Raw genomic sequence first — 57,347 nt, forward strand, 5'->3', positions numbered from 1 at the left:
GAGTGCAACCTTGCCAAGGTTGAAGTCGCGGGTTCAAATCCCGTCTCCCGCTCCACTTTTGCGGGAATAACTCAACGGTAGAGTGTCAGCTTCCCAAGCTGAAGGTTGCGGGTTCAAATCCCGTTTCCCGCTCCATAAAAGCTTGCAATATTAGGCTCTTACAGAACACGTCTGTAAGAGCCTTTTTTGTTGCCCTGATTTTGTGCCACTTGTGTGCCACATAATAAAATTTTACTTCGTGAAAGATCGTGAATCTGGTACGGTGAAGACATCGGGGATCAGACCAGAAGCGCCCCAGTAGTCCTTGTTAATGGGCAGAATCTTTTACACAAAATAGGTATCTCATGTGCGACTATTCCCAAGAAGAAATAGAAGTTCTCGAAAAGTTTAATCGGTTCTGTGCAGAAGGTATTGCATGGCAATTTGCTGGATTCGACCGTGAAATAATTGCTGCGAGCAAAAACATCAAATTAAATGGCTTAGAAACAATAAATAAAGCTATTGCAAATGGCGAATATGCAAGGGTGATAGAAGTATATAAGTTTACAAAATTATGTTATGATTTAAAATCGTTGATCAAACTTCGCTTTTATGGCTATTTTTGCGACACCACAGCTAGTTATATAGGCATAAGTCATGACGGATGTTTTTTATCGGTTATTTATAAAGACAAAAAAACGAATGTTATGGATAACCGCGGGTTCCCAGTAGATGGCCAAGAATATCAGGACGCAATGAGATATATCTTTAATATCATCAAGGCAGACACTCCAAAATCAACTATGGAAATTTTTGAGACTCTTGATAATGCCATTTGGGAACAACTCAATAAACTTCTTAAGAAGAAATCACTTCCGGACGATATCTAGAAGTTGCATTATTTCATGTCATCAAAACAAAAAAAATCCCGGCCCATGTACTGAGTCGGGATTTTCATTTAAGGCGGTCTGGCTTTGATTTTAGGCCGCCTTTCTCGCCAGCTCCGATAGCAGATCATCAAGCAACTTTGCCGCATTGGCGATCAGACCAAAGGCCCCGTCAGCAAGTCGGCCTTCGTTGGTGTCTGCCCTCATGAGACGGCGTGCTTCGTCTGCCAAGGCGACAATATCGCTTGCCAGCAGGGAAGCAGAATCGAGGCTAATATCAACGGTGAGGCGAATATCTTCACTCATGGTTTGCCCCTTTGCCGGGCTTCTGTGCCGCCAAGGCCCGCTCAAGCTCATTCTGGCACAGCTCCACATAATCGCCCAAGATGTGCGCGGCGTGGGCAATGAGGTTCAGCCCGGCAAGCAATGACTGCTCGGCGGTTTCGTCGCCAGACTTTAAGCCGTGGTCGAGGTAAGTTTCCCGTAATCCTCGCGCCATGAGTTCAATGGATTCAGACAACATGATAGCGTTACCGTGGTCGCGTATGGTCAGGGGGGTGCTATTCATGGTTTCCCCCTTCCTGCAAGGCAAGAGTAGGCACGGCAGGAGCTTCGAGCACGCTCCCGGCGATAGGGGCAGCTGGCACGCCAAGCCCTCTGCATAGTGCCCCTCGGTAGTTGATTGCAATCCCAATTGCCAGCGCCATGTTTTGCATTGCTCTGTTTGTTTCCGTGTATGCGTCATAGCCCGGGGCGTTCCAGTGATCAAATATCGCGCTGGATGAAAGCCCCTCGGTATCGCCCCCGGCAATCTGTTTCAGCACGGCAGGGTAAAGCCCCTCGGTAAGTCGACCAAGCTCGTGGTGATACGCCTGAATTTCTTTCAGCGTCCGAACCTGAAAGCGGTTAAATTCGTCCCGTAGTATTTTGAGTTGAGAGATCACCGGGTCATTGGGGTGACGGCTGCTAGTCATGGTCGGCCCCCTTGCGTCCATTTTGACGCACTGGAGTCTGTCCGATTGCATCAATGGTCAGGTGCGACAAGTGCGCGAGGATTCGTTTCAGGCCCAAGCGCCCGCAGTCGGAGAACGTCAGGGAGGTATCCAAGCGGTCTTCCATGTTCACTACTTCGGCAAGGAAGGTCGAAAGTTCGTGAGCTTCCCAGAGCAGGGTTTGCAAATCAGGGTCAGATTCTTTGGAGAGGGCGTGCTTGCTGATAGTTTCGGAAGCGGATAAGGATTCCATAGCTGTGAACCTCCTGGGGTTCGTGGTTAGGCTCGGTGGGGAAGTTGCCGCTTCCTTGCCGGGCTGCTTTAGTTGTCTGCCTTTTCCAAGTACTCGTTAAGCGCGGCGATTGTAACGCGCCATTGACGGCCCACCTTCTTTGCTTTGACCTCTCCGCTTGTGAGGAGTTTCAACATGGTGGAGCGTCCGACCTTTAGGAACTCCGCCGCCTCCAGAAGATCAAGGGGGCGCTGCGCCTTTTCGCTTTCAGTTAATGGGGTCACTCTCTTCCTCCTTTTGGAAAAATCTAGTTGACCTATCGTTCATTGTCAACTATTAAAATCTATCATCGTCTAATTAAATCTATCAAAGTTTACATATCACCCCTTATGAGACATGGCCAAAAAACAAATATTCAATGGCTATGGGCGTTTCACAAAATGACGCTGCACACAAAAAATCATTGTGCTACGATTTTGGCGCAACATATTACGCAATTCTCCGTGAAACATTTATCCGTTAGATTGAGATAGCTTTCTATTTGCCATGGCAAAGACTACTTGATATTTTTGCCATTATGCTCTGAGCTAAACACACAATTTTCGAGGCATTTCTCATTAGTGCCTACTGCGGTGACAGGGAATAAATTACTTGCGGGGGTGGAGGGTATGATGCGTTCTATTTGTGCCATATTTGCGCTCATGTATATTTTATTGGGGTTGCATAGCCCAGTCGCAGCAATGAGCAATATGGATCAGGAAAATAAAATTGAAGCCCTAAAAAAAGAAATTGCCGAGATAAAAACCGCTCAACAACAACAATCAGCTATGCTTGAGGAGGTTAGCAAATCCCAAAATCTCCAAAAAACGACGTTTGAATTTATAAGTAATTTTTATGGAAAAAAAGTTACTTCACTTTCTTACTTTTTTCCAGAAAAGGCCGAATTCTCTCCAGCGGACAAAAAATTTCTTATGTTAGCGGCAAGTGGTGGACTTATTTCCATTTCTTGTAAGGATGTAAAAAAATATGCGTCTGGGACAGAAATAGTATTAGGCCTCGTTAATTTTTATTCTGTTAGAATAACAAATTTAAAATTCACAATAGAATATTCAACAGAAATGATTAATGCATTAGATAGTGATAATTTTATTGAACGATATAAGAAATTTGAAAAGGATAAACGCACCATTACAGAACGAGTTGCCACGCTTGTCCCAGGAGTAGAAGAAAAATTACGCATTTCAATTCCAGAATATAAGCCAGAAGATGTAAAATATATTGGTGTCAGTATGGAAGTTGGAGGAATGTCATTTTTGACAAAATAAAAAAAGGCCAAGGAGACTTGGCCGTTAAAATGAATGCATGGAAGCTTGGTCATTAGCCCTGTGAGACGCACTGCTCAAACCGAAGGCGAAGCGAACAAAGGTTGAACAATGGATGAACCAAGAGCGAAGCAAGAACGAAGCTCGGATGAAGCTCGGAATAGCTAGCGTTTTACCGATGCCGTGCAGTACGCGCACGCGCACGCGCGCGAGGCTTGCCGCAAGTTGGCTGTAGATGCGACGCAATACGCGCGCACGCGCGAGGTTTAGGCCACGATCAGAAAGCGACACCCAAAACGACACCTAAAAATAGCCGTTGCACAGGGCGCTAGACGTTCAAGCGGTCAGGCTTTCCAGTGAGGCTTGATACACTCCGTCAGGGATGCTTGCCGTCATTTCCTGCCCGGTCTTGGGACAAATAACCGTTTGTCCTGTGTGCCGGGTGTCGAGGCAGTCCCAACAGGCTTGCCCGCTGTCAAAGTCCATTGCCTCCGAACCGCCCTCGTAGCGTTCACGCTGATACCTCAGCCCATGCCGCCGTATGTAGTCCCACACGTCCGAGCGTTGCCAGTGCAGGAGAGGAGTAACCCGCACCCCGCCACCAGCAGGAGTAATGCTTTCACCCTGCCACGGCTCCCCTTGGTTCATATCGCTCGTAAACGCGCATTTCAGAATGTCACTTGACCTTTGACCCGTAACGAACATATTCCACGCGCCTTTTAGTCCTTGAGGGGCCAATGGTGCCGACAAGATTTCATGCCGTGCGCAAGTGAATGGGCCAGAATCACCCCGCTTATCTTTTGAGTGCAAGAATGCGCTTGTTGAAAGAAGCTGCCCATTGAAGGCATAAGCGCCGAGCAAGAGGAAGTCATCACCGTTCTGGCAAAGCTGAAAACATGTTGGCGGCATGAAGAAAGCGCATAAGTTTTGTTCTGTAAGCTCCTGCAAAGCCCATTTCCAGCGCCAAGACGAGCTGCCGTAGATATGCCCCAGGAAGATCACGGCAGGGGAAGAATGAACTTGCCTCAGCAGGTGAAGGGCAACTATGCTGTCTTTGCCCCCGCTCCAGAACATTGCAGGGCTGTCATGCTCTGCCAGGGCTTTTTCAATCGTTGCCAGGGCATCACGTTCAAGCTGATTCATGCGGCTTCACCTCCCTCAGTGCCTTCACCATGCGCCCGAACCAGCGCGGCTAGGCGTGTTTGCTGTTCCTTCAAAAACTTCTCTAGCAGGCTGTGAACCATGTACTCACCACCTTCACGGCTCCCGCACCAGTGAACATGCAGGCCGTACCGAATCGACCACGCGGCCAGGTTTTGCAGCAGGCTTTGCGGGGTCATGGCGCTGCGGTAGTTATGGCGGCGCACATCGTCCATTGAGGACTCGATCACTAGCCCGAAGTATTCCAGCCCTCGGCCCCTCTCGCATTCGCGCTTAAACCGTTCCCGTCCTGCCGTGAGTGTTCCGCACAGGTCTGAAAGGCTCTTTCGTTCAAGGGCAATGCGATCAGTCAGGCCGTGCAAGGAATAGTCACCAGTTTGCAGAGTGCCGACTTCCACGCTAACCCCTGCATACTTGGGGGCATTGAAGGCATAGGGGGCTTGTTCTCGGCTGTCTTGAACTATGCGCATGCCGTCACCCCCAAGAAAACCCGATTTTGATAAGAATGAGCGTTCATTTTTTGCCATCCCCTACACGACTTCGGGCCGGGTGCTTTTTGACGATTCTGCGGCCTGAAACGGCTTACTGTGCCGAGTGGAAATTGAGCCAAGTACATTTTTCCCCGCTGCGGTTTGCCTGAAATTGGCAGCCCGGCGTTTTTCTCTCGTTCCTGCCGTGACATTCGGGCTTTTGCCCATGCGAAACAGGAAGGCAGGGCAAGGGCCAGCGGCGGCGGTGTCGCCTTGGCAGTCGTCAACCTGCCCTTGGTTCCCGGCTTGGCATTCTTCAACGCAGTATGCGCGGATAGTTTTCAAGGGGCGGTGCTTCCCTGCGGGCAGAGCCACGCCCAGGCGGTAGGCGTAAAAGGGGCAGGCGGTGTGCTGGCATTCAGTCACGTTTGCGGAAACGCCGCCCTGACATTGCAGGCAGAACTTGCGAATAGCTTCAAGTGCGGTAAGTTTTTTCATGGCTGTATCCTTATGCGGCAAGCGCGTAGGTGGTTGAGTTGCGAGAAGCGAAGGCCAGAACATCGGGTACCCACTCCATGACGCTGGGAATGTCGGGATTAATGGGCCATGTCAGCGCGGCCCGGTGCATGTCGCCCAAGTCTTTTGCGCCCACGGCAGGGGTCAGGATTGCTTGCGGATAGGCTGCACTCCATCTCTGCCAGGCGACTTGCCCGCCTTCGTCATTGTCGGGGCAAGCCAGCAGCAAGGGCGCGGCCTGAATAAAAGCGTGGGTGTCGGAGTCCAGCCCCTTCATGTTGCCCATAAGGGCCACTGCGGCCAGTTTCCCGAATGATTCTTGCCAGACTAGGGCGGCATCAAGCGCGGATTCGACCAGAAGCAGCGGAAGCTCGGCACGACCAGCGACAAACGGCACGTTGCTGCTTCCCTGCACTTGCCAATATTTGGGGCGGCTTTCGGGGCGATCATCAGCACAGCGCACGGTTAGGGCTACGGTTCCGGCCTTCCGGCGTGTGGCAATGACAAGGCCACGGGGCAAGAGAAGTTTGTCACGCTTGCCACCGCCAGCCAGCTCAACAACGGGCAAGTCCCACGATTCGCGCAGGATATAGCGATCAGCAGGGTTCCAGCCGATGCCGCAATCTTGCGCGGTGTGTGGGGTCAGGAATCGCCCGCAGATGGCAAGTAAAGCTTCGGGGATAGTTTCAAGCCCACGCTGGCACTCAGCCAGAAACGCGGCGGCGCTGCTCATCCATTCACGGCAGGGCAAGACGCCTGGCTCAGGCTTGGGCGGCACATGGGCCATTTGTAACGGGTGCGCCGGACGGGGCCGGACATGTGTGCGCCGGGCAGAAAGCAAGCTGGTGGTGGTGTGCTTCTGCTCAAGGCCCAAAGCTGCGCATGCTTCCGGGTAGCTCATGCCCATAAACTCGCGCATGAACTGGATGCCGTCACCCTGAGAGCCGCACCCACGGCAAAGGTAAGCTCCACCGCGCGGCCTGTCGGGCCAAACAATAAAGCGATCTTCACCGCCGCACTGAGGGCATGCCCCGGCGAATTCGTGCGGCCCCTTGGGCTTCATGGCAGAAGTAAGAAAAGTCAGAATACTATTCATGGGACAGCCCCCCATCACCTAAGCCGGACAGATGGACAGGGTCTAAAGACCCCTGTCCGTGTCCGTCCGTCTGTTTGGTGCTTTGGGCAGCAAGACATGTCCGGCCAATGTCCGGCAATTGTCCGTGTCCGGCTAATTCCTTTGTGCTGTAATAATCGTTAGTTACAAAAATTAGCCCACGACTGACCAATTCTTTCCTGCCACGGTCAAAGGCTCGGCACTTCGTGTCCGGCTTGTCCGCCGTATGTCCGGCATAAAAAATCGGTCGCCAATCTTCCAAATGGACAGAGTCAGCCCCCGCCGCTTCAAGGGCAGCACAAAGGCTATCCAGGGTGTAACGCTGATTGTCCGCCAAGGGCTTTTCGTCCTGCACGGCTTCCCCATCGGGCAACGCCACGCAGCTTGTGATCCTGTCGCCGTCTTCATCTGGCCCAAGGTCAACCACGGCCAAGCGGAATGGGTGCTTTTCGCCTTCACCGCCGCCATCTTTGACTTTTACGGCTTTCCATTCTCTGCGCTGGCCGTTCCTGGTGGCCTCAATACAGCAGTCCCAGCTTGGTAACTGCGTTGACGAGCCTCGCGCCCCACGGGTCAGGTCTTTACCCGCATGATGGACAAGCAGAACAAAACAATCCTTGCGGGCGGCAAGCTGTTTGCAGCCTTCGATAAGCAAGGTCATATCGTCAGTCCGGTTTTCATCGAGTCCCACGCTGGCGCAAGCTTGGGTATCCACAATGCAAAGACAACCATCGGGAAGGCTGGCCGCGATAGCTTCAAGATCTTCAGGCTTGTAAAACGTGGTGGGAGCGGTTCCTATGCTTATGTTCGGGGGCAATTCTTCGCCGAAATAGTCGATATATGCGGCAATACGGTTGCGCATACCTTCTTGGCCCTCAAGGCTAAAAAGGGCCACGAATGAGGCGTTGACCTTATGTTCATACCAAGCACGACCACGGGCTACATGTACGGCAAGATCAAGGCTAAGAAACGATTTTCCCGCTGTACTTGCCCCATATATTTGCCCGATACCACGCGCAGGAATTAACCCCTTCACGCGCCAGCGCAGCGGGGGGCACTTAAGCACCTCCCCCACGCTAACCAGCGGATAAGGGTCAACGGCGGGTTCCGGCTGTTCCTGCGGTTCTTCCTTTGCCGGGGTTGCAGCTAGAAAGTCCGCTTGAGCCTTGGCAATTGCTGATTGATCAAGCGTTGTCATGCGAAACCTCCCACGGTTGACCAGGGAAGAAATCACATGCGTAATCACCTTTTTTTACCTTATGTCCGCAAAACTGGCATATTCTGCGCACCCTGGCCTGCGGGGTAATTACTTCTCGGCAGTAGAAACAACCATCTATGCAACGGTTGTTTGAAGGTGTGGCGATGGAATATTCTTGACGAACAGGCCGAGCATGGGGCAGGCTAACATTGCTTGGTGCTGCTCCCACGCTGCACAATTTTTCAGGCTCTGGACGCTGCAACGCCCAGGGCCTTTCTTGTTCAACGGCTGCCATGCTAAGCAGCCCTCCCCCGAAACGTGGGCCGGGTCTGGCTATGAATCCACAACACAGCCTCTTTACGGTCACAAACGCGTCTTTTGCCTGAAATAAAACTACTAGGGCCGTGTCCTTCACTAATTTTGTTGTGAATGCTGCCTACGTTTTTGTAGCCAGCTTGGCGGGCAACCCATTCGAGCGGTACAATCTCAGCCGGTGCGGCCTCGTACATGCGCTGAAAGAGTTCCGGCAATTCCTGAATTGCTTGTGGAATTTGCTTTGCATCCATGTTTCTTCATCCTTCGCCCTGTAGGGCAATTGAAGTTTATGGATACAAAATACAATGCCCCAGGGCTGGGGCAGCAACTGGGGCAAGGAGGGGCAAATGGCGGGACAGGTGGGGCAAATGGGCTTATTTTTTTCCTCTGAGGCGTTTCCCTTGTGATCGGGCTGTCTCGTGGCTCACAACAGTTCCCGGATTGGCCGGGAGTAGTCTTCCAAGCTCAGCATTGGAAATTTTAGGACTTGTGAAAACCTCGTCGAGACGCCTTGCAATTTCTTTTGCTGGAATCCCCTCGTTTTGAAGCTGTTTTACCATCCAATCAGGTGTAAGAATCGTGGAGGCGGCAGTATTGGTGCCGCCTTGTATGTTGCTGCTTGGCATTGTCTCAGATGTTTCATAAAGAGCAAAAATGCATGATAGTGGCAAGCTTGCTTGGGATTGGCTTGTTCTCTCAGCCTCCTGCTTGGTGTCATACCAATCAAGCATTGCTTGGGGAACTTTGATCGAAGATTTTGTGATAGCCCACGAAATCAAGTCTGTTGGAATAATATTTATCGAAACAGAACCGTTAATGACTTTGCAATATTTCTCTGTTTTTTCAGGGGTAAAAGGAAACATATTGTGCTTTATGTCGGTCCATAATAAGTCTGCAATTTTTCCAAGCTCACACCGCGCATTAAGCATATCAATTTTTATATCATCAATATCCGCATTTTCCGGCAGGTCACTACCATAATATAAAAGCAATATACAGCTATCGAACGGCCATAGTGGCTTGTCAAACCAGTATGCCCATCTACTAGGGGCATCTTGTAATGAGTGATTTGGCTGTTCAGTGCGTTCTATTTCTAAGTTTTCGTTTTGGTCAAACGCGAATAAATTCCATTGTCCTGCATTTCTAGGCACTATCCCCGCTGCAAGTCGTGCTTTTTCAGCTTGTTTTCTTAGCTTTTTAATTTCTTCATCTGTAGGCATCATTCCCCCCTTGAAGGGTATTCCTTGAATATTCCCCCGGCAGGCGGCCAAGGTTCCGCTTTTCGGCTCGGTTAATTACTCCGAACCTAGCCGGGGAAAATATTTGCTTTTCTCAGTCGTTCTTAAACCTTGTCACCTTTGCACCAGCAGGCCGGGCTGGTTCCGCATTGGCCGCAAGATCAAGGCATTCGTCAATGACAGATGCCGCCCGTTTCATGGCTTCGTCTGCCAAGTGCGCATATCTCTGTGTCATTTGTGGGCTGCCGTGCGTCATGAGCTTTTGCAGGGTGAACAAGTCCACCTTGCCGCTACTGGCAAGCCATGAGGCATAAGTGTGGCGCAGGCCATGTAGGGGGCGAAAATCAGCTGGAAGGCCAGCGACCTTACGTATCCTGTCGGTAAAATTACGGACTTCAACCCGCTTGCCACCCTTTTTGCCTGGGAACACGTATGGGCTAGACGTGCGCTCTATCCCTTCCAGAATCACACGGGCTGCGGCGGTCATGGGAATCTGTGATGTGTTGCCAGACTTTGCGACTTCGCCCCGCAGGGTAATATGCCCGGTGCGAAAATCCAGATCATCCCATTGTAAGGCCAGCAATGCGCCTCTGCGCATACCTGTTGCCAAAGCCAAGCGCACCAGTGAGGCGAGGTTTTGTTCTGGGTCAGCATCCAAGGCATCAAAAAGGGCTTTTGCCTGCTCTGGGGTCAGGCATTCTGTTTTTACGTTATTGACCTTGGGCATATCAAAATGAAGTTTGGAAATATCCGGCACAGTGCAAAGCCCGCGTTGCGCGCCATAACGAATAATACGGCGCAGAAGCCCCATGACGTGCTTGACTGTCTGGGCAGACTTGCCTTGCCCCTCCAAATCTCTACGCATAGAGTCCACATGCGCGGTGCGAATATCATCAGGTGTTGCTTTGGCAAAGCGGGCCAATATTGGAGCGATATTTGATTTATCTGTGTAGGAGCTAGCCCGCCCTTTGTGTGCCTCGTTGTACGTTTCCCATAAAACGTAAATCGTCGGCTTTGACTTCTCTGCATCTCGCGCGGCTTTTGCTTGTGCTCTCTTTTCCTGCAAGGTGGCAGGGCCATTGCCCGTCCTGGCTGCTTCTTTCAGCTTGGCAAGCTCTGCCCGCGCCTTTGCAAGCGTCCATCCCTCAGAAGCCCAGCCCAAGGCCTCTTGCTTCTTTTTCCCGTCCACGGTGAAGCGGAGAACAAAATAGAGATCAGACTTCACGCCATGCTTGCGGGTAGGGTGTACCCTGGCCCTAATACCTTCATCCAACTTTTGCCATTCGCTTGCCATGCTGACCACCTTCGACTTGTGCCACCATTGTGCCACCAATGAAGCATGAAAATGGGCATATAATGGTGAAAGTTTGTGTAGATAAAATGCCCTTTAAAATGGCTTACTGTCAAGGTTTTATGGCATATCAATGAAAGTTAATGGAAGATGCTTAAATCTTAGTTCATTAGATTCCCAAGCTGAAGGTTGCGGGTTCAAATCCCGTTTCCCGCTCCATAAAAGCTTACAGATAAAGCCCTTACAGTTTATAGCTGCAAGGGCTTTTTTGTTGACCTGATGTTGGTCAGCTACCGGGCTGCTGACTTTTTGAACGCATCTTTTTGATCAGCTCCTGCTGCCGATGTATCATCTGACCACCCTGCCCCCAATGATTTATAGAGGGCAATGACGCCGCGCAGTTCTTCCCACTGGCTGAGGGCCAGGGCATCCCGTGCAGTATTAACGGTACGTTGCGCCACAAGCACCGGCATGTAGGCGCTTAACCCCCTGCCATAGAGCAGGGACGATTGTTCCAGGGCTTTCTGGCTGTCAATAACTGCCTCTCTTAGTGAGGCCTGCCGCAGACGTTCACTGTTCAGTGCTGTCAAGGCATCTTCCACATCCCGCAGCGCAAGCCTCACGTCTCGCTCATACACCAGCCTTGCCGCATCGGCGTTGGCTTGCGCCGCCTTCACGCCTGCGCGTGCCCGCCCTCCATCGTAGATGGACTGGCTGACCTGCCCCCCTACCGACCATGCCGTGCTGGCACTGGAAAAGAGGTCGTGGATGAGGCTGACGGTACTGCTGATGCCTAACGGGATAGTAAACCTGGGGAAACGCTCGGCCTCAGCAACGCCGATCTGTGCGGTTGCTGCGGCAAGACGCCGTTCATCAGCCCTTATGTCAGGGCGTTGGCGCATCACCTCCGACGGCAATGAAAGCGGCAGGCGAGCGGGCACAGGCAAGGTTGAAGACGGCTCGGCCAGCGCGGTGCGCCAATCACCTGGAAAACCGCCAGCCAGTACGCCAATGGCATGACTGAACCGGGCAATATCTGCCTCCATCAACGGCGGCTGCGCCTCGGCTGTTTTACGTTCTGCCCGCGCCTGCATCACATCGGCCAGGGTGCCCATGCCCCTTCGTTGGGCCTGCTCAGCCAGTCGCTCACTCTCAAGCAGCGTACGGATGTTGTCATGGGCGATAGCCAGGCGTAGCTGCGTTGCACGAAGGCCCGCGTAGTTGGACACAAGTTCCGCAACCAGGCTCACCTGCAATGCGCGATGATCCTCGGCAACCGCTTCGATGCCCGCATCTGCCGCTTCAACCGCCCTGCGCGTTCCACCAAAGATGTCCAGCTCCCAACTGGCATCAAAGCCAGCAAGCCATGTCCGCGACTCGCCGCCGACCTGCCCGGTGAGGGCCTCGCTGGTGCGCCGCGCCTCTCCAGCCCCGCCGCCGGAAACCGTCGGCCCAAAGGCTGACGCAGTCTGAACCCGCTCCGCGCGCGCCTGACGTAACCGGGCCAGAGCGATACCAATGTCCTGATTCCGTTCCAGAGCCTGATCGACCAACCTGTCGAGCAGCGGATCGTTGAATGACCGCCACCACATGCGCAGCCCATCCTGAGAGTTGCCGGGCAAAGCACTGTTGGCCTCAACCCAGTTTACAGGCAGGTTCAATGTGGGTTTGGTATAGTCCGGGCCTACGGACAGGCAACCAGACAAACCCAGCAACAACGGGGCGATCAGAAATGCGCTGCAAATACGCAGTCGCGCATGATTCCGTGCTGTGTACATGCGCACTCCTACAGCCAACGTTGCAAAAGCGTTGCGAGGCGGCCCTGGGGTGGCCTGTCGCCCCCCGGCGCAGCCACCTCAATGCTGCCAGTCATGCCTGCGGCCAAAACAAGATTCTGAGGGAGTTGTCCAAACTCGACGCGAACCGGAATGCGCTGCGCAAGGCGAACCCAGCTGAAGCTTGGCGCAACGCTTGGCAAACCCTGCGCATCAGCCTGTTGGTTGGCATCGGCTATTCCCCGCCCGATACTCACCACCCTGCCAGGAATCACTTCATCAAAGCCCATCAGGCGGATCTGCGCAGAGGCGCCGGGCTCAATGCCGTGCAATTTGGTTTCTTCAAAATAGCCGATGATCCGGAAGCTGTTTGCGTCCACCAGCGCGATATTTGGCTGACCAGTCACCGCATAGTCGCCCTTGTTCAGCCGCAGGCGCGTTACATATCCATCCACAGGAGCCCGCAGCACGGTGTGCTCCATATCCAGCCTTGCCCTGTCTACAGCAACCTGCGCACTGCGCAGCTCGGCCTGGGCAATGGCCATTGTCTGATTCGCACGCTGGATTTCTTCTGCAGGCACAATATCTTCCATACCACGGCGGCGCCTCGCGTCTTCCATTTTCTGGCGCAGCGACACGTCCGCCGCAGCCAGCTGGGCTTCGGCCTGAGCCAAAGCCAGAGCAAAATGGGCAGGGTCTATGCGGTAGAGCACCTCCCCCTGTTTCACAAACTGGTCATCCGCCACCGAGACATCCAGTACCGTACCTGACACCTCCGGGGCTATGCGGACGATTTGCGCACTGACGCGGCCATCGCGTGTCCAGGGGGCCAAGACATAGGCACGCCAGAGGGCGCTTACCAGAACCCACGCAAGAATGACGACAGTTGCTGTGAGCCCTGCCCTGAATATCTGTTTTGCCGGAAACAAACTGTTAGACATGGAAAACCAACACCTTTTCTGGGAATTAGCGGTTAAACAAAGAGAATCAGCATCGAAACTATGCAGAGGGAAAGAGCAAACCCGAATAAACCGGGATGCCAGACCCACCTCAGCGCGCCGTAGCGTGTAAGCAGGGAGCGAAGACCCAGGTATATTGGCAGCGCGGCGCACGCATAGACAAAGAATGGCGGCAGGTAGATGCCAGCCACCGAGAACTCACTCAGCATCGGAACGACCTCCAGAATGTTGTGAAAAGTAATCTGCGCGATTTTCAAGCAGCGCTGCAATATCAAGCAGCACGACCGTCAATCGTTGCGCTTCGGCTGTGGCGGAGCTCCCGGTCTTTGACAATTGCGACAAGGATCTTGCAGCGCGGCGGGCATGCCGGGCCGCCATTTTTGGTTCTCCGACCCGGCGGTTCATGTAGCGAAAAGCGGTTGCGAGCTGGCGGCGCAATTCAGAATCTTTGGGCGCATGGCGCAGCCAGTTGCGCAGGCGCAAAACCTCCCGCCCCAGATGAATACTGTCCAGCGCATTGGCAATCTCTCGCTCCATCACCTCCGGTTGCGCTCTAAGCAGCGCACCGAGCTGAGCCGTGCGGTGCTGCTGGCTCCATTGCCAGATTTTCGCATCCGTCCGTTTGCCTCTGAAGGCGCCAAGCGCATTATCGCGGATAGCAAGGTGCAAACGCTCGACGTCGCGCGACAAATTGCGCGGCAACAGCACCTTGAACCCCACCAGCGTAAAAAATACCGCCAGTATCCAGGCCACGGAACTGTTGAGAAATAACGTAAAATCGTAGTTCATGGGGTTGTCTGGCGCGGCCAGCGTGGTGAAAGCCACGAGATAGGTGGCCCCGGCCGCCATATGGCGGGGCATGGAGGTTGCGTACACGCCCGGCAGCCAAAAGAGCCCCAGCACCAGGAGCAACAGCGGCAGCCCTTCAACATAGGGAAGCACTATAAAGGTGCAGAAGAATGCCATTACGACGGCAGCCACAGTGCCCTTGATAAATTCAACGGCGCCGAGAGCCGGATTGGGAGCCGTTGACAGCAGCGCGCAGCCCGATGCCAAGCCTGCCAGCATCAGGTTTCCGTACGTCCAGCCAGTCGCTAGCCAGAAAGCGCCGCCCAGCAGCACCGTCAGCATGGCGCGCAGCCCGTTCTGCATCGCTGCCATCCTGTCCCGGTAGAACGGCACGGAGACTTGCGCCGCTGTTGGCAGCGGAGCATGTAAACGTTCAATGCCCTTAAGGGCTTCAATATAGTCATCGAGCTGTTCGAGCAGCCGGTCTCCAGCGATCATCAGTGCGGCATGCTCCGTCGCTTCATCAAGTGATGTCGTGGAAAGCGTGTCCGTTAATCGAGCACGCATATCTGCTAGTATCTGAACGGCACGATCCAGCCCGATGGAGCCTTGTTCTTGCGCCAGTGCCTGACTGGCTTGCTGCCATGCCAGATCCCAGGCAGGCTTGAGCGCTTTCAGGGCGCTCAGGCTTGCGCTGCCTTCGCGCATGGGGGGCATGCCGCCTACCAATGCGGAAAACAGGGAAACCATTGTCTGCCGAACTGTACCGGCACGTTGGGCAAGGTCGGGGGATTCGGCTTTGCCCAGCGCCAGCAGGTCATCCACGCTATACGCTTCAATAATGAGATTGCGCCTGTCCGCATCCAGAGGCTTGCTTTCCGGGCCTTCACCACTGTGTGTCGCATGGTGACTCTTTGAGAGGACACCTGCGGTCGCCGATGCCAACCGATGCAGCTGTGCTTCCAGACGACTTTGCACACTGCGGTTGCTGAAGAGTGCGGACACGCACACCAGGCACACCACGCCGATCGACACGGAAGCCCCACGCCCCATTACCTGAGAAAACGTAAGTTCCGGATGTTCCATGGCTCCATAGGCCGCCATCCCCACGGTATAGCCCGCAAGGGTTGCGCCATACGCCCGAAAATGGCGCAGAAGCGTCATCCCCACCACACAAACGCCCATCCACAGGCCAAAGCCGAACAGGAACAGCCAGGGACTCTGGCCAAATAAACTCATCAGAATAAAGGACGCCAGCATTCCGGCCAGCGTGCCAAGTATCCGCCACACGCCTTTTCCTATTACAGCACCCTGCACCGGGTTGATGACAAGAAGCACACTGGATGCAGCTGAATACGGCGCGCGCAGATCCAGCCAATAGGCAACTACAAGCGCCATGCCTGCGGCAAGAATCGAACGCACTACGTAGGTTGCGCGTGGCGTGGTCAGGTCAAAATATGGCAGCCAGCGGAAAAACCATCCCCGGAGCTGGGAAAGATAGGAGGTAAAAAAGCCTGAAGGTGCCGAAGACACATTCGCGTAAGACATGATAGAACCCTTCTGCAATGACGTAATAAGCGCCACTGTAGATATGCCCTACCATTCCGAAAAGTGAATTTATTGCATTTTTATGATTGCGTTAAACGCACGCATTGAAGGTTGCTCCTCCTCTCACTATTTTGCTTGCCTGGCCGTCTGCGCGGCATTGCCGTTGCAGAGAGCATGGATTGTACGCCGCAGCCACCGATGCGCAGGATCGTTCTCCAGGCGAGGGTGCCATGCCTGCATCAGCAGCACGGTTTCCAATGGAACCGGCAGTTCGAACAGACGGATGCGCAGGCCTGCGGCAAGCGCGCTGCTGGCCAGATTTTTGGGCAAAATCAGCAGTAGGTCAGAATCCTGCAGCGCGAACAATGCCGTGTACGGGTTCGGCACGACCAGAGCAACATGGCGGCGTAACCCATGTTCTTCCAGTGCTGCGTCTATGGGGCCAACGGACTTTCCGCGCCGCGAAACGTTGACATGCTCCCAGCGGGTAAGGCACTCGGGGGTAATTTCGTCGTCAAAAACCGGATGATTTGTTCGGGCAACGCCAACGTACGTCGTAGTAAACAGCGACTGCACGCGAATCTCCGGCCCCAGCTTGCGTGAGCCACTGATGAAGAGATCAATGCGACCACTGCGCAGCGCCTCCTCGTCCACGTCATCTTCTTCCGGCGAAAAGCGCAACATGGCGCGGGGCATATCCGTTGCCATAATACCCAACAGATGCCCCAGATACATGCTCACAAACTCATCGGTGGCACGCACATTAAAGCGCCTCTCCAGTGATTTCAGGTCGATCTCGGCATCGGATGAAAAAACCAGCGAAGCCTGCTCGACCGCCATGTGCACCTGCTCGCGCAGCGCGAGTGCTTTAGGCGTCGGCATGAGCTTTCTCCCGACCTGGATAAATACGGGGTCGCCCAGTGCATCCCGAATCCGGCTCAAGGTGCGGCTCATCGCCGGGGGGCTCAAATTCATGCGCCTGGCAGCGCCATTGACGCTGCCTTCTTCCAGCAATGCATCCAAAGCCAAAAGCAAATTAAGATCCGGACGTGCCATGCCATCTCCAATCCGTTAACTAAAACGCAATCACATTTAACTCTGAATAATGCGAAGAACATTAAAAAACAAGCGCACTCAAAATGGTGATGCATCAAATTTTCTCGACCACCACCTTTTGGCTGTTTCTTGTGAGGAATCTGCTGCTTGCTGCCACAACAAATGACAGATTGCCACATTCCCTGTGGTGGTGCCTTTGGGGTTTTCCGGGGCCAGAATCTTGCCGCGATAATTTTTTATTTTTACCAGACAATATAACCACATAAAATATATTGCAGTATTAACAAACAAAAGTTCCAACCTGAATATTCCGAACGCCGAAGCTCCCCGAACTATTGCAAGCCACTTATGAGAGTGCTAGATTTTACCTGCGAAGTTTTTTTGTTCGCAACCACCAGAACCAAGGAGGCGAAGTATGGAATATGCCGTTATGCTGGGGACCGTCGGATGCCGCAAAGAGGATTCAATCCTCGGCTCTGTTTGGGGTGGTTGGATGAACTGGTGGCGTCGAATGCTGGCAGCCGCCGACCGCTTTTGAGCACAGCATGTGACACCGCACGCTGTAATCAACCTGTGATTGAAGGCCGGGGCAACTCCCGGCCTTTTTTAATTTTGTCAGGGCCAATCAACAGCCCCCGCGCTTTAAGGTCGCCCCCCTGGCGCATCGCGCCCACCACTACGCGTCACTCTCCTGCCGCACCAGAGTCCTTGGACTTATCATCAAGCACTCAACAGGCACGCGCCAACCAGCGCCTGTTGCTGCCTCCCCCATTTATAATCGCCCATGGCGAACCACCCGCCGCTTTTTTTCGCCTCTTCTAATTATAAAAACTATATTATTGATAGAAAATTTAGTATTAAATCTCCACCAAAACAAAATCCTTATTTTTTACAAGGTTGATAAATATGTTATTTTGCAATAGCCTGCCTTCGGTATTTCACTGTATTAAACTGACATCTAGCATTCTTCAAAGGTGCGAGCCACACTCGCATAAAAAAGCACGGAATAGGACTGGCCTATACGTAACGACACTGCATAACCACTATTTACAGCTTTACTGTTCCTTAACAAAACGGCCTTACTAACTAATCCACCCAGGCTTTCAGCAAATGTCCTTCAGATATTCCAAAAATTACGCATTATGGGATATGATTTTTATCATTGCCATTGCTGGCTATACCCTATTTGGACTATGGGGAGTGAGCCTGCTTTCGTGCGACGGGCTTAAAATCAGCAGCGACCTTTGCTGCTATGTGCAAAATATGGCGGGCGAACTGCGCCGTGAACTGTTTTCACTTGACCCGCTATTAGCGCTTCCAACCACTGCAAATTCCATCATCAGTCTTGAATCAACTTTGGCGAGCCTTCTTCAGCCCGATGACGACATTGTGCAGGGGATGCTGCGGGCTGGTGCTGTGGGTGTGTTTTTCCACTACATTGCCTGTTATTATCTAGGACGCCGCCTTTTCGACACGCCGCTGGTTGCCGCCCTGTTTGCCCTGCTGACAGGCGTGACCGTATGGGTCAGTTTTGGTACGTATTGGGGCTTTGGCTCGGGCGACATAACGCCGCGTGTTTTTTATGCCGCTCTGTTCCCGGTACTGCTGGCAGCAACACTTTCCGCTCTCGACAAACCGCAGCTGCGCCCTCTTATTATGTTTGTTTCGGGCTGCGGCATGTACCTGCACAGCATCAGTTCTCTGGTGGCCAGCTGCATGCTGTTTACCGTCTTTTTCTTTCACAGGGCCAAGGGCGACAGCCTGTTGCGGCACGGGGCATGGCTTCTGTTGAGCCTTGTTGCATGGTGCCTTCCAACATTGCTCTATCTGACAAGCTCCATCAAATCCGCTACGCCATTTTCGGCGCAGGATCTGGCAGTGCTCCAGCAGGTTTTTGACCGCCGCTTTCTTGAAGACGAAGGCGGACTCTGGCGCAGACTGATTGGGCACCTGCATTACAAGAGTGACAGTTTTTTGCTCATCCTTGGCGGCATTGCCGGATTCTTTGTTGTGCGCCGCTATGGCACGCCACCCATGAAGCGTCTGGCATCCATTGTACCCACCCTGTTTTTGGGCTTGTGCATAGCCCTGCTCATTTCGGTAGCGGAAACTCACATCGCTCAGACCCTCGGCAGAATGCCCATGGGAGCGGAGCTTCCGCGTGGAATCCGCTTTGTCATCTTTTTATGCTGGCTCATGATTGTGTGCGGCTTTGCCTGTTTTTGGCAACGCGCGCCCAAGTGGGCGGGCCTTGTTGCCCTTTCCGCTGTAATTGTCGTTCTTGTTTGCGATCAGGGCCGCTGGGCCTATGGAGTACGCTTCGCTTTCAGGCATGTGCTGGAGTTACCGCAGCCAGCGCGAGTACAGAATCGTTTGAGCCGGGGGGCCGCTTACGCGGAAGCCCTGCAAGCCGTGCAACGGATCATTCCGCAAGACGCCCCCATTTTTGCGGAACCCGATGCCATGGCCGTGCGCTATCGCCTGTATCGGCCCTTGGCCTACGCTTTTAAAGACGGATCTTCCTATCTGTACAGCCAGGACGCGCAAGGGGCGGCCCGCTGGCTTGACCTGACCGCCATTCGGGATAAACAGGGATTGACCGCAGCATGGCTTGCCTCTGGCGCTCAGTGGATTTTATGCGGCACCATGTCCGAACGGCAGAACATCGAGCAACAGGGAACAGTTCTCTGGAGCAATGACCGCTGGTTTATCGCCAAACGCGGCATTGCGGCTGAACACGTCACGCAGTGAGGCTTTGCATGCGCCAAACCACTCTCTCGATTGTTGCCCCCGTGTACTGCGAGGGCGGCCATCTGCACAAATTTGTGGCTTCACTCGCGGGGGTACTTGCCCCATTGAAGGCTGAAACCGGCCTCTGCTACGAAATCGTGCTGGTTGACGATGGCTCCACAGACGACACGTGGGCCTCAATGCGCACCCTGACCGGGCAATATGCCAACCTGCGCTGCCTGCGCCTGAGCCGCAACTTCGGCAAGGATGCCGCCCTTTCCGCTGGCCTGGAGGCCGCGCGCGGAGATGCCGTCATCACCATGGACAGCGACATGCAGCACCCAGCCGCACTTATACCAGAGATGGTGGCCTTATGGCGCACCGGCACTGTAGATGTGGTTGATGTGCGCAAGCAGGAGCGCCAGGTAGAATCATTTTTGAGCAGAATCTGCGCCGTCTCATTTTACCGCATTTTTCAGATGCTGACCTCATATGACCTTAAAGGCTCGGGCGACTTCAAGCTACTTGACCGCAAGGTGGTTGAGGCCTGGAAAAATCTTGGCGAACGCAAGCTCTTTTACCGGGGGCTGACATCGTGGATGGGATTTCAGCACAAAGAAATTCTGTTTACGCCCTGCGCCCGTTGCGGCGGCACCAGCAAATGGAGCTTGACCCGCAGAGTCACCCTGGCCGTTGATTCCATGACGTCTTTCAGCGGTAAGCCCTTGCTGATCATTGGCATTATTACCCTGCTGTTCTATGGTTTTTCGTTTATTGTAGGCTGCGAGGCGCTGTGGAGCTATGCCACAGGGCAAGCGGAATCGGGCTTTACCACGGTCATTCTGCTGATGCTGCTGACCGGCAGCGCCATTCTCACAGGCCTGTGCATTCTGTCGGCCTACCTGCACCACGCCTTTGTCGAGCTTAAGGGCAGACCCCGCTATCTTCTGGCCGAGACGCTGGAAGGCGACAAGACGGACGCCTGATTCATGCGCCAGCAAAGCGATGCCGAAAAACAGTCTTTCATGCGTTTTATCGTCCATGCGGATGACTGCGGCCTGACCCGGCAGATCAGCCAGGATATTTTTGCCTGCCTTGCACAGGGGCCGCTCAACTCCGTTTCCGTCATTATGGGCGGCTCGCACGCGACAGAAAGCCTGCAACAACTGGCCGCCATGCCCCATGTTCGTGTGTGCCTGCACCTCAATATTCTTGAAGGGCGCTGCACGGCACCCGTTTCACAAGTGCGCCCGCTGGTTGATGCAGATGGCATCTTTCGGTTCGGGTTGGGGCAGATGCTCTGTAACCTTGCCACTGGCACTGGCCCCAGCAAAAAGGCCCTGCTTTCAGCCATTCGTAATGAATTTGAAGCCCAGATAGATGCCTTTTCCAGCGGCTTTTCACCATTGCGGCAAAGGGGAGGGCTGCATCTGGACGGGCATCTGCACGTGCACACCATCCCCGCCCTGCGCGGGATCATGCGAGACCTCATGCGGGAACACCCTCCTGCCTATGTGCGCCTGCCCAAGGAACCCGCTCACCTGCCCCCGCTGCCATTGGCCCATCTGCTTGTGGGATGCGCGCGGCGCACCCTGCTCGCGCACTGGTCGAGCGGATTTGCTGCCCTGCTGGATCAGGCTGGCATTGCCCATAACAACTTTTTGTGCGGGCTTGTTAGCGGCGGCAACCTTACCGCAGCGCGGGCCGAGGCTTCCCTTGCGGCCATACAGCGCCAGAAGGAGCGCGCCCCGCTGGTGGAAATCATGAGTCACCCCGGTGGCGGGCATGACGCCAGTGATGCCTGTGTGCGGCATAGCGATTTTTACCAGAGCAGCGCACGCCTGACAGAAAAGACCATGCTGCTTGATGGCAGCTTGAACGCAGTGCTGGCGCGCTACGGATCCTTGCAGACCTTTGGGGAAACACAGCCATAGCACCCCATCCAACAAATCCGACAGATGTCGGATTACTCCGGCATTTCACTCAAAAAAATCCCGCACTGCAAACAACAACCGGCCCAAAAGCATAATGCCTTTGGGCCGGTTACATTTGTCAGCAGCAGGCGCTCACGCCTGCATGACCATTATTGACCGCGAATCCAGTAGGTTTCAAAGCCGTCTTCAAGCCAGCCGTCCTTCACCCGGGTGAAACCAGCCTCCTTGAAAAGATCACGGTATTCATCCTGCGTGCGTCGCCAGCCCCAGAACTGCTGCCGACGAATACCCATATAGTGCAAGGCCGCGCGGATGCCGATCTTGATAGCGTTCACAAAACTGCCGATAAACGAATCTTCTTCCAGCAATGACGCAGAAAGCAGCACCAGTTCCCCGCCGGGGGCAAGCTGTGCCCGCAGTTCCCACAGCAGATGCTGGAACTCACGCGTAGGAATGCCGTAGTCGACAGTAGACAGGTAGATCATGTCGTACTGCACATCAGAGGGCAGGCACATGGGCGGCAGCCCGATATAAATGCGGTCGCTGGGTATGTATTCCCGCAGCCACTTCATGCCAACCGTGCTGGGTTCGTTGACGTGCAGTTCAAGCTCCGGCATTTCTTCCAGCAAAATTTTTTCCATATAGCCCACGCCGCTGCCAATGGACAGCACGCGCACGGGTTCCGTGCGCCCTGCGGGGTCTTGCGCCAGTTTTGCACGCAACTGACCGATAAGCCACTTTGCGTCTGTGCGTTTGTTTTCGCGCCAGACAGATGGCAAATCTTCCCAGTTCTTGTAGCGGCGGAACAGCTCTTCATAAAAAACCGCATAAAACTTTGGTTCCGCCAGATGAAAGAATGAAATATGTGAAAAGGACGTGAAGGGTATGCCCTGCCAGCTTTCCTGATAAAAACGCCGCACGTTGAAGCCTCCGAGACATGGCCGCAAAAGCTCGCCTCGCGCAGGATTGCGCCCCAGGCAAACTTTCGATGCGCAAAATCATAACCCAACCGCCAGCAAGGTGCAATGCGCGTAAACCGGGCGGCGGCAACTTGCGCAAGAACGTGATCAGGCCGCAACGTTGCTGCAATACTTAAAAAATATCTGGCAGGCACACGCAGCAACCAGCCAGATATCATGCAGCAGCAAGCGCAAACAAATCGTAAAAATCCGCAAGGGGAGGATCTTTCCGATCCCCCCCTTGCCCATAGCTGCCAAACTGGCAGATACTCAGCAAACAGACATCTTGCGGCCACTATCGCCAACAGACGCTCTTTGCTTTCTTTTTTCTGCCCTTAAAACCTGAATGCGGCGTTCCGTTAACCAGCCTTCATTTCCTGAATAAGCCGCCGCAGCACCTGGGCCTGCTGAGCCATCTCGCTCATGGCCTGATTGGCCCTTCCCATGGCTTGCGCGGTTTCTGCCGAAATCGTTGCTACCTGCTCCACGGAGCGGCTGATCTCCTCGCTGGATGCCGACTGCTGCTCGCTGGCAGCGGCGATGGAACGCACCTGATCGCTTGCCTGTTCCACAAGGCTGACAATCTGCGTAAGCGCCTCGCCAGAAAGCGAAGCCCGGCGCGTGGCGCTTTCAATGGTGGCGACAGACTTGTCCACGCCGTCAATGCCTTTGCGGGTACCTTCCTGAATGCCACGGATAACGCCGCCCACTTCCTGCGTGGCTGTCATGGTCTTTTCCGCCAACTTGCGCACCTCATCGGCCACCACGGCAAAGCCGCGCCCGGCATCGCCAGCGCGGGCCGCCTCAATGGCGGCATTCAGGGCCAGCAGGTTGGTCTGATCAGCGATATCGGAAATAACGCTCATGATCTGTCCAATGCCATCGGCCTGCTTGCCAAGCGTGGCCATATCGGCCTTGACTTCAAGCGACTGCTTTTGCACCTCAGTGATGTCGCTCACCACATTACGAACCAGCTGCGCCCCTTCCTGCGCCTTGGTGCGCGCTGTATCGGAGGTATCAGATGCCTTGGCGGCATTTTCCGCAACTTCGCCCACTGTGGCGTTCATTTCATCCATGGCAGACGATGTAACCGAAACACGCCGGGACTGTTCCTCTGCCCCACGGCTAGATTGCGTAATCAATGCAGAAAGCTGCTCTGTGGCAGTTGATACCACCTCAACCACGCTCTCAAGCTGGTGCGCGGCCTGCAACATCCCCTCAGCCTTGGCACGCTCGGCCTGCACCTTGGCAGCCTGAGCCTCTTGTGTGGCTATTTCCGCATGCTGGGCCTGTTCCGAAGCTTCGGCGCTTTTCTGCTCAGCCTCGGCGATCTTGTCCTTCATGGTTCCCACCATGTTTTGCAAGACATGATAGACGCCGCCGGGCTTCTTTTGCTGACGGAAGGTCACGTCCAGATCACCGTCAGCAATCTTGCCCGCAACTTCGGCAAGATAGCCAGGATCCTCGCCAAGCTGCCGCATAACCTCACGCGTGAGCAACATGCCCTGCCCCACAGACAAAATAAAACCAATGGCAATGGCCGCAAAAATCATTTTCTTGGAAAAATCAGCAAGATTGTCATTGGACTGGGCCAACAGATGGCCCTGCTCTTCCTTGGATTCCACAAGGCGGTTGATGGCATCTTGATACTGATTGGCCAGCTTGTTTCCTTCACCATCAAGATAGGCTTCCGCTCCAGCGGAATCACCAGCCTGCTTCATTTTGAGAACCTTGTCCGTCATGCCTCTGAAGGCGGCACGGTGTACCTTGTACTCTTCAATAATCTGTTTTGCCTTGGCAGAAATAAGAGTCTTTTCCACAGCTTTTGAGCTGTTATCTATTTCTTTGCGCAGTGCTTCAATCTGGGCGGTGCGTTTACTGACCTCTGCGTCAGACGTTGCTCCAACGATACCTTCCATGTTGACGCGAATGCGCTGAAAACCCACGGAAAGCTTCAGCAGATCCGCCATAGGAACTGTGGCGCGCTCGTAAAGAACTGTGTCGGCATCAGTGACCTTACCCAGTTCAAAAACGGCAAAAACACCTACGCCCAGGGTCATCAGCGAAGACAAAACAAAACTCACAATCAACTTTGTTTGCAGCTGCGTATTTTTTAAAAGGCTCATGGTTGATTCTCCAGGAGAGGGGGATTTTATACTATTAGCATACTACTTTCTTTATCGGCATAGTCTTTAAACATTTTAGGTTATCAGCAAAAGTAATTAAAAATATTTTCCATATAACATGCTACAATCCTTTGTTTAGCTACCCAACCCAATTACTATCACAGTATCCACCAACATATGCACAGGCCGCTCGGCAAATCAGGACTTATCAACCGGTCTGAGCGGAATGCAGATTTCCGTCAGCAGGTCTGCAGGAGGGGTCGTCTGCGGTGAGTTCCAGTAAATTTCGAAGCCCGGATCATTATACGGCTCGCGCCCACTCTGCGGAAACCACATGCCAAACAGCGATCTGTAGGCCGGATGCAACAGGGAGTACGGCCCTTTGATGCGCAACGCGGCATATTCCTGTTCCCCGCCAATATGCCGCAAAAAAATATCCTCATTCTGTGACAAGGTGCACAATTCCAAACTCTTTTCCGCTATTCCCGGCGGCAGGCTGACGCAGGCATCCATGCGGCACTTTTGAGGCGCGGTGATGTCCGGGTTGTCGTAGCTCACGCCGTAAGCCACCGAGGCATCAGAAAGCAGGCCGTTGGCCCCCAGCGCGCCGCACAGTTTTTCCCATGCAGGAAAACTCTCGTCATATGGCCCTGTATGCCGTACGGCAGCCACCAGGCGCGGCGCAAACGTTTCGATACGCACTTCCATGGCCGGGAGGCCGGCCATCTCATGATAAAACAGGGGACGCGTCAGATCGCGTCTGCGGGCAACCTCCAGATGTCCCTTCCGGCGACGATATTCAGAGGGCAGCATGCCCAGATGCGCCCGGAAAGCCCGCGTAAAGGCGTCCACGCTATCATAACCCGCGCCAAGGGCTATCTGGGTGACAGATTCAGGGGAATGCCCAAGCTGCATGGCGGCGCGTTCCAGCAATAAACGGCGCACGTATGCCGCAACGCTCTCGCCCACCATGGATGAAAATATCCTGTGAAAATGGTAGGGCGAAAAACAGGCTATGCGCGCCAGTTCCTCCAGGTTTGGCCTGTCATCAAGGTGCTGCTCAATGTGGCGCAGCACAAGGCCTATACGCTGCTGGTAGGTAAGTGTTTCCATGTATTCTCCCATCTCGGTTCTGGCCGCCAAGGGGCACGGTGGGCAGAAGCGCAAAAAAAGTCGAGCGAATTTTCGCCAGCAGGAGCATGCTGCCTCCACACACAATATATCCCCGCAAGGAGTACCTATGAACGGATTTGAAATAAAAGTTGTGGATTTTCCGGCCAAGCAGCTTATGGGCATCAAGGTGTGTACCAACATGGCAAAAGCCAAGGAAGATTGTCCAACCCTATGGCAGAGCTTCTGCCCGCAAATGCCAAAAATTTATGGCAAGGAAAGCTACGGCGTTTCCGTCATGCTCAATGCCCAGGATTTTGATTACTGGGCCGCCGTTGAGGCTGACGAACAGATTCCGGCAGGCATTGAAACCACCGCCATACCGTTCGGCTCCTACGCCCGCTGCACTGTGCCGAATCTGGAGAGCATCGGTGCGGGATACATGTTCATGTACCAGACATGGCTTGGCGGGCAGCAGGAATGGAAACTGAACGAGCAGGCCCCCTGCTTTGAATTGTACCCTGCGGACTGGAATCCGAGTATGCCCTTTGATCTGTTTATGCCGGTCAAGCGTTAGATTCCGCCGTCCGGCGAAGTTGGGACGCCTGCGCGGCCCAGCCTCGCCCGAGAGGCACTAAGTTTATCTTTTCTGCCCTCTGGGCACGGGATTCCGCCGTCCGGCGGAGTTTGGGACGCCTGTGCGGCGCGCAGCAAGGCGGGGCCGGTTATGGGGCTACGCCCCCTTCTCGGCCCCCCTTGCATCCCCCCCGAAGCACCCCCTAAGAAAGGTTTTCAGCTTCCGCAAAACAGCGAGGGCAACGCGGCTATAGCTGCGGGAGCTTCCCTCACTCGCTGCGCTCGCTCAGGTGATCTCCCTCCGCGCCGCGTAAATGCCAGAGGACGCCTTCGCTTCGACCAGTATCCGCTTCAGCCAAATTCCACTGATCTAGTCGCTCGTTTAGGAAATGGCTTCGTACTCTTTCCCCACGGATTCTGGGTTTTCAGTCACCTCCAAGCCCAGGCTAACCACAACAAAAAAACTACGCGATATAGGAAAGTTATGCGCGTAAATGGCAAGTTCCATTCGGTCATAACTAGCAGAATGAATTGCGATTCAGAAAGAGCTGCCCTCCATCAAAAGCTGGTCGTGGAGTCGCCTTCCTTAAACTCGCCGGAGCAAAGCGGAGGCGATGGTTGGTGTTGGGCGAATTTGCAAAATACGCATTTTTCTGGACTGACAAGGAAAAGTCCTGTTTTTGAGCGCAGCGTACTCAAGTACGTGAGCATCAAAAACAGGACTTTAACGCAGTCAGGCCAAAAAAGTCGGGTTTGCGTAAATGCGCCTGACAGGCTCACCCACGCACCAATTCTTCCCGCCTTTTCTTACCCTCTCCCCCCTACACTGCCACAGGGCTACGCCTGGGGCTTACGGCTCAGAATCAACGACATATAGGGCGGAGTTTCACCCGCAGCACAAGCCCCGCCAAGTCCCTGACAGACCTTCTCCGCTGGCTGCTCCACATGGCTCGCCAGCACGCACGACTCCAGCCTGTTGGTTGCGCCCAAGGCTTCCGCAATGGCGGGCAAATTTCGATAGGCCTTGAGAATCACAGCCGTATCACTCTGTTGCAATGAGTCTTCCAGACTCTCCCGACTGTTGATGCCCGGTATGATGCGCAAGGTCTCGCCGTTTTCGCACAAAACGGTGCGGGTGCGGGCAGCTGCCGCCTGAAAGGAAGTGATGCCGGGAATGACCTCCACCGCCAGATGCGGCGCGCATTCGCCAAGGGTGCGCATGAGATAGCCAAACGTGCTGTACACCAGCGGATCGCCAATGGTCAGAAAGGCGGCGCTCTGCCCGCTTTCCAGCACATCTCTGGTTGTCTGGGCTGCTACGCGCCACGCCTCGCGCAAGACGGCGCGGTCGCGCGTCATGGGAAATTCCAGCCGCAACACGCGCACATCGGCCCGCAGATGCGGGCGCGCCGTGTCCAGCGCCGCTGAAAAATCATTGCGGGGCGAGGCTGCCGCAAGGATAACATCCACCTCGCCCAGCACCCTGACTGCCCGCAGGGTCAAAAGATCGGGCGCGCCGGGGCCGACGCCTACGCCATAGAGAATTCCGTTCATTAACTGCTCTCTTTACAATGCTCTGAAATATTTATGGGATCAGTGGGATCAGCGGTGCAGCCAGCTGTCCAGCTCTTCCGCCGCATCCAGGGCGCGGGGGCCGGGGCGGGCAAAACGATCTTCGTCCACCACGAGCACGCGCCCAACGCGCAGGGCGCGCAAATTCCTGTAATGATCGCGCTCCGCTAGAGGCGTTGGCTCAGGATTCATGGGGCCTTTCTGAATAATGTACGCATCCGGGTCTGCCGCGATCAGGGCTTCCTCGCTGTAGCGCACCAGCTTTTTGCTGTCGCTCACCACGTTTTCGCCCCCGGCAAGGGCCAGTATCTCGCTGCTGATGCCGCCGCGTCCGGCAGCCAGCAGATTGGGATAACGCACCTCGTAAAAGACGCGCGCCACGGGCTTGCCAGCATTGCGGCTGCGCAATGCCTGCACACGCCTCTTCCAGCCGTTTACGATGGTTTGGACCCTATCCTCGCGCCCGGCAAGCCGCCCCAGGATTTCCGTAACCTCAAACAGCCGCTCAAAAGAATTTACTTCAAATGTCAGTACGTTCAGCCCCAAGGAACGCAGATTTTCGGTCTGGGTCTGTGCTTCGCTGCGGCCTTCAAGCTGCAAGACCACATCCGGCTGCTGCGCCAGCACAAGCTCGGCATTGGGACGCATGTGCGTACCAATAGCTGGCAGGGCCGCAAGCTCCGGCAGGTTGCCGTCGGCAGCGGTGCGCGCCACCAGCAGGTCGCCAGCGCCAAGGGCCAGAAAAATCTCGTTAAACGCTCCGTACAGGGCGATCACCCTTTTGACGGGTTGGGCAAAGGTTACGGTTGCGCCCGTGTCGTCCGTGATGACAATGGGGGCGGAATCACTGCGTTCACTGTTTTCAGAATTAGCCGCCTGCGCCTCTGCCGGAAGCAGAATCGGACTGAGCGCCATGCATAGGGCCAGACAATAGGTCAGACTCAGCAGAAGAGACTGCCGGGACAGCAGATTTTTTCCCGCTCCATGGACCTTTTGCACTGGCAAGCAAGGCCTGAGGCAGTCCCCACTGGGGGTGGGGCAATACGCAGATGGGTATGTTGTAGAGCGCACCAAGATTCTCCTCTGTAAAAACCTTTGCTACCGGCCCGTCAAAAACCAGGTTTCCGTCCCGCAGCCCCATGAGGCGCGTGGCATACAGGGCCGCCAGATTGCAGTCGTGCACTGCCATGAGCACACAGGCTCCAGCGGCGCGGCGGCGTTCAAGCAGGTCGAACAGATCAACCATTCGCGCCCAGTCCAGCCCTGCGGCCAGCTCGTCCAGCAGCAGGAGCGGACTTTCCTGCGCAAGGGCACGGGCCAGCAAAACCCTTTGCAGCTCGCCGCCCGAAAGTTCTGTGAGCCTGCGCTGCGCCAGCGGCGCGGCTCCGGTTTCTTCAAGCGCCCGGTCTGCTGCGGCATAATCTTCCCGCCCATAGGCCCCAAGCCACGAAAGGTGGGCAAAACGCCCGAGCAGCACCATCTGCCGTGCGGTAAGGCCCTGCGGCAACTGCCCTCGCTGCGGCACCACCGCCACCATGCGGGCGCGCTCGCGCGGCTTCAACGCCGCCAGCGGACGCCCCTGAATTTCAATGGCGCCAGCCTGCGGCGTCAGCACCCCAGAAAGGGCGCGCAGCAGCGTTGTTTTGCCGCTGCCATTGGGGCCAAGCAGGGCGGCGCACTCCCCGGCGTGCAGGGTAAAGCCCGCCTTGTGCAGCACGCTCTGCCCGCCGTATCCGGCGCGCAGCCCGGCAATACGCAGCACAGGCGGCGCCGTGCGCCCCTCATGGCGAATATCTTGGTCAGGCCGCAGCATCAGCGCCTCCGCACCAGCAGGGCAAAAAACGGCCCGCCAAGCAAGGCAGTGACCACGCCCACGGGCAGTTCCTGACCGCCGGAAAGCACGCAGCGGGCCAGCACATCCGCCCAGACCAAGAGCACCCCGCCGCCCAAAAAGGCCGCAGTCAGCAAGGGGCCGTGCCCCCAGCCCAGCAGCAGGCGCAACACATGGGGCACAACCAGCCCCACAAATCCGATCACCCCGGCCACGGCCACGCAGCCAGCGGTCATGCAGCTTGCCCCGGCCAGCAGCCACAGGCGGGCGCGGCCCACATCAAGGCCAGTCTGAGCGGCCTGTTCATCGCCAAGGGCAAGCACGTCCAGGGCGCGCCAGCCAAAGGCCGTTGCCAGCAATCCAGGCACAAGAGTTGCCAGCAAGAGGGGCAGACTGCTCCAGCCCCGGCCCTGAAAGGACCCCATGATCCAGAACACAATACTGGTTACGGATTCCTCGTTAAGGGCCTTCACAAGGGCCACCAGCGCCCCCAAAAAAGCGGCCACGGCAATGCCCGCAAGAATAACGCTCTCCCGGCTGAACGCGCCGTCGCCGCGCCCCAGCCACAGTGCGCAGCCAAGGGCCGCCAGCGCGCCGATCAGAGCCGCAGGGGCCACCAGCCCGGCATGACTGAAGCCAGCCAGCCCCGGCACATTGCCCAGCCACGGAATATTCCCCAGCATGACCACCAGCGGCCCGCCAAGGGCGATAGCCATACTGGCCCCACAGGCTGCTCCGGCGGAAATGCCCAAAGTAAAAGGATCCGCCAGCGGATTGCGCAACACGCCCTGCAATGCCGCCCCGGCCATAGCCAGAGCGCCGCCGCACAGGGCGGCCAGACACACCCGGGCAAGCCGGATGCTCACCACAACTCCGGTCAGGGCCGGATCATCGGGTGCGGGCGCAAAGCCTGCCAATGCCGCCAAAGCGCGAAACACGCTCTGCGCGCTCAAGGGCACAGGCCCAGGCAAGCAGGCCAGCGGCAGCGAAACAAGCCACACGACCACAAGACCGGTAAAAACCGGCCACAGCCTGCGGGATTGCGGATAGGAGGAAGGAGAAGACTCGGTCGTTCTGGTCATGCCAGCCCTCTGGCCGTAGCCTGCGGGGGCAAACGCGGGCCAAAGCGTTGGCTGACCTCAGGGGTCAGACCCTTGCCCAGTGGCGGCCTGCGTTGCGCGGGCATAAAAAAGGCCTCTTCCACTCGTGGTGGAAGAGGCCCGTATTTCCTCTGTCCTGCCGGCAAAAACCCGTTGCCGTGGGGCGGCCAATGCCACACCGTGGTGCCGTCATTCCATGACTGCGCACCTTGGGGCATGGCAGGTCTTCCGGCTTGGTTCCCCTGCTCCGGCCTTCCCGTTTCCAGTGGCGCAAGATGGAGCAAGGTTAAGAACCTTACGGCGGCGGGTCCGCTCCCGTTTTTCACGGGATTCCCTTTTCAAGCCGGTCTGCCCGGCTACCAATGCCGCCAACACTCTAGGCGCGGCCTTGCGGCCTGTCAATGGCTCAGGCTGCTATCCACACAAGGCTGGCCTGACGGCCCGAGCGTCTGGCGCAGCGATAGGAGAAAAACTGATCGTTGTTGCTGGCGGTGCAGATGTCCAGCCCGTAGATGTTGCGCGGCAAAAGCCCCGCCCGCTCCAGCTGGTGCCGCGTGAGGCCCCACAAATCCATGGTTTTGCTGCTGGCGTCAAACCAGGGCAGGTAGGGAGCGCCCCACTCCTTGTCAAAATTGACAAATTCCGCCTTGCCCGGCCCGAGGCTGGGCCCCCGCACGGCCAGCAGATCGCACGGTTCAAGACCGTAACGCTCGCAGAAGCGGGCCACGCCCGTGATGGGGAAATCGCAGCGGTTGCCGCGCCAGCCCGCATGCATGGCGGCGATGTACGCGCCGCTTTTGTGGGCAATGAGGATGGGCTGGCAGTCTGCCGTCTTAATGAGCAGGCCAAGGCCGGGACGCGCTGTGGCCATGCCGTCGCCTTCCGCCGTGACGGGCGTTTCGCAGGCCACGGCCTCCGGCTCAAAAACAAAACCGTCGCCGTGCACCTGCATCAGTTCGGCCCAGGCGGTCATGCCTTGCGGGCGCAGGCCTTCCAGCATGCTGCGACGGTTGGCAATGACGTGTTCGGGGTTATCCTGCACGGTAAAAGCAATGTTGCCGCCGCCAAATTCGCCAAGGCTCACGCCTCCGGCGCGGGTCTGAAAGGCGCAACGCACCTGCGGAACACCGGGGAAAACAAAGGGGATATAGCTTACAGCCACAGCATACGCTCTTCAGTACATATATAGTTGACCCGCTGGTCCCAGGGGGCCAGGGGCAGGGATTCCACAAGCTGAAATTCAAAACACAGACCCACGCGGGGGCAGGTGAATCCTTTTTCCAGAAAGCGGTCGTAATAGCCGCCCCCATAGCCCAGCCGCCCGCCAGCGAGATCAAAGGCCACGCCGGGCAGGAGCGCAAGGTCGGGGGCAAGGGGGTGTGCCCCTGCGCCACTGCCGCCCGCAGCTTCCGGCCCGAAACCGGGCAGGGAATCGTGCGGTTCAAGCAGCCCCAGGGGGCCGGGCCGCAACTGATCCGGGCCGCTGCACGCCACAAAATCCATAAATCCAGGTTCGCTGCGCCGCACACGCGGCAGCCACACGAGCATATGGGCCTGCCATGCCGCGCGCAGCAGGGCTTGCGTGCCAAGCTCGCCCCGCACACCCACATAGAGAGCCACGGAGCGGGCATTCTTCCACAGGGCGGATTCCATCAGCCTGTTTTGCGCCGCCTCGCTGCGGATTTCGGCCAACTGGGGCGACTGCTCCGCCCGCAGACGGCGCATAACTTTACGCACATCGTTTCTGGCCTGAGCCATAGCATCGGGCAGCACGGCAGAAAGATTGCCCGCCGGATTCTTTGGCGGAGCATCTGGCTGATGCGCTGGTTGAGTGGGCGGCGCAGGCACGGGGGACGTGGCATTGGAGGGCAAGCGGCACTTTCCTTGTGGTGCAATGTGTGGCATTCTCAACACCTGCGCCACTGTAACAAAGGAAACAACACCATGCCAAGCGCCGACTCTCAGGATTTTCTCTGGATCGCCGTGGGCGACATCCACGACGAGCCTGAACGTTTTGCCCAGATACCGGAACTCTCGCAGGCTGACGGCATTATCGTTACCGGCGACCTGACCATCACCGGCGGCGTCAAGCAGGCAGAGCAGGTCATGAACGCCCTGTGCGTCCACGACATCCCCGTGATGGCCCAGATCGGCAACATGGACAGGCCTGAAGTTGACCAGTGGCTGAGCGAAAAAGGCTGGAACCTCCACGCCGTCACCCGTGAGCTTACGCCCGAAATCGCCATTTTTGGCGTTGGAGCCTCCACATTTACGCCCTTTGGCACGCCGAGCGAATTTCCGGAATCCGCATTTTCCGCGTGGCTTGAAACCTGCTGGCAAAAAGCCCGCCATTATCCGCACAGCGTGCTTGTTTCGCACAATCCGCCCAAGGATACCGCTTGCGACATGATCCCCGGCGGTATCCATGTGGGCTCCACAGCCGTGCGCGAATTTCTGGAAGAAGCCCAGCCGGACATCTGCCTGTGCGGGCATATCCACGAATCGCGCGCCATGGACCGCGTGGGCCGCACCCTAGTGGTCAACCCCGGCATGCTGGCGCAGGGCGGCTACGTGCTGCTGCGCTCCAATTCGGGCCAGCTCTCCGCCGAACTCAAGATGCTTGAAGACTGATTTTTGCCTGCCGCATCTGCCGGAACGCATTGCAATGATGTGATCCGGCGGATGCGGCCCCTGCCCCGCGCACTCCCCCGCAGCTTTTCTTCTGCCTCCGCAGGATGTTAGATCGGCAAGATGCCGTTCACGCTGCGCTCATTTTCCCGCCCGCCCCTTGCCCGCTTGCATATTTTCAAAAAAAACGTACTCTCCAAAAAGCGGATTAGCATGCTGCCGCCTTCGCGCGCCTTGTTGGCGCTGCGGCGGAGCAAATACGGCACATTCCCGTAAGTGCATGGCATGCTGGCTGAAATTTTCGCGGAGGCCCAGCGCCCCGCAGCAAAAGGATTTTCATGACCATAGACCAAGACACCCCCGTGGCCGCTTCACAGCCAGCCACGGATGCATCGTCGCAGGAAGTTTCCAAACCCAAACGTTCAACCACAACACGCAGCAAGGCCAAACCAGCCGCCAAGCCAGCCGCTGGCAAAACAGCTTCCGGCAAGGCTGCGTCCAAATCCTCCGAATCCACGGTCGCCAAAGATTCTTCTGATTCTAAGGGCGCTTCCGACTCCAAGGCCCCCCAGGCCGAATCAGCTTCATCCAAGACCACGGCGCCCAAGGCCGCCGCAACCGCCAAGGCCGCAGGCCGCAGCGCGGGCAAAACAGCAAAGACGACTACCGCCAAAGCTAAAAAAACGGCTGACGCCTCCAAAGAAATTTCTGGCAGCACGGCAGATGCCGTAGCGCCCAAGTCAGCCGCTGCCACGGCTGCTGAGACCCCCAAGGCTGCTGGCAAAACTGCTGGCAAAACTGCGAGCAAAACTTCGGGCAGGGCGAGCACTTCAAGCCGCGCCGCTACGCCCCGCAAGGCCAAGGCAGCAGAAGCCAACACACCGGAAGCCACACTCACGGCCAAAACGGTCGAAACGTCTGATGGTTCCAAGCAGGAAGCCGCGCCCCAAAAGCCCGCCGCAAAGGCTCCCAAAGGCCGGCCCGCAAAAGTAGCGGCAAAAAGCAGTGTAAAAAACACAGCTCAGGCAACTGCTCCGAAAATTGACGCAACACCTGCAGACGTAGCCCCCAAGACCGCAAGCCCCGCAACAGACAAGCCTGCGGCTGCTGCGGCCCTCACAAGCCCTGCCCCTGCGACTCAACCCCCTGCAAAAACAGCAGACCAGAGCGCAAAACAGACGCCGGAACAAATTTCAGACAAGCCCGCAGAGGCAGCGCCGCGCCAGAACGCCCCCGTAGCGGAACGCGGTCAAAGCCCCCGACAGATTGCCGACCAGAACGCGAGCCAGACCACAAGTCAGCCCACAGACAAAACAGCTGGCGCACCCGCCGCTCAGGCGGAACAGGGTGCGGAACAGGCCGCTGAAAGCGGCACGGCCTCTGCCACCGGCGAGACTGTTGCCGGGGATGGCCCGCGCCGCAAGAATCGGCGTGGACGTCGTGGCGGGCGTGGCCGCAACCGTAAAAAAGAACTGAACGGGCAGGAAGGCGCGCAAACCGCCGAGGATCAGGCCAGCACAGCCCCCCTCGACGATGATGACGAGGCTCTTGATCTGGTCGATGACGCACCGGAACAGGCCAGCCGTGCGCAGGATACGCGCCCCCAGAACGCCTCCAGACAGAGCGCCCCCAGGCAGAACAAGCCCACAAAACAGGCCAAGCCTCAGCAGCAACAGCAGCAGAACAAGCCTGAAAACGGCAAGCCTGCCGAAAACAGCAAACCCGCTGAGAGCAACAAGCCCGCCATTGCCGCCAATGCTGGCAAGGCTCCTGCCGAAGCCCCCAAGGGCAAGCGGCGCATGTTCATCAGCGTACTGCCCGGCGAACAGGTAGAGGTAGCCCTGGCTGAAGACGGTCAGTTGCTGGAATACTATCTGGACATGCTGCACCAGCGCAAAATCAAGGGCAATATTTACAAGGGTGTCATCCACAATATCGACACCAACCTTCAGGCCGCCTTTGTCAGCTACGGCGCGGGCAAGAACGGATTCCTCCAGATTGACGAGGTGCATCCCGAATACTGGCTGGCCCACCACGAACCCTCCAAGGGCAAGAAATTTCCGCCCATCCAGAAGGTGCTGAAAGCCGGTCAGGAAGTATTGGTGCAGGTGGTCAAAGAACCCACCGGCAGCAAGGGCGCGTTTTTGACCACCTGGCTTTCCCTTGCCGGGCGCTTCCTTGTGCTTACGCCGGGGCAGGATCAGATCGGCGTTTCCCGCAAGGTGGACGATGACGAGGAGCGTTCGCGCCTGCGCGAAATGATGAACGGCATTGACCCCGGTCAGGGGCTTGGCGTTATTGTGCGCACGGTCAGCGCCGGAACCACCAAAACCACGCTCAAGAACGATTTGCAGTATCTCAAGCGTGTCTGGCGCGATATCCGCAAAAAAGCCACCGAGGTTTCCGCCCCGACCCTTATCTATCAGGAGCCGGGCCTTTCAGAGCGCGCCGTGCGCGACTATCTGACCGAGGACGTGTGCGAAATCTGGGTTGATAATGATGAAGTGGCGCAGAGCGTGCGCGATACGGTGAACCTGCTGTTCCCCCGCCGCAAGGATATTGTGCGGATGCACACCGACATGCGCACGCCCATGTGGGAGCGCTTTAATCTGCGCCGCCAGCTGGAGCAAATTTATTCGCGCGAGGTGCTGCTGCCTTCTGGCGGGCGTCTGGTGTTTGACCAGACAGAAGCCCTCATGGCCATCGACATCAACTCGGGCAAGATTTCCGGCAAAGGCAACTTTGAGGCCATGGCGCACAAAACCAATATGGAAGCCGCCGAAGCCATTGCCCGTCATCTCAAGCTGCGCGACATCGGCGGTCAGGTGGTTATCGACTTCATTGAAATGCGCGATAAAAAGCACGTGCTTGAAGTGGAAAAAACCCTGCGCACAGCCATGAAGAACGACCGTGCCCGGCACGATGTAGCCCGCATGAGTTCCTTTGGCCTGCTGGAACTGGTGCGTCAGCGCACTGGCTCCTCGGCTTTGGCCATCTCGCTTGAACCTTGCCCCGCCTGCGGCGGTACAGGCATGCGCCGCAATATTGAGTGGCAGGCATTGCAGGCCCTGCGCGAACTGCGCCGTATGGTCAGCGCCGAGCCCAAGGAAAAATGCGTATATCCGGCAAGCCCGGAACTGGCCCTGTATCTGCTGAACCACAAGCGCGACACCCTGCGTGAGATTGAGCAGGATTATGGCAAATGTCTGGAAATAATGGTTCGTCCTTAGAATATGGCACGGCAGCCGGGGTGGAAACCCCGGCTGCTTTTTCTGCACAGCACTCCGCCGCCGACACTGCTCCCGCCGACTCCGTTCTGGCAGGCTCCGTTACTGTTGCGCCCGTTAATCCCCTGCCTGCCAACAGCCTGCTGCTGCATGTTTGCTGCGGGCCGTGCGCCGTCATGCCCCTTACGCGGCTGCTGGACGAAGGCTTTGCCGTAACCGCATGGTTCATGAATCCCAATATCCAGCCGCTGGCAGAATATCTGCGCCGCCGCGAGGCCGCCGGGCAATGCGCTGAACATCTGGGCGTGCCGATTATTTACGCCGATGAAACATGGGACATCACCAACTGGCTGCGCGCTGTGGCAGGGCGTGATACCCCGCCCGCCCGCTGCGCCTATTGCTGCGAAAGCCGCATGCAGGCCGCCTTTGCCTTTGCGCGGCAGCAGGGCTTTGCCTGGGTGAGCAGCAGCCTGCTCTACTCGCGCTATCAGCCCCATGAGGTCATCAAGGCCGCAGGCGAACAACTGGCGGCCCAGCAGGGCGCACCGGGCTTTGCCTACCGCGATTTTCGCGCAGACTGGCAGGAAGGCATAGACCGCTCAAAGGCCATGGAACTCTACCGCCAGCCCTACTGCGGCTGCGTTTACAGCGAGGCGGAGCGCTACCAGAAAAAGCTTTTGCGGTGCATCAAGGGTTGATCGAAATTTTTTTGCAATTTTCGCTTGACCTTGCCCCTGATTTTCCGTAAACACTTCCTTGCCTGAACGATCCCCGATAGCTCAATTGGCAGAGCGGGTGACTGTTAATCACTAGGTTGGCGGTTCAAGTCCGTCTCGGGGAGCCAAAAGAAAGTAAGCCCTTGCAGCTAATAGCCGCGAGGGCTTTTTCTGTTTCTATGTGTTTTATCCCGCTCCTATCCCGCTATTTCAGGTTATGGAGGAGTATGAAGGGGTAATTGGGGTCAATTTTATCAACTGATTGGCTTGCCCCGGCCCCCTCCTCACTGCTAGGCTCCTTGGTAACCTATTGACGCATCTAACCACTTTTACAAATTTGCAGACCATCAAATGACTATCGATTTCAATCAAATTGAATCCCGCCTCTGGGCTGCTGCCGACCAGTTGTGGGCCAACACCGGGCTGAAGCCCGCCGAATTTTCCAATCCAGTGCTTGGGTTGATCTTTTTGCGCTACGCGGAAAAAAAATTTCTGGAAGCTGAAGCCGCATTGATCGAGAAGGGGCTGGACGCTTCCGAGATCGAGAAATTCGACTATCAGGCGGAGGGAGCGCTCTACCTGTCTGACAATGCCCGCTTCTCCTACCTGCTGGCATTGGCAGAAGGGCAAGACGTTGGCAAAGCCGTTAATGAAGCCATGGCGGCTGTGGAGCAGGAAAACGAAGAACTGAAGGGCGTGCTGCCCCGCTCCTACGCCAAGCTCCCCAATACCGTTCTGATCGAGTTGTTGCGCCTGATGGACAGCCTCGGGGAAATCGAAGGTGACGCCTTCGGGACAATTTACGAATACTTCCTCGGCAAGTTCGCAATGGCTGAAGGGCAAAAGGGCGGCGTATTCTACACGCCAACCAGCATCGTCAAACTGATCGTCGAGATCATTGAACCCTTCCACGGCAAAATTTTTGATCCGGCCTGCGGTTCCGGGGGTATGTTTGTTCAGAGTGCCGCCTTCGTACAGCGCCGCAACAAGCGCGCCAGCGAAGAACTCACCGTCTTTGGCACCGAGAAGGCCAACGACACGGTGAAACTCGCCAAAATGAACCTTGCGGTGCATGGCATCTCTGGGGACATCCGGGAAGCCAACACCTACTACGAAGACCCGCACAAGGCGCTTGGCAGGTTCGACTTTGTGATGGCGAACCCGCCCTTCAACGTCTCGGGTGTCGATAAAGAGCGCGTGAAGGATGACCCAAGGTTCCCCTTTGGCATCCCGACCACGGACAACGCCAACTACCTCTGGATTCAGCACTTCTACACCGCCCTGAACAAAACGGGCCGCGCTGGCTTTGTTATGGCGAACTCGGCGGGAGACGCGCGGGGAGCGGAACTGGAGATCCGCAAAAAGCTAATCCAGAGCGGCGGCGTGGATGTGATCGTTTCGGTCGGTTCCAACTTCTTCTACACCGTGACCCTGCCGTGCACCCTGTGGTTCTTCGACAAGGCGAAAGCCAACGGCCAGCGCAAGGATCAGGTGCTGTTCATCGATGCGCGGAGCATCTATCGGCAGGTCAGCCGGGCAATCCGCGACTTTCTGCCGGAACAAATCGAGTTCCTCTCCAACATCGTGCGCCTGTGGCGTGGTGAGGCGGTCGAAACTGGTGCAGGTAGTCAGGAGATGCTCCAGCAGCATTTCCCTGAGGGTGCCTATCAGGACGTCGCCGGAATGTGCAAGGTTGCCACGCGGGCGGACATTGAAGCACAAGGTTGGAGCCTGAATCCGGGGCGGTATGTTGGGGTGGCGGATCAAGGAGAAGACGATTTCGATTTTGTCGAAAGATTGGAGACCCTAAGTCAGGAGTTGGAGGAGCTGAATACTGCGGCACGAGCGTTGGAAGAAAAGATTGCTGCCAACGTAGCATTTCTGCTTAACGGATAGGTAGGTCAACCATGCGAAAACGCCTAGACCAAGTGGGCACGGTCGTAATGGGGCAGTCACCAGATGGCTCAACATACAACAACGAAGGAATTGGAGAACCCCTGCTTAACGGCCCTACGGAATTTGGATCGTCGCATCCAAGCTGTTCTCTTTTCACCACGGGCTCAAAGCGAGAGTGCCAAGCTGGGGACTTACTATTTTGCGTGAGAGGATCGACCACTGGTCGAATGAACCGGGCGGATCGAAAATATTCCTTGGGACGCGGAGTGTGCGCTATAAGAGGGCAAACGCCCTTAGAGACGAAGTTCATTACGTACTGCATCGACTGGCGACTTGAAAATTTGCTGGTTCTGGCTGGAGGTGGGACGTTTCCCAATCTCACAAAAGATACGATTATGGGATTTGAAATACCATTTCCCAAGACACGATTTCGCATCGCCTCGGTCCTGTCCGCCTACGACGACCTGATCGAAAACAACACGCGGCGGATCGCCATCCTTGAGGAAATGGCCCGGCGAATCTACGAGGAGTGGTTTGTCCGCTTCCGTTTTCCGGGCCATGAGCAGGTAAAAATGGTGGAGTCGGAGCTAGGGTTGATCCCGGAGGGGTGGTCGATTCTTCCTCTACAGGATATCGCAACGGTCACGATGGGCCTGTCGCCAAAAGGAGAGAGCTACAACACAGATGGTGATGGGATTCCGTTAATTAACGGCCCTGCGGAGTTTGGTGATCGCTTCACTATGTGTGTTAAATGGACCACTGCACCGACAAAGCTTTGCTCCGCCGGAGATTTTATTGTTTGCGTGAGAGGCTCAACCACAGGCAAATATGTGAAGAGTGACGGTGTGTATTGCCTGGGTAGAGGCGTCTGCGCGATCAAGAGCACTTGGCAGTGCTTTGTGGATCAGATGTTCATGCATCAGCTACCCATACTTTTGGCTCAAACAGGCGGATCGACATTCCCAAGCTGGACTGGGCCGCAACTCAAGCATCATCCTGTGCTTCTTCCAAGTATTGACCTGTTATCTCGTTTCGAGAGCCTTGTTCAGCCAATGAATGCGACGGTACTGAACTATTCCCGAAAGAACGCCAACCTCCGCGCCACCCGCGACCTCCTGCTCCCCAAGCTTATCTCCGGCGAACTCGACGTTTCTTCCCTGCCCGAACCCGAGGAGGTCATCACGGCATGACTCACACTCTCACAGCCAAGGAAGTATTAGCCACTTACGGGGAACTCCCCCTGGTCGAGCTACACGCAATCAGCTGTTTTGCATCCCTTGGCTGGGAGACGGCCAACCTCTACAACGAGGCCTTCGGGCCGAACGGCACGGAAGGCCGCACGTCTGCCGCCGAGGTCATCCTTGCGCCTCGTCTTCGCAAGGCGCTGGAGCGCATCAATCCCGGCTATCCGGCTACTGCCTATGATCAGGCCATCGAACAACTGACAGAGGATCGCTCCACGCAGATTCCCGTCAATGCCAATCAGGCTTTTTACAAGCTGCTGCGGGACCGGGTGAAGGTGGAGATTGCAGACGACGACGGCAACCCGCAGACGGTTGAACTTTCTGTCATTGACTGGAGCAACCCAGAGAACAACGACTTCTTCCTTGCCCAGCAGATGTGGGTGTCTGGGGAGATGTACAAGCGCCGCTGCGACCTGCTCGGCTTTGTCAACGGGATGCCCCTGATCTTCATCGAACTGAAGGGCCCGCATGTTCCCCTGAAGTCCGCCTATGACGACAACCTGAAGGACTACAAGGGGCAGAGCATCCCGCAGCTCTTCCATCCCAATGCATTCATTCTGCTGTCCAACGGCACGCAAACCCGTGTGGGCACCCTGACCAGCCCCTGGGAACATTTTTTTGAATGGCGGCGGATTGATGATGAAACCGAGGCGGGTTCAACTGGTCTGGAGACCGCCATTCGCGGGCTCTGCCACAAGCGGCGACTGCTTGACATTGTGGAGAACTTCACCCTGTTCGAGTTGGCGCGCGGTGGCCTGATCAAAAAGGTAGCCAAAAACCACCAGTACCTGGGTGTGAACAAGGCCATTGCCCAGATGATCATGCTGCGGGAAGCCGGGGATGCGGAAGCCGCCAAAAAGCTCGGCGTATTCTGGCACACGCAGGGGAGCGGAAAGAGCCTCTCCATGGTGTTCTTCACCCAGAAGATTCTTCGCACCCTGCCCGGCAAGTGGACCTTTGTGATCGTCACTGACCGCTCCGAACTGGACGATCAAATCTACAAGACCTTCACGGCAACCGGGGCAATCACGGGGGCGGAAGTACAGGCCAGCAGCGGGGACAACCTGAAACTGCTGCTGTCGCAGGACCACCGCTACGTCTTCAGCCTGATCCAGAAGTTCCACACGGACAAAGGCGTGGCTTACCCGCAGATTTCGGACCGCAGCGACATCATCGTAATCACGGACGAAGCCCACCGCAGCCAGTACGACATCTTCGCGCTGAACATGCGCAATGCCCTGCCCAACGCCGCCTTTCTCGGCTTTACCGGGACACCGCTGATTGCCGGGGAGGAAGAACGTACCCGCGAAGTATTCGGCGACTACGTTTCGGTCTATGACTTTGCCCGATCCATCGAGGATGGGGCCACGGTGCCGCTCTACTACGAAAACCGCACGCCGGAACTTCAGATCACCAACGAAAACCTGAACAGGGATATCGAAAATCTCCTTGAAAAGGCTGAACTGGACGAAGCTCAGGAAAAGAAGCTGGAGCGGGAATTTGCCCGCGAGTACCACCTGATTACCCGCAATGAGCGGCTGGAGACCATCGCCGCCGATCTGGTGAAGCATTTTCTCGGTCGAGGCTATCGTGGCAAGGCTATGATGATCTGCATCGACAAGGCCACGGCTGTGCGGATGTACGACAAGGTGCAAGCCCTCTGGAAGCAACAGCTGGCTGATCTGCAAAAGCAGATGAAAACAGCCGCCGGGGATGCCAGAGAAGTGCTCGCCGATAAAATCATGGTCATGCAGAGCACCGATATGGCCGTGATTGTGTCGCAAGGCCAGAACGAAGTTGAAGACCTCAAGGCCAAGGGGCTGGATATCGTTCCGCACCGGCAGCGTATGCTGCGCGAGGACCTGGACGAAAAATTCAAAGACCCCGACAGTTCCCTGCGTCTGGTCTTCGTCTGTGCCATGTGGATTACAGGTTTTGATGTGCCGACCTGCTCGACCCTGTACCTCGACAAGCCGATGCGGAACCACTCCCTGATGCAGACCATCGCTCGGGCCAACCGCGTGGCGCCGGGCAAGAGTGCCGGTTTGATCGTCGATTATGTGGGTATCTTCCGTAATCTTCAGGATGCCCTGCGCATCTACGCCAAACCCAATCAGCCGGGGCAGATGCCCATCAAGGACAAGGCGGCTCTGGTGGCACAACTGAAGGAGCTGCTGAAAAAAGCGGAAGCTTTCTGCGCGGGTATGGGCATTGACCTGATGGCGATTGTAAGCACCCCGCTGGAAAATCGCCTGGAAGCCCTGCAAAAAGCCATGGATGTGATCCTTGAAGCCGGGGAAGACAAGGTCAAGGCATACCTGCTCATGGCTGGTCAGGTGGCCAGAACCTTCAAGGCGATCCTTCCCGATGCCGAGGCCAACGCTTACGCCCCCATGTCTGTTCTGGTGGCTTACCTCGGGGCAATGATCAAGGCACTGCGCCCTACCCCTGACATCTCCGGGGTGATGAGCGACCTGGACGCTCTGCTGGATGACTCCATTGCAACCGAGGGATACCGCATCGGGGACCGCCCGGCGGCTGAAGCCCTGATCGACCTCTCGCAGATCGATTTTGCCGCTCTCCAACAAAAGTTCGCGATGGGTAAGAAAGCTACCGAGACCGAAAAACTGAAGGGGCAAATCGAGAAAAAACTGGAGAAGATGGTTCGGGAGAACAAGGGACGGATCGACTTCATGGAGACGTTCAAAAAGCTGATCGACAGCTACAATGCCTCCAGCCATAACCTCGAGGCATTCTTCAAGGATCTGATGGATTTTGCCCAGAACCTGACGGACGAGGAACAACGGTCACACCGAGAGAACCTCACCGAGGAGGAACTGGCCATTTTCGACCTGCTGACACAGCCAGAGCCGGAACTGAGCGACAAAGAAAAAGGCGAGGTCAAAAAGGTTGCCAAGGATCTTCTCGCCAAGCTGAAAGCCGAAAAACTGGTGCTGGACTGGCGGCTGAAGACCCAGACCAAGGCTGATGTGGAACGAACCATCCGGGACTTCTACATCAAGCTGCCGATGGCCTACACGCCCGACCTGAAAAAGGACAAACGGGTGAAGACATACGCCCATATCTACGAAAACTACTTTGGGGCGGGACAGAGCATCTACCAGCAAGCCCCCGGCACCGTGTCTTGTGCGTGACAGTATTTTTATAGATCGCGTTACCCAATGGCCCAGTGGATGCTGATCGCCGGGAAGCGGCTCTTGTTTCTGAGGTGACGGGGTATTGCGGCAAGTCAAATCCGTACCCGGGCTTCCGCACCGAACGATAGAAGCATCAGGCTTTTCTTATTTTTTACATACACACCAGCGGGTGCCCAACCCGACAATTTCATTTCACCCGTCCGTATTGCCCTTTGCTCTGGTTTGCGCCAATATCCAGACAGTTATACACCGTCGCGCACATGAACCGGAGGGCCGGGTGAAGCCTTTTTTGACCTTGCAATCAGTTGAAGCGGTGCTTGAGCATATTCGGGCATTTCCCCTTTTGAGTGAAGAGCGCGTCCCGTTGGACGATGCCCTTGGTCGCGGCCTTGCCCAATGCTTTTCGGCAACAGAAGACCTGCCCGGATTTGACCGCTCCACCGTTGACGGTTTCGCCTGCCGCGCCCGTGATGTTTTTGGCGCGCAGGAGGGCAACCCCGCTCTGGTGGAATGCGTGGCCGACTGCCGCATGGGCGAGGTGCCGGACATCAAGCTTGAAGAAGGACAGACCGCGCGCATTCTCACCGGGGGCATGCTGCCGCAGGGCGCGGATTGCGTGGTGATGGTTGAATACTCCCGCCCGGCGGGAGGCAATCTCATTGAAATTACCCGCAGTCAGGCCCCGGGCGACAATGTTATTTTTCGCGATGATGACGCAACCGCTGGGGCTTTGCTGCTGCAAGCCGGGCACCGCCTGCGCCCTCAGGACATTGGCCTGCTGGCGGCTTTTGGCGTGGTGGATGTGGACGTACGCCGCAAACCTCTGGTTGCCGTGCTCTCTACGGGCGATGAGGTTGTGCCCAGTTCCGCGACTCCGCCGCCGGGCAAAATCCGCGACATCAACGCCCACAGCATTGCAGCCCTCTGCCGCGAGGCTGGCGCGCAGGCCGTGAGAGCCGGGATTGTCAACGATGACGCCGCCAAACTCAAAGCAGCAGTAACCCAGCTTGCAGAAACACATGACGTGGTGGTGGTTTCCGGCGGTTCCTCAGCAGGCATGCGCGACCACACCGTGGAAATTTTTGAGTCTCTGCCTCAGGCTCAGTTGCTGGTGCACGGGGTCGCCATCAGCCCCGGCAAACCCTTTATTCTGGCTAGGGCCGTAGTCAACGGGCGCACAGTCTGCCTTGTGGGCCTGCCCGGTCACGTCACCAGCGCGCTTGTCTGCGCCCGCGTATTTCTTGCCCCCTTGCTGGAGCACCTTCAAGGGCATGCCAGTTCCGCAAAGCTGCCGCAGGTTCCCGCTGTGCTTGCACGTTCTGTAGCTTCCGCACAGGGCAGGCGCGACTATCTGCGCGTAAAACTACGCCCCCTGCCCTGCCAGCCCCCCACGCGGGCACCGTCAGATAAAAATCTGCAACCGCTGTACGAGGCGGAACCCATCATGGGCGCATCGGGCCTTATTTCTGGCATTGCTGCGGCAGACGGCCTCATGGTCTGCCCTGAAAACCGCGAAGGCTACGATGCGGGCGATACCGTTATGGTGGAACTTTTTCGCTAGACCAGCCCGCGTCTGGCACTATTGCTGGGAGAATTATCTTGAAGCGCAACACATATCTGACTCTGCTTCCCCCGGAAGAAGCCCGCGCCAACTGGTTTTCATGCCTTGACGCCAAAGCCTTCGCCCTTGGCGAGGAACGCATCCCTCTGGCGCAGGCCCTGCGCCGCGTGCTCAGCAGGCCCGTGGCGGCCCTGCGTTCATCCCCGGCCTTTCACGGCGCGGCAATGGACGGCATCGCCGTACATGCGGAGGATACCTTCACCGCCTCTGCCCGTACCCCATTGCGTCTCAAAATTGGCGAACAGGCCCACTGGATCAACACCGGGCACCCCTTGCCGCTGGGCTGCAACGCCGTGGTGATGATGGAGAACATCAATACCGAGACTGAAAAGGATTCTCAGGGCGAATCGCAGTGGGCCGTTATAGAAAAGGCCGCCTTTCCCTGGCAGCACGTGCGCAAAATGGGTGAAGACATGGTGGCTACAGAGATCATCCTGCCGCCTGGAACGTGCATTGGTCCCTACGACCTTGGCGCGCTGGCGGCAGGCGGCGCGCTTGAAGTACCGGTATTCCGCCGCCCCCGCGTTTCCATCATCCCCAGCGGGTCGGAAATTGTGCCGCTGGTGGATGCGCGGGAGGAAGATCTGCGCGCAGGCCGCGTGCTGCCAGAATTCAATTCACTGATTTTTTCGGCCATGATTACGGAGGCCGGGGGTGAAGCCGCTACCCTGCCTGTGGTTCCTGACGACCCAGAGGCTATCCGCGCGGCCATTGTCAGCGCCATTGCAACTGCCGACATGGTTATTCTCAACGCCGGGTCTTCGGCTGGCAGCCACGATTTTACGGCCCATGTGCTTGGGCAGATGGGTACAGTGGTGACGCACGGAATTTCAGTCATGCCGGGCAAACCCACGGTGCTGGCGGTAGTCAACGGCAAGCCCGTGGTAGGTGTGCCTGGGTATCCCGTTTCTGCGGGCATATCCATGGAAGAATTTGTTCTGCCCCTGTTGGCCCTGTGGCAAAAACGGGCCATGAGCGAGCGGCAGAAGATCACGGCGGTACCCTGCAATCCCCTGCCCTCGCGCCCCGGTATGGAAGAACGGTTGCGGGTCAAACTGGGCTGCGTAGGCGATACGGTTGTTGCCGTGCCCCTGCCGCGCGGCGCTGGCACCATAACCAGCCTCAGCCGGGCTGACGGCATCATTCGCATTCCGCGCGACAGCGAAGGCTGCAATGCAGGGGAACCCGTTACTGTCGAGCTGCTGCGCCCCGCCACGGCCCTTGCGGGCGCACTGCTTGCCATTGGCAGTCACGACAACACGCTTGACCTGCTGGACAGCATGCTGCGCAAGGCGCATCCGCAGTTCCGGCTCACCTCGGCCCATGTGGGTTCGCTGGGCGGCATCATGGCGCTCAAGCGCGGGCAATGCCATCTGGCGGGCAGTCATCTGCTCGACCCGGCAAGTGGCGTATATAACCGCAAGGCCATTGAGGATAACCTGGAAGAACCCACTGTGTTGCTGCGTCTGGTGGACAGGGAACAGGGCATTCTGACCGCGCCCGGTAACCCCCTTGGCATCAACAGCATTGAAGACCTCGCCAAGCCGGGGGTGCGCTTCATCAACCGCCAGCGCGGCAGCGGAACCCGCGTGTTGCTCGACTACCGCCTGAGTCGCCTTGGCATCGCGCACACAAGCATCAACGGATACCGCGACGAGGAATATACGCACATGAACGTTGCTGCCGCAGTGCTTTCTGGTCGGGTGGATGCAGGTCTTGCCGTGCGTGCTGCGGCCAATGCGCTGGGCCTGCCATTCACGCCCATCGGTGTTGAAGAATATGATCTGGTCATTCCCTGCCGTTTTTTTGATGGGGATGCGGTTCAGGCCCTGCTGGATGTTATCCGCAGCAAGGCCTTCCGCCAGACAGTGGAAGGCATGGGCGGTTACGGCACGGAAAAAACCGGGCAGATTATCTGGGAATACGCCGGGAAACAGGGCGTGGAATGAACGGTTAGGCCTTACCCGCCCAATCAAAACGCTCCATTTCCGGCACCGAGAGGTCGAGATGGTACAGGGCGCTGCTGGCTTTGCGGCTCAAAATGGTCTGCAGAGCCAGCTTGGCCATGAGGCAGGCAACCGAAGCCGGGGCCAGCGCGCCAACGCCTTCGCGCCGTGCATGCTCAAGCTCGTTGTCGCTCTGCCCTTGCGGGTAAAGCTCCTCAAGCCGCGCCTGCGGGCCTGAGTTGGCGTAGCAAAAGCCTTCTTCGCGCAGTACGGAACCGTGGATGAATGGCACGCCAGCAGCAAGAGCTGCCCTTTCCAGGGCTGTTTTGGCGCTGATGTTGTCCAGGCAATCCAGGGCCACGTCCATACCAGCCACAAGATCGGACAGATTGCCCGCATCTGCCACTAATCCAAGAGCTTCAGTCTCCACGTGGCTGGCAATATCCGCCAGGGCATTGCGCACAACGCAGACCTTGCGCTGCCCCAGCACACGCTCTGTACAGAACCGCTGGCGGTTGAGATTGCTTTCGTCAAACACATCGTTATCCACAAGCCGTATGCCGCCTACGCCGGAGCGGGCCAGCAATTCGGCCACGTGCCCCCCCAGACCGCCACTGCCCAGCACAAGCACGCGGCTTTGCAGCAGCCGCGTCATTTCTTCCGCTGTGACCAGCCCGAAATTCCGGCGAAAGCGCTCCGGCCAGATGTTCCGCCCCAACAGGTAAATCATGGCGGCGCGTAGCGTCAGAGCCTGGGACGCGGCCCAAAGGCGCAAGCCCTCAAGGCTCACGAACAGTGTTTCCTGCGTATTGCCAGCAGATTTTGTCTGGTATCTTGCCCGGATATAAGGGCTGAAGAACTGGTGCAGATCAGATATTGTCATGGTCAACGGGCCTAGCCTCCTCCGACAGCCGGAAAATAGGCAATACGGTCTCCGTCGCGCATGAGATCACTCACCTTCTGCTGGAGTCCGTTGACCATGACAATTTTTATGTCTTGCGGCGGCAATCCCAGATGTTGCGCCAACTGGGCCACGGTGCTGCCCTCCGGCATTTCCACCTGCAAACCTGTTTCCGGCACGTAGTCCGGCACATAGTCACGTAGGGTGGTGCTCAGCTTAACGGTCAGTTTCATGGACGCTCCTTGACCTCATAAGGTCTTGTCCAGTTATGCCCGCCCTGTCCGAAAACAGTCAAGCCAGCCGGGGCGCACGCCATGGCGCCGCCGTAAAACAAAATCTCTAGCCCCCGCTCCGAACCAGCCGGAGCGGAGGCCAATAAGGGCAACCCTACTTCTTTTCCTCAATCCAGTTGAAGACCGTCTTGAGTTCCTCGTGGGTAATGTCGAAAGTGGTGTTGTGCGGGGGCAGCTTTTCGTCAGTGAAGAAATCGGGCAGCACGTCCGCAGCCTGGGTGATGCCCGCGCGGCGGTTGAAGTCGATTTCCGTGGAAAGAATACGCTGGCCCAACGTTACAACGTCGTCGCCGGTGAGCTTCCAGCCAAACTTGGCATTGAGCATGTCCACAATGGCGGGCAGGGCATCCGGCACGTCAAGAATGGCAAAAGCCGTGAACAGGCACAGGCCCACGGAATCCACAGAGGCGGTAGCCACCTGGAGATTGCGCGAAAGCTCGATCTGCCCGTCCTTCTTGAGGGGGTCAACCGTACCGCCGCAGTTAAGGATGTTGGCCGTCACCGCGTAGCCGGCGGTGTGGTCCGCGCCCATGGGCGAGGTGGCGTAGGTGACGCCCTGGCCCTTGACTGCACGGGGATCATAGGCGGGCAGGCTCTGGCCCTTGACCGCAGGCACGCGCCGCACGCCAAACACCCGGCCCGTGGTGGCCGCGCCGCAACCAACAATACGACCAAGCGGAGAGCCTTCGCTGATGCCGTTCATGACATCAAGCACAGCCTTGGTATCCCCGTAGGGAATGGCGCCGCCAGCCATGGCAACGCCCACGGCAACGCCCACATCAATGGTGTCCACGCCGATGTCGTCGCACATGTAATCGTACTTTGAGATGGCATCAAGATCGCCAATGCCGGAGTGGGGGCCGAAGCACCAGAGGGTTTCGTATTCGGGCCACTTGCTCTGGAACTTGCCCTTCTTGTCGGGCAAAATGCCGCTGCAACGGATCATGCAGCCGCTCATGCAGCCGTGGGCCACCTTGCCCTCGCCGCCGCGTTCCTTGGTGAGCTGGTTCAAAAGTTCGCCCGAAACAGCCTCATGCTTGTCAAACTGTCCAACAGTAAAGTTGGCGGTGGGCAGGCCGCCCGCCTCGTGCAGGATGTTGACGAGCACGGCGGTGCCGTATTCGGCAAGTCCCTTGCTGGTGATGGGGTGTTCGGAAAGCGCCGTGGCGAAGCGCTTGGAAGCCTCGCGAAAAGCCTTTTCATCAGCCAGAGGCTGGCTCTTGCCGCCTTCGGGATTCACAATGATGGCCTTGAGCCCCTTGGAACCCATTACCGCGCCAACGCCGCCGCGCCCGGCATGGCGCATGGGCCGCAGTTCGCGGTCGGTGCAGGCAATGGAAGCCGCCGTGAGCTTGAATTCACCCGCACGGCCAATGGTGATGTAGCTGCAATCCTTGCCGTACTTTTCCACCAGCTTGGCCACGGCATCAAAGTTGTTCATCCCGGCCACTTCGGCGGGAATCAGCTTGGCGTGGTCCTTGCTCACTTCAAGCTGCCACCACTCGCCTTCCTTGGCCATGTCTTCCACAATAACAGCCAGAATGCCCAAACGGGCCAGGTGACCGCCGGGCTGACCGCCCGCGTTGGATTCCTTGATGCCTTCGGTCAGCGGGCTTTTGCAGCCCACGGAAATACGGTTGGCGTTGGGGCTGTTGGTGGCACCCAGCAGGCCGGGAGCAAAAACAAGCTTGTTGTGGGGGCCAATGGGCGTACAGGTGGGCGGCACCTCACGCGCAACGATGGTAGAAGTCAACGCACGGCCGCCAAGGCCAGCGTATTCTTGAGGGATTTCTTCAAAAACACAGGTCTTGGTTGCCATATTGACGCGCAAAAAACGGAACATGGAGCCTCCTTAAACAAGGCGCAGTTACGCCCGTTTGTGTTTATCCTTCGATACCATTGCGAGAAAAAAAAGTGCAAGCGGGTAAAAAAAATGTCTCGCTTTTCTCCTGTTAGGGGAAAAGAAGAGGAGGAAAAGGGAGTTTTTGTGCAAGAGGGAGGAAAAGGAGAATTTGCTGTAAGGGAAAACCGGGATGATACAGGCAGGATCTATAATGACGAAACGCGGGCGTCCATGTCCCACGAGGTGCCAAGCTTGATTTCACGGGCATCAATGGCACGCAGCAAGGCAGGGTCGTGTGTGGCGCAGACAACAGTCATGCCTTCTGCCGTGCTGTTCCTTACGGCCAGAGCAATGGCCCGTGCGCTTGCGGCATCCACATTGGCTGTTGGCTCGTCAAGCAGCAGCACCCTTGGCCGCAGGGCCAGGCGCGATGCCAGGGCAACCCGCTGGCGTTCGCCGCCAGAAAGTTCGTGCGGGCCGCGATCCGCAAAATTCCAGGGATCGTCAAAACCTGCGGCCTGCATGCAGCAGTCAAATGTCTGCCGCAGATCTGCCCCTTGGTGGCGGAGTTTCAACCCAAGCACCACGTTATTGAAAACGCTCATGTGCAGCAGATAGGGATCCTGCAAAAGCAGGGTTGCCTCCTTGCGGCCCTCTGCCCCGCCAGCATACCGCAGCTCGCCAGAAGCAGGGTGCTCCAGAAAGGCCAGCAGCCGCAACAAGGTTGATTTGCCGCAACCATTGGGGCCGGTGAGGAATACTGCCCCGCCTTCTTCAATAGCAAGGTGCTGAACATTGAGCGCTTCGCGCCCATTATAGCGCTGTACAAGGTTGCGGGCTTCATACAGCTTGCCGCTCATGCCCGCCCCCTGCGCCGGAAAAATGCAAGCGCCAGATTGACCACAAAGGCCATGAGCAACAGCACAAGGCCAAGGGCAATACCCTGAGCAAAATCGCCCTTGCTGGTTTCAAGGGCAATGGCCGTTGTCATGGTGCGGGTGGCGTAACGAATGTTGCCCCCAAGCATCATGGCCACGCCCACTTCTGTAATCACGCGGCCAAAGGCCGTAACGCAGACCATGCCCACGGCGTAACGGCACTCCCACAGTGCGTACATGGCAAGCTGCCTGCCGTTGGCCCCAAGCGTGAGCAGGGTCTCGCGGCAGCGGGGATCGAGGTCTTCAAGCGCCTGCGCTGTCCATGAAACTACAATGGGCAAGGCCAGCACCGCCTGGCCGATGGCCATGCCCGGCAGGGTAAACAACAGTCCATATTCGCCAAGGGGGCCGCGCGCGGTAATGAAGGCATAGACCAGCAGGCCGATCAACACTGTGGGAAAGGCCAGCAAGGTATCTGAAACCAGCCGCAGCGCCCTTTTGCCGGGAAAAGAGCAATGGCCAAGCAGAAAACCCAGCGGCACCCCCAGCAGCAGAGCTGCCGCCATGGCGTAGCAGGTAGACGCAATGGTTGCGTAAATAGCCGAAAGCGTGGCCTCATCCATGTGCATGAGCAGATAAAGCGCGTTGCTGAATCCGCTGAGGAGATAATCCATTACTGCCGCTCGCTGCTCTGGTCAAAATAGCATTCGCCCGAAGCCGGGGCACACCACCGGCCCCGGGCGAATGCGTGTTGCATGCCTGCGCTACCGGGATGCGCTACTTGTTGGCATTGGGGAAGAAAAGCTGTTTCCCCTTGAGCATGTACCCGGCGATCTTCTGCTGTGTGGTCGGGGCAACCCACCAGTCTTCAAACTTCTTGGCAAGGTCGGTCTTGACCTTGGGGCACTGGGCCGGATTGACCGTGATGACGCTGTACTGGTTGAAAAGGGCCTTGTCGCCCTCAACCACAATAGCCAGCGGGTTTTTGTCGCCCATCTTGTCGGCAAAGGTGATCCAGGTTCCACGGTCGGTGAGGGCGTATGCCTGCTTTTCGGCAGCCATGTTCAAGGTAGAGATCATGCCCTGCCCGGCAGAAAAATATTTGGGATCCTTGTCGGGCACAATGTTGCTCTGCTGCCACAGCTTCTGCTCCGCCTTGTGCGTGCCGGACTGATCGCCACGGCTCACAAAGCCCGACTTGGTATCCAGAATACGCTTGAGCGCCTCGGCAGTGGTCTGCCCTTTCACGCCAGCGGGGTCAGCCACGGGGCCAACGATCACAAAGTCATTGTACATGACCTGACGGCGGTCCACGCCATGCCCGGCCTTGACAAATTCAAGCTCAGCCGAAGGCGCATGCACCAGCAACACGTCGGCATCACAATTTTTGGCGATTTCAAGGGCCTTGCCTGTGCCCACGGCAACCCATTTCAGCTCAATGCCGGTTTCCTGCTTGAAGACAGGCTCCAGATATTCGAGCAGGCCGGAATCCTGCGTACTGGTGGTGGTTGCCATCATGAGAGTATCAGCGGCCAGAACTGGCGCGGCGCAGGCCATGTAGCCAGCAGCGCAAGCCAGAAGCAGAAAACGGGGAAAACGGAACATGGATCAGACTCCTTTTGAAGAGGTAATCTTAAAAGACCAACTCTGTTCAGCGCGACTTTAATCACGCTATCATGAAAAAACGGGACATAAAAGATTGCAAAAGGAGGCGCAAAACAGGGAGGCAACAAACCAGCTTCATGCGGGCCGCAGCAATATCAGAAAAAACTACTCAGCCACCAGCCGAACAGCGCTGGAGGCAAAATGGGCGTACACCTTTTTGCCGTCACGCAGATGCATGGTGTCCAGCGTGCATGTGTCGACAGTTGCCCGAAGGGTTGTGCCGTCTGACAGACCGACGCAAACAAAGGTTTCCACCATGTCAGAGTGCAGACTTTCCACCACGCCCTTGACGCAGTTGGCAAGACTCATGGACGAGTTTTCAAGGCTCAGGACTATGCGTTCCGGGTCTACCCTCACGCTCAGCACCTGATTTTCGTGCACTTCATGCAGGGCGGCTTCTTCCGGCGTGCAGGCCACTGCGAGCCTGAAATCAGAAAAAGTGGTTATCTCCACATATACCTTGCGCATGCCGGTAAATATGCGGGTAACAATGCCCCAAAAAAGATTGGTTCCATCATCGGCCTCGCCGCCGTGGCAGGCACTTGCAGAGGTGCCATTTGCCTGGACCTGCGAGGTGAGCAGCTTACGCGCTTCGCCGTCAGAAAAGTTCAGGAATGCCAGCAGTTGGTCAGCATCCTGTTGCCCGAGGAATTTGAGCACCAACGGCATGGGCACATGCAGTTCCAGCAACTCAAGCCCGCGTGAATAACGTATGGCACGTGGCCCAACGCAGGCAGACGGCAGATCCATCAAGCTGCCCACGGCATAAAATTTCTTGCGCAGAAAGCTCTGGTCAAACTGTAAAAAATCAGGCTCCGCCGCCTGCGGCAGACCAAGAATGCGCCGGATATTGCGCATGGCGCTTACGGGCAGCAATATTTCGCGCGCATTGGAGCCAGAAACACGCAGCATGCCCGTGACGGTGTCTATGGATGAACGAAGCTCCAGCCCCAGTACCTCGCCCAGCCGCAAGCCGCCGTAGCGCATCAGTAAAAAAATCAGATGCAGACGCGCCCGCATGGTTTTTTGCGTGCGTGTTGCGGCCTCGGCCTCCCACTGCTCCCAGCACAGGGTCAGGCCTTCGAGTTGTTGGCGGGTCAAGTGATTGCGCATGGTTTTTCTCAACGCCACAGTAGCAGGTTGTGCCGCCGCTGTCAGCTTTCCCAATTCCTCTGTTGCGCTTGCGCCTCAAACGCACTGAAGGATGGTGCAAAAATCCGGGAATACGCGTGCCATACCCTACTCATACTACAACTTCAAAGAACCTGCCAAGAGTGCAACATGGAAACAATGAATTTGCAATAAACACTCATATATTAATGGCATTGAAAACTTCTGGGCCTTCGCCAAGACGCGCCTTGTGCGCTTTAGTGGGCTGGCAAAACACACATTTTACTTTCATTTGAAATAATGCGAATTCTGCTTTAATCACAGAAACGAGGATCTTTACAAATTCGTCCTCAAAATGCTCAGAAAAAGACCTCTCTGCTTGGCATGAAACTTTGATATTGTAGCATATTGATTGGAATTTTTTTCGCTTAACGGGTCACGATCAAGCCCTTCGTTCCCCATACAAAAAGCCGCCCCTGATCTTCAGCAAAAAAGATCAGGGGCGGCTACCTTCCCTTCAGGCTGTGCCAAAAGAGCTTTTATCTAGAATGTCAGCGCCAACCCCACAACAGGGCCATGCTGAACAGCGTTGACCTTGAAGTTATCCCTGCCGCTGCCGGATTCATAGTTCAGCCCAACGGCGCGATAGCCCAGGATGGCGGTGGCATTTTTCCAAAAATTATAGCCCACTACGCCCATGGCGTCCCACGTGTTGGTTGAGGCAGCCCCAAAGCCGCCCACCCCGCCACGCAAATCCATGAACCAGTGTTTATCCAGATGAATGGTCGTTCGCGCGCCCACGATCGGGTCTACCCAGCTTCTGTATATGCGGCTGGATGCTTCCAGTTGCTGATATTCCGCGCTCAAGCCCATTTCCATAGTCCAGATTCTCACGCCACCCAGAATATCGAAGCTTATCTTGCCGCCATTGTCGTTGAGCGGCACGGTGCCCAAGCGGTAAAATGCAGCAACGTCAGACATTGTGGACGTCATCTGCCCGTCAAGCGAAACACCCTTACGCGAAGTCTGCTCGCCCATGCGCGCATAATTGACCTCGGCAATCAAGCCCACCTTATCCCGGTAGTACATTTCCATGTGGGCCATGGCAGCAAAGTTCAAGTACTTTTCCAACTGCCCAAAGCTGTTTGATACGTGGGTTTCATGTCCCCTGGCCCCCAGGGTGCCGGTAAAGCCCGTAAGCCAGCCGTATGGAATCAGCACCAGCTTGAAGTCGCTTTGAGCGCTTTCATCCGCCTCTGCCGGGGCAGGCTCGACAGCCAGAGCACCACAGACAGGCGCACATACCATAAAGACCAAAACTGACAGAGACAAAACCAGTGAGGCCGCACGCTGTTTCATATTCATAGTGCTTCCCTTTTGTGTACGCTACCAACGGCGGCTTGTGGCTACGGGGCTGGCTTGGCCGAATCTGTCACGTCCTTGTAATCGGGCTGGGTCATTATGGGAATGACTTTAGGCCCTGAGGCATTTGACAGGGCCTTGAGCACATCGACCATCGACCAGTTTTTATTGTAGTAGGTGCGGAAGTAGTAGCGCAGGCGTTCGGTGTCGCCCACCACAGACCAGATGGTCATGTCATACTTGTCACCTTCGGGAGTTTTCTGGCGCACGGCCCCCTTGGGAATATCGGCGTTATCAATAAGCGTCATGGCCAGATTCACGCCGGCATCGGGGCCGCTGACAGGCAGGGCGGTCTGCGTCAGAGCCACAAAGCGCACAAATCGGCTGGGAGGAGTGTAATCACCGGGCAAGCCCAGCATGCCGGAGCCCTGCCCCGTGGGGTAGATGGAGAAACCTTTCAGATCAAGTTTGGGAACGCCGTTGGCGGAGAGATTCACGTAGTTGGAAAGGTTGATGACCATCCAGTCAAAGGGCGGCGAATTGGTCATGACTCCCAGAGGGTTGTCATAAACATTAAGGCGGCCTTCCATGTATTCAATAACAATGCAATTCCCCCCGGCGTCGTGCACCACGTAATGCATGGGCAGACTGATCGGCACGATCGAGGGAGCTTCGCAAACTCGTATGTTTTTGAGGCCTTCACGCACTTCATCTGCCGTGGCAAAATTGGAAAGCAGCCAGTTGGCCACTTCAAAATTGGCAATGGTCTTGGTTGAAAAGGCGGGATCATAAGGCTGATACCCGGCATACCCGGAAAAGAACAGCATGCCGACTATCAGGCCTTTTTCATTCATGCCATCGCTGACCAGGGGCGGGCCGTAATCACGCATGCCGACAAAGCCATATTTTGACGTCCACGTGGCGCCCTCCTGCCTGCCATCGGGCAATGTGCCCCTCATGACAGTGCCCTTGGGCATCACGGCAACCTGAGGCTGGTCAGATGTGGAGAACTCCATTGTTCGGGCATAAAAAACGTGCCCTTCCGTGGATTTCACCCTGAGGCTGGTGCAGGCCTGCGACTGCATAACCGCACCAACTGTAACCGCCGCCACCAGAGCTAACCCCAATAAGATTCTTGGCGCCATACCTACCCACCTTGCTGATTATTCATCCTACATGGACAATTGCCCCTCTCCACTTTTGAACTTCACAAACCATTACCGTCAAATTACTGCTGCCCGCAAATACGGCAGCGTACATTGCAGATCGCAGCCAGCATACCCGCACTCACTGCGCCTGCTGAGCAAAACTTTTTGCGCACGCGTTCTCGATATCTGTATCGCCGCTGATCTGGCGGATGGCCTGGGCGTAACGCTGATTGCCGCCTTGCATGCCAGCGGCCTGACACAGATACCCCAGAGCCTTGGCGCGGTCAGTTCTGGCAGCAAGAAGACCAAGATTATAGGCGGCGTCAGACATGGTCGGGGCAAGGCGTAAAGCCTTGAGCAGCATTTGCTCTGCCTCCGCCCGGAAGCCTCTCTCTGCCAGTATCAGGCCAAGATTATAGGCAATGGCTGCATTGTCGGGATCAATATCGTATGCTTTGCGCAAGGAAGCTTCCGCCCCGGCCATGCTGCCCAGACGGGCCAGAGCCATGGCGGAATTAACATGGGCGGCGCTGGCGTCCGGGCGCAGACGCAAAGCGGCCTCATAAGCCGAAAGGGCCGCTGCGGGTTCGCCCGAGCGCAACAGGTAGTTGCCGCGATTATAACTGCCCGCCCAGTCATCGGCTCTGGCAGAAAAGGATTGCTCCAGTTCCTCTCTGGCCTTGGCAACAGCTTGTCGCGAGGATTCAGGGATATTCTGGCTCTGCACGCCAGCCAATGCCTCGGCGGCCCGAACCCGCACAAGCCGGGAGGGATCAACGCAAGCCTTGGCAAGGGCGTTCACGGTGACTGCTTCGCGATTTTCGGCCAGCGAGGCAGCGGCACTGGCGCGGACCAGTTCGGATTCATCGTTCAGGGCAGCGCGAACCATCGGCCACTTGGCGCTGTCCAGGCAGGCGCGCAGCAGGCGCAA

Annotated in this window: 52 protein-coding genes, 2 tRNA genes, 1 pseudogene and 1 riboswitch (1 of these 56 running past the window's edge); of the genes and pseudogenes, 18 read left to right on the forward strand and 37 right to left on the reverse strand. The window is 56.6% G+C overall.

All coding sequences use genetic code 11. The annotated features are described in order from the left end of the window. The first annotated feature begins 60 nt into the window (after positions 1-60). Positions 61-135 (forward strand) — tRNA-Gly (locus tag JMF94_RS13390). A 209-nt stretch (positions 136-344) separates the two neighbouring features. Further along, on the forward strand, positions 345-869 hold the full coding sequence (locus JMF94_RS13395; RefSeq protein ID WP_240825700.1) for a hypothetical protein: 525 nt from the start codon (positions 345-347) through the stop codon (positions 867-869). Positions 870-959: 90 nt separating this feature from the next. Here JMF94_RS13395 and JMF94_RS13400 read toward each other — a convergent pair whose 3' ends face one another. From JMF94_RS13400 to JMF94_RS13420, 5 genes are all read right to left on the reverse strand, one after another. Further along, positions 960-1,172: a hypothetical protein gene (locus tag JMF94_RS13400; RefSeq protein WP_240825701.1), complete on the reverse strand. Its 213-nt coding sequence runs from the start codon at positions 1,170-1,172 to the stop codon at positions 960-962. Next, on the reverse strand, positions 1,165-1,434 hold the full coding sequence (locus JMF94_RS13405) for a hypothetical protein (RefSeq protein WP_240825702.1): 270 nt from the start codon (positions 1,432-1,434) through the stop codon (positions 1,165-1,167). The genes JMF94_RS13400 and JMF94_RS13405 overlap by 8 nt, the downstream gene beginning before the upstream one ends. Further along, positions 1,427-1,840, reverse strand: coding sequence for a hypothetical protein (locus JMF94_RS13410; protein WP_240825704.1), 414 nt, complete (start codon positions 1,838-1,840; stop codon positions 1,427-1,429). Before JMF94_RS13410 ends, JMF94_RS13405 begins: the two co-directional genes overlap by 8 nt. Further along, positions 1,833-2,111, reverse strand: coding sequence for a hypothetical protein (locus JMF94_RS13415; RefSeq protein WP_240825706.1), 279 nt, complete (start codon positions 2,109-2,111; stop codon positions 1,833-1,835). Before JMF94_RS13415 ends, JMF94_RS13410 begins: the two co-directional genes overlap by 8 nt. Before the next feature lie 68 nt (positions 2,112-2,179). Then, a complete protein-coding gene (locus tag JMF94_RS13420) occupies positions 2,180-2,374 on the reverse strand; it encodes a helix-turn-helix domain-containing protein (protein ID WP_240825707.1) in 195 nt (64 codons plus the stop codon). 384 nt (positions 2,375-2,758) lie between these two features. Between JMF94_RS13420 and JMF94_RS13425 the strand changes: the two genes are divergently transcribed. Further along, entirely contained in the window at positions 2,759-3,415 is a 657-nt protein-coding gene (locus JMF94_RS13425; RefSeq protein WP_240825708.1) for a hypothetical protein, read from the forward strand. A 333-nt stretch (positions 3,416-3,748) separates the two neighbouring features. On the opposite strand, the gene JMF94_RS13430 is transcribed toward JMF94_RS13425, so the two are convergent. The 13 genes from JMF94_RS13430 to JMF94_RS13490 form a co-directional block, all read right to left on the reverse strand. Then, positions 3,749-4,555, reverse strand: coding sequence for a phosphoadenosine phosphosulfate reductase family protein (locus tag JMF94_RS13430; protein WP_240825709.1), 807 nt, complete (start codon positions 4,553-4,555; stop codon positions 3,749-3,751). Then, positions 4,552-5,043 carry an ERCC4 domain-containing protein gene (locus JMF94_RS13435; RefSeq protein ID WP_240825710.1) on the reverse strand — a complete coding sequence of 164 codons (492 nt, stop codon included), beginning with the start codon at positions 5,041-5,043 and terminating at the stop codon, positions 4,552-4,554. The genes JMF94_RS13430 and JMF94_RS13435 overlap by 4 nt, the downstream gene beginning before the upstream one ends. Positions 5,044-5,103: 60 nt before the next feature. Beyond that, complete coding sequence (locus JMF94_RS13440) at positions 5,104-5,541, reverse strand: hypothetical protein (protein WP_240825711.1); 438 nt, start codon at positions 5,539-5,541, stop codon at positions 5,104-5,106. Positions 5,542-5,551: 10 nt separating this feature from the next. Next, positions 5,552-6,655 (reverse strand): primase-helicase zinc-binding domain-containing protein, encoded by a 1,104-nt coding sequence (locus JMF94_RS13445; protein ID WP_240825712.1) that lies wholly within the window; start codon positions 6,653-6,655, stop codon positions 5,552-5,554. Further along, positions 6,648-7,871 carry an AAA family ATPase gene (locus tag JMF94_RS13450; RefSeq protein ID WP_240825713.1) on the reverse strand — a complete coding sequence of 408 codons (1,224 nt, stop codon included), beginning with the start codon at positions 7,869-7,871 and terminating at the stop codon, positions 6,648-6,650. The genes JMF94_RS13445 and JMF94_RS13450 overlap by 8 nt, the downstream gene beginning before the upstream one ends. Continuing rightward, complete coding sequence (locus JMF94_RS13455) at positions 7,858-8,166, reverse strand: hypothetical protein (protein WP_240825715.1); 309 nt, start codon at positions 8,164-8,166, stop codon at positions 7,858-7,860. The genes JMF94_RS13450 and JMF94_RS13455 overlap by 14 nt, the downstream gene beginning before the upstream one ends. A 1-nt stretch (position 8,167) precedes the next feature. Further along, positions 8,168-8,437, reverse strand: coding sequence for a hypothetical protein (locus tag JMF94_RS13460; RefSeq protein WP_240825717.1), 270 nt, complete (start codon positions 8,435-8,437; stop codon positions 8,168-8,170). A gap of 123 nt (positions 8,438-8,560) precedes the next feature. Beyond that, the gene (locus JMF94_RS13465) at positions 8,561-9,406 is read right to left on the reverse strand and encodes a hypothetical protein (RefSeq protein ID WP_240825718.1); all 846 of its coding nucleotides are present in this window, start codon (positions 9,404-9,406) and stop codon (positions 8,561-8,563) included. A gap of 112 nt (positions 9,407-9,518) precedes the next feature. Beyond that, the gene (locus JMF94_RS13470; RefSeq protein WP_240825719.1) at positions 9,519-10,718 is read right to left on the reverse strand and encodes a tyrosine-type recombinase/integrase; all 1,200 of its coding nucleotides are present in this window, start codon (positions 10,716-10,718) and stop codon (positions 9,519-9,521) included. A gap of 287 nt (positions 10,719-11,005) precedes the next feature. Further along, a complete protein-coding gene (locus tag JMF94_RS13475; protein WP_240825720.1) occupies positions 11,006-12,493 on the reverse strand; it encodes an efflux transporter outer membrane subunit in 1,488 nt (495 codons plus the stop codon). Between the two features lie 8 nt (positions 12,494-12,501). Beyond that, a complete protein-coding gene (locus JMF94_RS13480; protein WP_240825721.1) occupies positions 12,502-13,431 on the reverse strand; it encodes an efflux RND transporter periplasmic adaptor subunit in 930 nt (309 codons plus the stop codon). 216 nt (positions 13,432-13,647) lie between these two features. Beyond that, entirely contained in the window at positions 13,648-15,786 is a 2,139-nt protein-coding gene (locus tag JMF94_RS13485) for an FUSC family protein (protein WP_240825722.1), read from the reverse strand. Positions 15,787-15,912: 126 nt separating this feature from the next. Then, positions 15,913-16,842 (reverse strand): LysR family transcriptional regulator, encoded by a 930-nt coding sequence (locus JMF94_RS13490; protein ID WP_240825723.1) that lies wholly within the window; start codon positions 16,840-16,842, stop codon positions 15,913-15,915. Positions 16,843-17,257: 415 nt separating this feature from the next. Between JMF94_RS13490 and JMF94_RS15105 the strand changes: the two genes are divergently transcribed. The 4 genes from JMF94_RS15105 (at position 17,258) to JMF94_RS13505 (ending at position 21,506) form a co-directional block, all read left to right on the forward strand. Beyond that, positions 17,258-17,380 carry a hypothetical protein gene (locus JMF94_RS15105; protein ID WP_022659440.1) on the forward strand — a complete coding sequence of 41 codons (123 nt, stop codon included), beginning with the start codon at positions 17,258-17,260 and terminating at the stop codon, positions 17,378-17,380. A 611-nt stretch (positions 17,381-17,991) separates the two neighbouring features. Continuing rightward, entirely contained in the window at positions 17,992-19,593 is a 1,602-nt protein-coding gene (locus JMF94_RS13495; RefSeq protein ID WP_240825724.1) for a translation initiation factor 2, read from the forward strand. Positions 19,594-19,601: 8 nt separating this feature from the next. After that, positions 19,602-20,558, forward strand: a complete 957-nt coding sequence (locus tag JMF94_RS13500) for a glycosyltransferase family 2 protein (RefSeq protein ID WP_240825725.1) — start codon at positions 19,602-19,604, stop codon at positions 20,556-20,558. A 39-nt stretch (positions 20,559-20,597) separates the two neighbouring features. Then, positions 20,598-21,506, forward strand: coding sequence for a ChbG/HpnK family deacetylase (locus JMF94_RS13505; protein WP_240825727.1), 909 nt, complete (start codon positions 20,598-20,600; stop codon positions 21,504-21,506). A 149-nt stretch (positions 21,507-21,655) separates the two neighbouring features. Here JMF94_RS13505 and JMF94_RS13510 read toward each other — a convergent pair whose 3' ends face one another. From JMF94_RS13510 to JMF94_RS13520, 3 genes are all read right to left on the reverse strand, one after another. Next, entirely contained in the window at positions 21,656-22,426 is a 771-nt protein-coding gene (locus JMF94_RS13510) for a methyltransferase domain-containing protein (protein ID WP_022659436.1), read from the reverse strand. Between the two features lie 398 nt (positions 22,427-22,824). Beyond that, entirely contained in the window at positions 22,825-24,591 is a 1,767-nt protein-coding gene (locus JMF94_RS13515) for a methyl-accepting chemotaxis protein (RefSeq protein ID WP_240825729.1), read from the reverse strand. A 198-nt stretch (positions 24,592-24,789) separates the two neighbouring features. Then, complete coding sequence (locus tag JMF94_RS13520; RefSeq protein WP_240825730.1) at positions 24,790-25,704, reverse strand: AraC family transcriptional regulator; 915 nt, start codon at positions 25,702-25,704, stop codon at positions 24,790-24,792. Positions 25,705-25,831: 127 nt separating this feature from the next. Between JMF94_RS13520 and JMF94_RS13525 the strand changes: the two genes are divergently transcribed. Next, positions 25,832-26,278: a GyrI-like domain-containing protein gene (locus tag JMF94_RS13525; protein ID WP_240825731.1), complete on the forward strand. Its 447-nt coding sequence runs from the start codon at positions 25,832-25,834 to the stop codon at positions 26,276-26,278. Positions 26,279-27,114: 836 nt separating this feature from the next. Here JMF94_RS13525 and cobI read toward each other — a convergent pair. The 6 genes from cobI to JMF94_RS13555 all read right to left on the reverse strand — a co-directional run bounded on the left by cobI (position 27,115) and on the right by JMF94_RS13555 (position 32,685). After that, positions 27,115-27,831, reverse strand: coding sequence for a precorrin-2 C(20)-methyltransferase (cobI, locus tag JMF94_RS13530; protein ID WP_240825732.1), 717 nt, complete (start codon positions 27,829-27,831; stop codon positions 27,115-27,117). Positions 27,832-27,879: 48 nt separating this feature from the next. Then, the gene (locus tag JMF94_RS13535; protein WP_240825733.1) at positions 27,880-28,764 is read right to left on the reverse strand and encodes an ABC transporter substrate-binding protein; all 885 of its coding nucleotides are present in this window, start codon (positions 28,762-28,764) and stop codon (positions 27,880-27,882) included. Further along, entirely contained in the window at positions 28,718-29,662 is a 945-nt protein-coding gene (locus JMF94_RS13540; protein ID WP_240825734.1) for an ABC transporter ATP-binding protein, read from the reverse strand. Before JMF94_RS13540 ends, JMF94_RS13535 begins: the two co-directional genes overlap by 47 nt. Next, positions 29,662-30,762 (reverse strand): iron ABC transporter permease, encoded by a 1,101-nt coding sequence (locus tag JMF94_RS13545; RefSeq protein WP_240825735.1) that lies wholly within the window; start codon positions 30,760-30,762, stop codon positions 29,662-29,664. The genes JMF94_RS13540 and JMF94_RS13545 overlap by 1 nt, the downstream gene beginning before the upstream one ends. Before the next feature lie 218 nt (positions 30,763-30,980). Then, positions 30,981-31,159: riboswitch (cobalamin riboswitch) on the reverse strand. A 27-nt stretch (positions 31,160-31,186) separates the two neighbouring features. After that, complete coding sequence (locus JMF94_RS13550) at positions 31,187-31,942, reverse strand: polyphenol oxidase family protein (protein ID WP_240825736.1); 756 nt, start codon at positions 31,940-31,942, stop codon at positions 31,187-31,189. Beyond that, a complete protein-coding gene (locus tag JMF94_RS13555) occupies positions 31,933-32,685 on the reverse strand; it encodes a 5-formyltetrahydrofolate cyclo-ligase (protein WP_240825737.1) in 753 nt (250 codons plus the stop codon). The genes JMF94_RS13550 and JMF94_RS13555 overlap by 10 nt, the downstream gene beginning before the upstream one ends. 39 nt (positions 32,686-32,724) lie before the next feature. Here JMF94_RS13555 and JMF94_RS13560 point away from each other — a divergent pair, with 39 nt between their 5' ends. From JMF94_RS13560 to JMF94_RS13600, 9 genes are all read left to right on the forward strand, one after another. Continuing rightward, the gene (locus JMF94_RS13560; protein WP_240825739.1) at positions 32,725-33,411 is read left to right on the forward strand and encodes a metallophosphoesterase; all 687 of its coding nucleotides are present in this window, start codon (positions 32,725-32,727) and stop codon (positions 33,409-33,411) included. 335 nt (positions 33,412-33,746) lie between these two features. Further along, positions 33,747-36,638, forward strand: coding sequence for an Rne/Rng family ribonuclease (locus JMF94_RS13565; RefSeq protein WP_240825741.1), 2,892 nt, complete (start codon positions 33,747-33,749; stop codon positions 36,636-36,638). Further along, complete coding sequence (locus JMF94_RS13570; RefSeq protein WP_240825743.1) at positions 36,611-37,333, forward strand: epoxyqueuosine reductase QueH; 723 nt, start codon at positions 36,611-36,613, stop codon at positions 37,331-37,333. The genes JMF94_RS13565 and JMF94_RS13570 overlap by 28 nt, the downstream gene beginning before the upstream one ends. A 70-nt stretch (positions 37,334-37,403) precedes the next feature. Then, positions 37,404-37,479: transfer RNA gene (locus tag JMF94_RS13575), tRNA-Asn, on the forward strand. Between the two features lie 223 nt (positions 37,480-37,702). Further along, the gene (locus JMF94_RS13580; protein WP_240825745.1) at positions 37,703-39,247 is read left to right on the forward strand and encodes a class I SAM-dependent DNA methyltransferase; all 1,545 of its coding nucleotides are present in this window, start codon (positions 37,703-37,705) and stop codon (positions 39,245-39,247) included. An 11-nt stretch (positions 39,248-39,258) separates the two neighbouring features. Then, positions 39,259-40,437, forward strand: coding sequence for a restriction endonuclease subunit S (locus tag JMF94_RS13585; RefSeq protein WP_276612932.1), 1,179 nt, complete (start codon positions 39,259-39,261; stop codon positions 40,435-40,437). After that, positions 40,434-43,646 (forward strand): type I restriction endonuclease subunit R, encoded by a 3,213-nt coding sequence (locus tag JMF94_RS13590; RefSeq protein WP_240825747.1) that lies wholly within the window; start codon positions 40,434-40,436, stop codon positions 43,644-43,646. The genes JMF94_RS13585 and JMF94_RS13590 overlap by 4 nt, the downstream gene beginning before the upstream one ends. A gap of 280 nt (positions 43,647-43,926) precedes the next feature. After that, entirely contained in the window at positions 43,927-45,210 is a 1,284-nt protein-coding gene (glp, locus tag JMF94_RS13595; protein WP_240825749.1) for a gephyrin-like molybdotransferase Glp, read from the forward strand. A gap of 38 nt (positions 45,211-45,248) precedes the next feature. Beyond that, entirely contained in the window at positions 45,249-47,219 is a 1,971-nt protein-coding gene (locus JMF94_RS13600; protein WP_240825750.1) for a molybdopterin biosynthesis protein, read from the forward strand. Positions 47,220-47,223: 4 nt separating this feature from the next. Here JMF94_RS13600 and JMF94_RS13605 read toward each other — a convergent pair whose 3' ends face one another. The 7 genes from JMF94_RS13605 to JMF94_RS13635 all read right to left on the reverse strand — a co-directional run bounded on the left by JMF94_RS13605 (position 47,224) and on the right by JMF94_RS13635 (position 53,909). After that, positions 47,224-48,099 (reverse strand): ThiF family adenylyltransferase, encoded by an 876-nt coding sequence (locus JMF94_RS13605; RefSeq protein WP_240825751.1) that lies wholly within the window; start codon positions 48,097-48,099, stop codon positions 47,224-47,226. Positions 48,100-48,110: 11 nt separating this feature from the next. Further along, positions 48,111-48,350: a MoaD/ThiS family protein gene (locus tag JMF94_RS13610; protein ID WP_240825752.1), complete on the reverse strand. Its 240-nt coding sequence runs from the start codon at positions 48,348-48,350 to the stop codon at positions 48,111-48,113. Positions 48,351-48,504: 154 nt separating this feature from the next. Beyond that, positions 48,505-50,253, reverse strand: a complete 1,749-nt coding sequence (locus JMF94_RS13615; RefSeq protein WP_240825753.1) for an aldehyde ferredoxin oxidoreductase C-terminal domain-containing protein — start codon at positions 50,251-50,253, stop codon at positions 48,505-48,507. Positions 50,254-50,459: 206 nt separating this feature from the next. Next, complete coding sequence (locus JMF94_RS13620) at positions 50,460-51,113, reverse strand: ABC transporter ATP-binding protein (protein ID WP_240825754.1); 654 nt, start codon at positions 51,111-51,113, stop codon at positions 50,460-50,462. Next, positions 51,110-51,805 carry an ABC transporter permease gene (locus tag JMF94_RS13625; protein ID WP_240825755.1) on the reverse strand — a complete coding sequence of 232 codons (696 nt, stop codon included), beginning with the start codon at positions 51,803-51,805 and terminating at the stop codon, positions 51,110-51,112. Before JMF94_RS13625 ends, JMF94_RS13620 begins: the two co-directional genes overlap by 4 nt. Positions 51,806-51,908: 103 nt before the next feature. Then, positions 51,909-52,736, reverse strand: coding sequence for a substrate-binding domain-containing protein (locus JMF94_RS13630; protein WP_240825757.1), 828 nt, complete (start codon positions 52,734-52,736; stop codon positions 51,909-51,911). Between the two features lie 165 nt (positions 52,737-52,901). Further along, positions 52,902-53,909 carry a TOBE domain-containing protein gene (locus JMF94_RS13635; RefSeq protein WP_240825759.1) on the reverse strand — a complete coding sequence of 336 codons (1,008 nt, stop codon included), beginning with the start codon at positions 53,907-53,909 and terminating at the stop codon, positions 52,902-52,904. Positions 53,910-54,067: 158 nt separating this feature from the next. Between JMF94_RS13635 and JMF94_RS13640 the strand changes: the two are divergent. Then, a pseudogene (locus JMF94_RS13640) lies at positions 54,068-54,294 on the forward strand (IS1595 family transposase); the annotation flags it as partial. 155 nt (positions 54,295-54,449) lie between these two features. Here JMF94_RS13640 and JMF94_RS13645 read toward each other — a convergent pair. From JMF94_RS13645 to JMF94_RS13655, 3 genes are all read right to left on the reverse strand, one after another. Then, entirely contained in the window at positions 54,450-55,271 is an 822-nt protein-coding gene (locus JMF94_RS13645) for a hypothetical protein (RefSeq protein WP_240825761.1), read from the reverse strand. 41 nt (positions 55,272-55,312) lie between these two features. Continuing rightward, complete coding sequence (locus JMF94_RS13650) at positions 55,313-56,413, reverse strand: choloylglycine hydrolase family protein (protein ID WP_240825763.1); 1,101 nt, start codon at positions 56,411-56,413, stop codon at positions 55,313-55,315. Between the two features lie 142 nt (positions 56,414-56,555). Further along, positions 56,556-57,347 carry the 3' portion of a tetratricopeptide repeat protein gene (locus JMF94_RS13655; RefSeq protein WP_240825765.1) on the reverse strand. The gene runs 1,404 nt beyond the window's last position, so only the last 792 of its 2,196 coding nucleotides appear in the window; its start codon lies beyond the right edge, outside the window; it ends in the stop codon at positions 56,556-56,558.

Source organism: Desulfovibrio sp. UIB00, from assembly GCF_022508225.1.
In the GTDB taxonomy this organism is placed as follows: Bacteria; Desulfobacterota; Desulfovibrionia; order Desulfovibrionales; family Desulfovibrionaceae; genus Desulfovibrio.

Excerpts from the sequence above, each read along its gene's own strand:
- JMF94_RS13395 (WP_240825700.1), top strand. The coding sequence starts at position 345 with ATGTGCGACTATTCCCAAGAAGAAATAGAAGTTCTCGAAAAGTTTAAT.
- JMF94_RS13400 (WP_240825701.1), bottom strand. The coding sequence starts at position 1,172 with ATGAGTGAAGATATTCGCCTCACCGTTGATATTAGCCTCGATTCTGCT.
- JMF94_RS13405 (WP_240825702.1), bottom strand. The coding sequence starts at position 1,434 with ATGAATAGCACCCCCCTGACCATACGCGACCACGGTAACGCTATCATG.
- JMF94_RS13410 (WP_240825704.1), bottom strand. The coding sequence starts at position 1,840 with ATGACTAGCAGCCGTCACCCCAATGACCCGGTGATCTCTCAACTCAAA.
- JMF94_RS13415 (WP_240825706.1), bottom strand. The coding sequence starts at position 2,111 with ATGGAATCCTTATCCGCTTCCGAAACTATCAGCAAGCACGCCCTCTCC.
- JMF94_RS13425 (WP_240825708.1), top strand. The coding sequence starts at position 2,759 with ATGATGCGTTCTATTTGTGCCATATTTGCGCTCATGTATATTTTATTG.
- JMF94_RS13430 (WP_240825709.1), bottom strand. The coding sequence starts at position 4,555 with ATGAATCAGCTTGAACGTGATGCCCTGGCAACGATTGAAAAAGCCCTG.
- JMF94_RS13435 (WP_240825710.1), bottom strand. The coding sequence starts at position 5,043 with ATGCGCATAGTTCAAGACAGCCGAGAACAAGCCCCCTATGCCTTCAAT.
- JMF94_RS13440 (WP_240825711.1), bottom strand. The coding sequence starts at position 5,541 with ATGAAAAAACTTACCGCACTTGAAGCTATTCGCAAGTTCTGCCTGCAA.
- JMF94_RS13445 (WP_240825712.1), bottom strand. The coding sequence starts at position 6,655 with ATGAATAGTATTCTGACTTTTCTTACTTCTGCCATGAAGCCCAAGGGG.
- JMF94_RS13450 (WP_240825713.1), bottom strand. The coding sequence starts at position 7,871 with ATGACAACGCTTGATCAATCAGCAATTGCCAAGGCTCAAGCGGACTTT.
- JMF94_RS13455 (WP_240825715.1), bottom strand. The coding sequence starts at position 8,166 with ATGGCAGCCGTTGAACAAGAAAGGCCCTGGGCGTTGCAGCGTCCAGAG.
- JMF94_RS13460 (WP_240825717.1), bottom strand. The coding sequence starts at position 8,437 with ATGGATGCAAAGCAAATTCCACAAGCAATTCAGGAATTGCCGGAACTC.
- JMF94_RS13465 (WP_240825718.1), bottom strand. The coding sequence starts at position 9,406 with ATGCCTACAGATGAAGAAATTAAAAAGCTAAGAAAACAAGCTGAAAAA.
- JMF94_RS13470 (WP_240825719.1), bottom strand. The coding sequence starts at position 10,718 with ATGGCAAGCGAATGGCAAAAGTTGGATGAAGGTATTAGGGCCAGGGTA.
- JMF94_RS13475 (WP_240825720.1), bottom strand. The coding sequence starts at position 12,493 with ATGTACACAGCACGGAATCATGCGCGACTGCGTATTTGCAGCGCATTT.
- JMF94_RS13480 (WP_240825721.1), bottom strand. The coding sequence starts at position 13,431 with ATGTCTAACAGTTTGTTTCCGGCAAAACAGATATTCAGGGCAGGGCTC.
- JMF94_RS13485 (WP_240825722.1), bottom strand. The coding sequence starts at position 15,786 with ATGTCTTACGCGAATGTGTCTTCGGCACCTTCAGGCTTTTTTACCTCC.
- JMF94_RS13490 (WP_240825723.1), bottom strand. The coding sequence starts at position 16,842 with ATGGCACGTCCGGATCTTAATTTGCTTTTGGCTTTGGATGCATTGCTG.
- JMF94_RS15105 (WP_022659440.1), top strand. The coding sequence starts at position 17,258 with ATGGAATATGCCGTTATGCTGGGGACCGTCGGATGCCGCAAAGAGGAT.
- JMF94_RS13495 (WP_240825724.1), top strand. The coding sequence starts at position 17,992 with ATGATTTTTATCATTGCCATTGCTGGCTATACCCTATTTGGACTATGG.
- JMF94_RS13500 (WP_240825725.1), top strand. The coding sequence starts at position 19,602 with ATGCGCCAAACCACTCTCTCGATTGTTGCCCCCGTGTACTGCGAGGGC.
- JMF94_RS13505 (WP_240825727.1), top strand. The coding sequence starts at position 20,598 with ATGCGTTTTATCGTCCATGCGGATGACTGCGGCCTGACCCGGCAGATC.
- JMF94_RS13515 (WP_240825729.1), bottom strand. The coding sequence starts at position 24,591 with ATGAGCCTTTTAAAAAATACGCAGCTGCAAACAAAGTTGATTGTGAGT.
- JMF94_RS13520 (WP_240825730.1), bottom strand. The coding sequence starts at position 25,704 with ATGGAAACACTTACCTACCAGCAGCGTATAGGCCTTGTGCTGCGCCAC.
- JMF94_RS13525 (WP_240825731.1), top strand. The coding sequence starts at position 25,832 with ATGAACGGATTTGAAATAAAAGTTGTGGATTTTCCGGCCAAGCAGCTT.
- cobI (WP_240825732.1), bottom strand. The coding sequence starts at position 27,831 with ATGAACGGAATTCTCTATGGCGTAGGCGTCGGCCCCGGCGCGCCCGAT.
- JMF94_RS13535 (WP_240825733.1), bottom strand. The coding sequence starts at position 28,764 with ATGGCGCTCAGTCCGATTCTGCTTCCGGCAGAGGCGCAGGCGGCTAAT.
- JMF94_RS13540 (WP_240825734.1), bottom strand. The coding sequence starts at position 29,662 with ATGCTGCGGCCTGACCAAGATATTCGCCATGAGGGGCGCACGGCGCCG.
- JMF94_RS13545 (WP_240825735.1), bottom strand. The coding sequence starts at position 30,762 with ATGACCAGAACGACCGAGTCTTCTCCTTCCTCCTATCCGCAATCCCGC.
- JMF94_RS13555 (WP_240825737.1), bottom strand. The coding sequence starts at position 32,685 with ATGCCACACATTGCACCACAAGGAAAGTGCCGCTTGCCCTCCAATGCC.
- JMF94_RS13560 (WP_240825739.1), top strand. The coding sequence starts at position 32,725 with ATGCCAAGCGCCGACTCTCAGGATTTTCTCTGGATCGCCGTGGGCGAC.
- JMF94_RS13565 (WP_240825741.1), top strand. The coding sequence starts at position 33,747 with ATGACCATAGACCAAGACACCCCCGTGGCCGCTTCACAGCCAGCCACG.
- JMF94_RS13570 (WP_240825743.1), top strand. The coding sequence starts at position 36,611 with ATGTCTGGAAATAATGGTTCGTCCTTAGAATATGGCACGGCAGCCGGG.
- JMF94_RS13580 (WP_240825745.1), top strand. The coding sequence starts at position 37,703 with ATGACTATCGATTTCAATCAAATTGAATCCCGCCTCTGGGCTGCTGCC.
- JMF94_RS13585 (WP_276612932.1), top strand. The coding sequence starts at position 39,259 with ATGCGAAAACGCCTAGACCAAGTGGGCACGGTCGTAATGGGGCAGTCA.
- JMF94_RS13590 (WP_240825747.1), top strand. The coding sequence starts at position 40,434 with ATGACTCACACTCTCACAGCCAAGGAAGTATTAGCCACTTACGGGGAA.
- JMF94_RS13605 (WP_240825751.1), bottom strand. The coding sequence starts at position 48,099 with ATGACAATATCTGATCTGCACCAGTTCTTCAGCCCTTATATCCGGGCA.
- JMF94_RS13610 (WP_240825752.1), bottom strand. The coding sequence starts at position 48,350 with ATGAAACTGACCGTTAAGCTGAGCACCACCCTACGTGACTATGTGCCG.
- JMF94_RS13615 (WP_240825753.1), bottom strand. The coding sequence starts at position 50,253 with ATGTTCCGTTTTTTGCGCGTCAATATGGCAACCAAGACCTGTGTTTTT.
- JMF94_RS13620 (WP_240825754.1), bottom strand. The coding sequence starts at position 51,113 with ATGAGCGGCAAGCTGTATGAAGCCCGCAACCTTGTACAGCGCTATAAT.
- JMF94_RS13625 (WP_240825755.1), bottom strand. The coding sequence starts at position 51,805 with ATGGATTATCTCCTCAGCGGATTCAGCAACGCGCTTTATCTGCTCATG.
- JMF94_RS13630 (WP_240825757.1), bottom strand. The coding sequence starts at position 52,736 with ATGTTCCGTTTTCCCCGTTTTCTGCTTCTGGCTTGCGCTGCTGGCTAC.
- JMF94_RS13635 (WP_240825759.1), bottom strand. The coding sequence starts at position 53,909 with ATGCGCAATCACTTGACCCGCCAACAACTCGAAGGCCTGACCCTGTGC.
- JMF94_RS13645 (WP_240825761.1), bottom strand. The coding sequence starts at position 55,271 with ATGAATATGAAACAGCGTGCGGCCTCACTGGTTTTGTCTCTGTCAGTT.
- JMF94_RS13650 (WP_240825763.1), bottom strand. The coding sequence starts at position 56,413 with ATGGCGCCAAGAATCTTATTGGGGTTAGCTCTGGTGGCGGCGGTTACA.